This window comes from Vibrio sp. YIC-376, assembly GCF_052353105.1.
Classification (GTDB): domain Bacteria; phylum Pseudomonadota; class Gammaproteobacteria; order Enterobacterales; family Vibrionaceae; genus Vibrio.
In genome coordinates this window covers 115,343-173,013 of sequence record NZ_JBBWFK010000009.1, presented here as the reverse complement: position 1 = coordinate 173,013, position 57,671 = coordinate 115,343, and the positions used below count along the sequence as shown (strand labels likewise).

General features: G+C 43.9%; 48 protein-coding genes and 1 tRNA gene (2 of these 49 running past the window's edge). 34 read left to right on the top strand and 15 right to left on the bottom strand.

What is annotated here, in order from left to right:
* The 6 genes from WJM94_RS17620 to WJM94_RS17595 all read left to right on the top strand — a co-directional run.
* On the top strand, nucleotides 1–338 hold the end of the coding sequence (locus tag WJM94_RS17620) for a glycosyltransferase (protein ID WP_444495502.1). The gene continues 763 nt to the left of window position 1, outside the view; only the last 338 of its 1,101 coding nucleotides appear in the window; the start codon falls outside the window, past its left edge; its stop codon occupies nucleotides 336–338.
* A 216-nt stretch (nucleotides 339–554) separates the two neighbouring features.
* Nucleotides 555–1,649, top strand: coding sequence for an O-antigen ligase family protein (locus WJM94_RS17615; protein WP_444495501.1), 1,095 nt, complete (start codon nucleotides 555–557; stop codon nucleotides 1,647–1,649).
* 258 nt (nucleotides 1,650–1,907) lie between these two features.
* Nucleotides 1,908–4,136, top strand: a complete 2,229-nt coding sequence (locus tag WJM94_RS17610; protein WP_444495500.1) for a GumC family protein — start codon at nucleotides 1,908–1,910, stop codon at nucleotides 4,134–4,136.
* Nucleotides 4,137–4,252: 116 nt separating this feature from the next.
* Nucleotides 4,253–4,951, top strand: coding sequence for a hypothetical protein (locus tag WJM94_RS17605; RefSeq protein ID WP_444495499.1), 699 nt, complete (start codon nucleotides 4,253–4,255; stop codon nucleotides 4,949–4,951).
* A gap of 4 nt (nucleotides 4,952–4,955) precedes the next feature.
* Nucleotides 4,956–5,738 (top strand): hypothetical protein, encoded by a 783-nt coding sequence (locus WJM94_RS17600; protein WP_444495498.1) that lies wholly within the window; start codon nucleotides 4,956–4,958, stop codon nucleotides 5,736–5,738.
* Nucleotides 5,728–7,722 carry a lipopolysaccharide biosynthesis protein gene (locus WJM94_RS17595; RefSeq protein ID WP_444495497.1) on the top strand — a complete coding sequence of 665 codons (1,995 nt, stop codon included), beginning with the start codon at nucleotides 5,728–5,730 and terminating at the stop codon, nucleotides 7,720–7,722. The genes WJM94_RS17600 and WJM94_RS17595 overlap by 11 nt, the downstream gene beginning before the upstream one ends.
* Before the next feature lie 105 nt (nucleotides 7,723–7,827).
* Here WJM94_RS17595 and WJM94_RS17590 read toward each other — a convergent pair.
* Nucleotides 7,828–7,918: transfer RNA gene (locus WJM94_RS17590), tRNA-Ser, on the bottom strand.
* A gap of 327 nt (nucleotides 7,919–8,245) precedes the next feature.
* Between WJM94_RS17590 and WJM94_RS17585 the strand changes: the two genes are divergently transcribed.
* Nucleotides 8,246–8,926: a MaoC family dehydratase gene (locus tag WJM94_RS17585; RefSeq protein ID WP_444495496.1), complete on the top strand. Its 681-nt coding sequence runs from the start codon at nucleotides 8,246–8,248 to the stop codon at nucleotides 8,924–8,926.
* 62 nt (nucleotides 8,927–8,988) lie between these two features.
* Here the strand turns inward: WJM94_RS17585 and WJM94_RS17580 are convergent, their stop codons facing one another.
* Nucleotides 8,989–9,816 (bottom strand): phosphate ABC transporter substrate-binding protein, encoded by an 828-nt coding sequence (locus WJM94_RS17580; protein ID WP_444495495.1) that lies wholly within the window; start codon nucleotides 9,814–9,816, stop codon nucleotides 8,989–8,991.
* 243 nt (nucleotides 9,817–10,059) lie between these two features.
* Here WJM94_RS17580 and WJM94_RS17575 point away from each other — a divergent pair, with 243 nt between their 5' ends.
* Nucleotides 10,060–10,413 carry a DUF3024 domain-containing protein gene (locus WJM94_RS17575; RefSeq protein ID WP_444495494.1) on the top strand — a complete coding sequence of 118 codons (354 nt, stop codon included), beginning with the start codon at nucleotides 10,060–10,062 and terminating at the stop codon, nucleotides 10,411–10,413.
* A 73-nt stretch (nucleotides 10,414–10,486) separates the two neighbouring features.
* Here WJM94_RS17575 and rnb read toward each other — a convergent pair whose 3' ends face one another.
* Entirely contained in the window at nucleotides 10,487–12,490 is a 2,004-nt protein-coding gene (rnb, locus tag WJM94_RS17570) for an exoribonuclease II (protein ID WP_444495493.1), read from the bottom strand.
* A 426-nt stretch (nucleotides 12,491–12,916) separates the two neighbouring features.
* Here rnb and WJM94_RS17565 point away from each other — a divergent pair, with 426 nt between their 5' ends.
* On the top strand, nucleotides 12,917–14,869 hold the full coding sequence (locus WJM94_RS17565; RefSeq protein WP_444495492.1) for a DEAD/DEAH box helicase: 1,953 nt from the start codon (nucleotides 12,917–12,919) through the stop codon (nucleotides 14,867–14,869).
* 103 nt (nucleotides 14,870–14,972) lie between these two features.
* Here WJM94_RS17565 and WJM94_RS17560 read toward each other — a convergent pair whose 3' ends face one another.
* Entirely contained in the window at nucleotides 14,973–16,511 is a 1,539-nt protein-coding gene (locus WJM94_RS17560; protein WP_444495491.1) for a putative bifunctional diguanylate cyclase/phosphodiesterase, read from the bottom strand.
* A gap of 377 nt (nucleotides 16,512–16,888) precedes the next feature.
* On the opposite strand from WJM94_RS17560, the gene WJM94_RS17555 reads away from it, so the two are divergent.
* The 3 genes from WJM94_RS17555 (at nucleotide 16,889) to WJM94_RS17545 (ending at nucleotide 19,913) form a co-directional block, all read left to right on the top strand.
* Nucleotides 16,889–18,082, top strand: a complete 1,194-nt coding sequence (locus WJM94_RS17555; RefSeq protein WP_444495490.1) for an acetate/propionate family kinase — start codon at nucleotides 16,889–16,891, stop codon at nucleotides 18,080–18,082.
* A 365-nt stretch (nucleotides 18,083–18,447) separates the two neighbouring features.
* A complete protein-coding gene (locus tag WJM94_RS17550) occupies nucleotides 18,448–19,326 on the top strand; it encodes a DMT family transporter (protein ID WP_444495489.1) in 879 nt (292 codons plus the stop codon).
* Nucleotides 19,327–19,361: 35 nt separating this feature from the next.
* Nucleotides 19,362–19,913, top strand: a complete 552-nt coding sequence (locus tag WJM94_RS17545) for a DUF2301 domain-containing membrane protein (RefSeq protein ID WP_444495488.1) — start codon at nucleotides 19,362–19,364, stop codon at nucleotides 19,911–19,913.
* Between the two features lie 34 nt (nucleotides 19,914–19,947).
* Here the strand turns inward: WJM94_RS17545 and WJM94_RS17540 are convergent, their stop codons facing one another.
* The 5 genes from WJM94_RS17540 to WJM94_RS17520 all read right to left on the bottom strand — a co-directional run bounded on the left by WJM94_RS17540 (nucleotide 19,948) and on the right by WJM94_RS17520 (nucleotide 24,994).
* The gene (locus WJM94_RS17540) at nucleotides 19,948–20,850 is read right to left on the bottom strand and encodes a hydroxymethylglutaryl-CoA lyase (RefSeq protein ID WP_444495487.1); all 903 of its coding nucleotides are present in this window, start codon (nucleotides 20,848–20,850) and stop codon (nucleotides 19,948–19,950) included.
* Entirely contained in the window at nucleotides 20,847–21,692 is an 846-nt protein-coding gene (locus tag WJM94_RS17535) for an enoyl-CoA hydratase-related protein (protein ID WP_444495486.1), read from the bottom strand. The genes WJM94_RS17540 and WJM94_RS17535 overlap by 4 nt, the downstream gene beginning before the upstream one ends.
* A gap of 76 nt (nucleotides 21,693–21,768) precedes the next feature.
* Nucleotides 21,769–23,373: a carboxyl transferase domain-containing protein gene (locus WJM94_RS17530; protein ID WP_444495485.1), complete on the bottom strand. Its 1,605-nt coding sequence runs from the start codon at nucleotides 23,371–23,373 to the stop codon at nucleotides 21,769–21,771.
* Between the two features lie 34 nt (nucleotides 23,374–23,407).
* A complete protein-coding gene (locus WJM94_RS17525; protein ID WP_444495484.1) occupies nucleotides 23,408–24,577 on the bottom strand; it encodes an isovaleryl-CoA dehydrogenase in 1,170 nt (389 codons plus the stop codon).
* Nucleotides 24,578–24,604: 27 nt separating this feature from the next.
* Nucleotides 24,605–24,994 (bottom strand): MerR family transcriptional regulator, encoded by a 390-nt coding sequence (locus WJM94_RS17520; RefSeq protein ID WP_444495483.1) that lies wholly within the window; start codon nucleotides 24,992–24,994, stop codon nucleotides 24,605–24,607.
* Between the two features lie 294 nt (nucleotides 24,995–25,288).
* Here WJM94_RS17520 and WJM94_RS17515 point away from each other — a divergent pair, with 294 nt between their 5' ends.
* The 12 genes from WJM94_RS17515 to cyoE all read left to right on the top strand — a co-directional run bounded on the left by WJM94_RS17515 (nucleotide 25,289) and on the right by cyoE (nucleotide 38,301).
* Nucleotides 25,289–26,500, top strand: coding sequence for a thiolase family protein (locus WJM94_RS17515; RefSeq protein ID WP_444495482.1), 1,212 nt, complete (start codon nucleotides 25,289–25,291; stop codon nucleotides 26,498–26,500).
* A gap of 32 nt (nucleotides 26,501–26,532) precedes the next feature.
* Complete coding sequence (locus WJM94_RS17510) at nucleotides 26,533–28,026, top strand: CoA-acylating methylmalonate-semialdehyde dehydrogenase (protein ID WP_444495549.1); 1,494 nt, start codon at nucleotides 26,533–26,535, stop codon at nucleotides 28,024–28,026.
* Between the two features lie 20 nt (nucleotides 28,027–28,046).
* A complete protein-coding gene (locus tag WJM94_RS17505) occupies nucleotides 28,047–29,201 on the top strand; it encodes an acyl-CoA dehydrogenase family protein (RefSeq protein ID WP_444495481.1) in 1,155 nt (384 codons plus the stop codon).
* 40 nt (nucleotides 29,202–29,241) lie between these two features.
* A complete protein-coding gene (locus tag WJM94_RS17500) occupies nucleotides 29,242–30,027 on the top strand; it encodes an enoyl-CoA hydratase (protein WP_444495480.1) in 786 nt (261 codons plus the stop codon).
* An 8-nt stretch (nucleotides 30,028–30,035) separates the two neighbouring features.
* On the top strand, nucleotides 30,036–31,175 hold the full coding sequence (locus tag WJM94_RS17495) for an enoyl-CoA hydratase/isomerase family protein (RefSeq protein ID WP_444495479.1): 1,140 nt from the start codon (nucleotides 30,036–30,038) through the stop codon (nucleotides 31,173–31,175).
* Nucleotides 31,172–32,074, top strand: coding sequence for a 3-hydroxyisobutyrate dehydrogenase (gene mmsB / locus WJM94_RS17490; RefSeq protein WP_444495478.1), 903 nt, complete (start codon nucleotides 31,172–31,174; stop codon nucleotides 32,072–32,074). The genes WJM94_RS17495 and mmsB overlap by 4 nt, the downstream gene beginning before the upstream one ends.
* A gap of 181 nt (nucleotides 32,075–32,255) precedes the next feature.
* Nucleotides 32,256–33,014 carry an SDR family oxidoreductase gene (locus WJM94_RS17485; protein ID WP_444495477.1) on the top strand — a complete coding sequence of 253 codons (759 nt, stop codon included), beginning with the start codon at nucleotides 32,256–32,258 and terminating at the stop codon, nucleotides 33,012–33,014.
* Nucleotides 33,015–33,599: 585 nt separating this feature from the next.
* Nucleotides 33,600–34,481, top strand: coding sequence for a ubiquinol oxidase subunit II (gene cyoA, locus WJM94_RS17480; RefSeq protein ID WP_444495476.1), 882 nt, complete (start codon nucleotides 33,600–33,602; stop codon nucleotides 34,479–34,481).
* 5 nt (nucleotides 34,482–34,486) lie between these two features.
* On the top strand, nucleotides 34,487–36,523 hold the full coding sequence (gene cyoB / locus WJM94_RS17475) for a cytochrome o ubiquinol oxidase subunit I (RefSeq protein ID WP_444495475.1): 2,037 nt from the start codon (nucleotides 34,487–34,489) through the stop codon (nucleotides 36,521–36,523).
* Nucleotides 36,513–37,115, top strand: coding sequence for a cytochrome o ubiquinol oxidase subunit III (gene cyoC / locus WJM94_RS17470; protein ID WP_444495474.1), 603 nt, complete (start codon nucleotides 36,513–36,515; stop codon nucleotides 37,113–37,115). The genes cyoB and cyoC overlap by 11 nt, the downstream gene beginning before the upstream one ends.
* A complete protein-coding gene (gene cyoD / locus WJM94_RS17465; RefSeq protein ID WP_444495473.1) occupies nucleotides 37,115–37,426 on the top strand; it encodes a cytochrome o ubiquinol oxidase subunit IV in 312 nt (103 codons plus the stop codon). Before cyoC ends, cyoD begins: the two co-directional genes overlap by 1 nt.
* Nucleotides 37,387–38,301: a heme o synthase gene (cyoE, locus tag WJM94_RS17460; RefSeq protein WP_444495548.1), complete on the top strand. Its 915-nt coding sequence runs from the start codon at nucleotides 37,387–37,389 to the stop codon at nucleotides 38,299–38,301. Before cyoD ends, cyoE begins: the two co-directional genes overlap by 40 nt.
* Nucleotides 38,302–38,406: 105 nt before the next feature.
* Here cyoE and WJM94_RS17455 read toward each other — a convergent pair whose 3' ends face one another.
* A complete protein-coding gene (locus WJM94_RS17455; RefSeq protein WP_444495472.1) occupies nucleotides 38,407–39,450 on the bottom strand; it encodes an alkene reductase in 1,044 nt (347 codons plus the stop codon).
* Nucleotides 39,451–39,601: 151 nt separating this feature from the next.
* Between WJM94_RS17455 and WJM94_RS17450 the strand changes: the two genes are divergently transcribed.
* Nucleotides 39,602–40,207 (top strand): TetR/AcrR family transcriptional regulator, encoded by a 606-nt coding sequence (locus tag WJM94_RS17450; RefSeq protein WP_444495471.1) that lies wholly within the window; start codon nucleotides 39,602–39,604, stop codon nucleotides 40,205–40,207.
* A 70-nt stretch (nucleotides 40,208–40,277) separates the two neighbouring features.
* On the opposite strand, the gene WJM94_RS17445 is transcribed toward WJM94_RS17450, so the two are convergent.
* Nucleotides 40,278–41,609 (bottom strand): basic amino acid/polyamine antiporter, encoded by a 1,332-nt coding sequence (locus WJM94_RS17445; protein ID WP_444495470.1) that lies wholly within the window; start codon nucleotides 41,607–41,609, stop codon nucleotides 40,278–40,280.
* Nucleotides 41,610–41,617: 8 nt separating this feature from the next.
* Entirely contained in the window at nucleotides 41,618–42,526 is a 909-nt protein-coding gene (locus tag WJM94_RS17440) for a homocysteine S-methyltransferase family protein (protein ID WP_444495469.1), read from the bottom strand.
* 280 nt (nucleotides 42,527–42,806) lie between these two features.
* Here WJM94_RS17440 and WJM94_RS17435 point away from each other — a divergent pair, with 280 nt between their 5' ends.
* Nucleotides 42,807–43,577 carry a transporter substrate-binding domain-containing protein gene (locus tag WJM94_RS17435; RefSeq protein ID WP_444495468.1) on the top strand — a complete coding sequence of 257 codons (771 nt, stop codon included), beginning with the start codon at nucleotides 42,807–42,809 and terminating at the stop codon, nucleotides 43,575–43,577.
* 89 nt (nucleotides 43,578–43,666) lie between these two features.
* Nucleotides 43,667–44,779 carry a succinylglutamate desuccinylase/aspartoacylase family protein gene (locus WJM94_RS17430; RefSeq protein WP_444495467.1) on the top strand — a complete coding sequence of 371 codons (1,113 nt, stop codon included), beginning with the start codon at nucleotides 43,667–43,669 and terminating at the stop codon, nucleotides 44,777–44,779.
* On the opposite strand, the gene WJM94_RS17425 is transcribed toward WJM94_RS17430, so the two are convergent.
* On the bottom strand, nucleotides 44,776–45,624 hold the full coding sequence (locus WJM94_RS17425; RefSeq protein ID WP_444495466.1) for a helix-turn-helix domain-containing protein: 849 nt from the start codon (nucleotides 45,622–45,624) through the stop codon (nucleotides 44,776–44,778). The genes WJM94_RS17430 and WJM94_RS17425 overlap by 4 nt on opposite strands.
* Nucleotides 45,625–45,744: 120 nt before the next feature.
* On the opposite strand from WJM94_RS17425, the gene WJM94_RS17420 reads away from it, so the two are divergent.
* Nucleotides 45,745–45,993, top strand: a complete 249-nt coding sequence (locus WJM94_RS17420; protein ID WP_444495465.1) for a hypothetical protein — start codon at nucleotides 45,745–45,747, stop codon at nucleotides 45,991–45,993.
* A gap of 109 nt (nucleotides 45,994–46,102) precedes the next feature.
* Here WJM94_RS17420 and katG read toward each other — a convergent pair whose 3' ends face one another.
* Both katG and WJM94_RS17410 read right to left on the bottom strand, forming a co-directional pair.
* Entirely contained in the window at nucleotides 46,103–48,277 is a 2,175-nt protein-coding gene (gene katG / locus WJM94_RS17415; RefSeq protein ID WP_444495464.1) for a catalase/peroxidase HPI, read from the bottom strand.
* 606 nt (nucleotides 48,278–48,883) lie between these two features.
* Nucleotides 48,884–50,401, bottom strand: a complete 1,518-nt coding sequence (locus WJM94_RS17410) for a DUF6851 domain-containing protein (protein ID WP_444495463.1) — start codon at nucleotides 50,399–50,401, stop codon at nucleotides 48,884–48,886.
* Between the two features lie 855 nt (nucleotides 50,402–51,256).
* On the opposite strand from WJM94_RS17410, the gene WJM94_RS17405 reads away from it, so the two are divergent.
* The 6 genes from WJM94_RS17405 to WJM94_RS17380 all read left to right on the top strand — a co-directional run.
* Nucleotides 51,257–52,642, top strand: a complete 1,386-nt coding sequence (locus WJM94_RS17405; protein WP_444495462.1) for an FAD-binding oxidoreductase — start codon at nucleotides 51,257–51,259, stop codon at nucleotides 52,640–52,642.
* A 386-nt stretch (nucleotides 52,643–53,028) separates the two neighbouring features.
* The gene (artP, locus tag WJM94_RS17400; protein WP_444495461.1) at nucleotides 53,029–53,757 is read left to right on the top strand and encodes an arginine ABC transporter ATP-binding protein ArtP; all 729 of its coding nucleotides are present in this window, start codon (nucleotides 53,029–53,031) and stop codon (nucleotides 53,755–53,757) included.
* 81 nt (nucleotides 53,758–53,838) lie between these two features.
* Nucleotides 53,839–54,570, top strand: a complete 732-nt coding sequence (locus WJM94_RS17395; RefSeq protein ID WP_444495460.1) for a lysine/arginine/ornithine ABC transporter substrate-binding protein — start codon at nucleotides 53,839–53,841, stop codon at nucleotides 54,568–54,570.
* Between the two features lies 1 nt (nucleotide 54,571).
* The gene (artQ, locus tag WJM94_RS17390) at nucleotides 54,572–55,261 is read left to right on the top strand and encodes an arginine ABC transporter permease ArtQ (protein WP_444495459.1); all 690 of its coding nucleotides are present in this window, start codon (nucleotides 54,572–54,574) and stop codon (nucleotides 55,259–55,261) included.
* Entirely contained in the window at nucleotides 55,258–55,926 is a 669-nt protein-coding gene (artM, locus tag WJM94_RS17385; protein ID WP_444495458.1) for an arginine ABC transporter permease ArtM, read from the top strand. Before artQ ends, artM begins: the two co-directional genes overlap by 4 nt.
* Before the next feature lie 429 nt (nucleotides 55,927–56,355).
* Nucleotides 56,356–57,671, top strand: the 5' portion of a protein-coding gene (locus WJM94_RS17380; RefSeq protein ID WP_444495457.1) for an alanine/glycine:cation symporter family protein. 109 nt of this gene lie beyond the right edge of the window; 1,316 of the gene's 1,425 nt are visible here — the first part of the coding sequence; its start codon is at nucleotides 56,356–56,358; the stop codon falls past the right edge of the window.

The window sequence follows — 57,671 nt, the reverse complement described above, 5'->3', positions numbered from 1 at the left end:
TAAGTCATTCTTCACTGTTATTTCATCCCTCAAGGTGGGAGGGACTTTCACGGGTTTTGATCGAATCACTGTCTCTAGCTATGCCTATAGTAACTTCAACTTGTCTCCAAAATTTGGATTGCTTATCTCCTAGACGAGATGAAGGTGTCAGTGGTGAGTACAATAATGGCTTTGCATGTAATAGTGTCACCGATTATATCTACGCGATCCAAACATTAAAAAATGACCCTGAGCGTATTTCAAATATGAGGCAGTGCTCATTCAAACTTGCAAAAAATGATTTTGATATTAACGATGTAAAAATGAAGTGGCTAAAGTTATATAAGGGAGAGTATTAGGATTGCGCTGTTGAATACGAATTTTGGTAGGAAACATGGTATAAAATGAACAGACATTACTTAACAAACACCTTTGCATCATTGATGATAATTGGTATAGCCTTGGCTTGTATGCCCAGCCTGATGAGGATCGGCAATTCAAGTGTGAGTCTTACTTATGTATACATATTGATATGCTTTACCATGTTGTTTTTCATCATATTGAAAGACAAGACTATGTTGTCTTTCTACCATTACGAAGCAAGAAAAAATAGCATGTTATTCATTTCACTATTGATGCTATTTTTTCTACATGTTTTGAGCGTGGTGCTTTCTGATGAAGGAATAGTGTCCAGAGCGTTAATTTCTCTGATAATTTTCATTACCTGTTATCTGTATTTTTCTTTTGTTTTTTATAATGATAATACCTTTTTTGAGCATTTTTATGTTTTTATTACTGTAGGATTGATACTTAATTTTATAGCCGCTTTGATGCAGAAAGCAGGGTTTAATCTTGGAACTTCTTACTATGAAGGCTATGATCGATATACCGGTCTTTTTGCAAATCCAAATCAGTTAGCCATTGTTGTAACAACGACATTTATCTTTTACGTTGATAAAATTGAAACGCATCAACGATTGATCAACAAGCTTTTCGCTTTAGCTATGGTAGGTGTTTGTTTTATGTTGCTGCTATTGGCAGGGTCTAAAACAAACATTATTGTTTCCTTTTTAATTTTATTGTCTTTTTTTGTTGCCCGTAAGAACATGACTAAATTTATTTTTGGGATTATTTTTCTTTTTTTAGCGTTATTTCTAATAAAAGAGAGCGGAGTCTTAATGTCTGTTAATCCAAGACTTTTCGAAATTCTCTTTACTCTTTCGCCAGATACTGTGCTTGAATACCGTACTGTTGCGTCGAGAATAGAAATATGGGAATACTCGTGGAAAGTAGGTACCAGTTACCCATATCTTGGTGAAGGATTAACCAGTACTTTACCTGATCCTATACGTCACAGTCATAATATAGTAATAGATTATATGCGGATGTTTGGACCCGCTGGTTTTGTCACTATAATATGTTTTATTTACGCAATAGTTTCATATCGTATTTATATGCCTGACAATTCGTCGGGTAATAAAAAAGCTAAAATTTGCAAGATTTCTATAATTGCTTATCTGCTGTCTAATATGATGAGTGATTCTATGGGGCCTCAGACTGTCTTTTTCTTCGCTTTTTTTGTCTCTTATCTTTCTGTCCATTCGTCTATGTTCGTTACCTATACTAATATAAATAAAGCAAAGTTAAATAGCGATTTCGTAGAAAGGTAATCATATGAAGCTGAACTTTTGTTGACTTACTTTCGTTTTCGGTTAGCTCAACTTTTTTAGGAGAGTTTCAGGCATTCTCGGTTGAGTCAACGGCAGTCAGGCCGGGGTTAAAAAGTCGTAGTAGTAGAAGGTTTGTGTGAAAGGGCAGAATTATCGACTTTGTCAGAGATGGCTATTAACCAGGAGTCAATATAAGTAGATCTTATCAATCTGGTAAAGCAGACGATCTGATCACTTTAGCTCGGAGCTTGTTTAATCATGTTTAACAACAACATACCACAATTTGAGCAAGACACACCATGGAGCAGGGAAAATCAAGTGTCCCTTCGTGATTATTTTGCTGTGATCAAGAGAGCCTGGTGGAAAATACTGCTATTATCTGTAGTTGCCACCTTGCTCGTTGCGTTTGTAGTTTCACTCATCCCACCAGTTTATAAGACTAGTGCCACCGTCATTTTCGAACCTGAAACGCCAAGAATGATCTCCATTGAGCAAATCTATATTCCCGATAGCAGAAATAATGACGAGTTCTATAAAACTCAAACCGAGATACTGAAGTCTCGTCCTTTAGCTGAGGAAGTTATCAATAAATTAGGCTTGGTTGATGTTCTTACCAGGAATGACAATGATAAATTCAGTGTTGGCTTTATTACTGAAAGCATTTCCGGTTATCTGAGTGATGCCAGGGATTGGGTGACTCATTTTTTTGGCGTTGCTGCGCCAACAACAGAAGTGATAATACCCGTAGATCCAATGAATCGTGCGCTTGAGAAGTATTTTGAAAATCTCGAAATTGCTCCGGTAAACAACACGCAGTTAGTAAAAATAAAGTTCAGTTCTACAGACCCTAAGTTGGCCGCTGCTGTTGTCAATACTCATGCTGATGTTTATTTACAGAGTGCTCTGGACGCAAAACTATCTATTACTAAGTCTACCGAACAGTGGATGAGCAATAGACTTTCAGCCTTAAAAAGCACTCTTGAACAGTCTGAGCAGGAGCTTCAAGCTTTTCGCGAGAAAGAACAGTTGGTTGATTCAGATGGTCTACAACATTTGCCTTCCTTGAAGTTGAATGAATTAACAACCAAGTTGGTCGAAATTCAACAGCAACTATCTTCAACAAAAAATGCTTATTCGCAGGTAGCGAGTTGGGGCTCGGACTCTTCTAAGACAGTTAATTCTATGCCTTCCGTTCCAGAAATTCTCAATGATCCTTTGATACAGCAACTTAAGAACCAGCTAGGAATGGCCAAACAAAAAGTCAGAGAACTTAGCGTTCGCTATCGGTCGCGTCATCCTTTGATGGTTGCCGCACGAGAAAATGTGAAAATCATAGAGGATAATTTACTCAGTCAGGCAACAAGCGTCATTCAAGGAATCAAGACAAAATATGAAGCTACCGCCGCTAATGAGAACTCTATTCAAGAGGCCATTGAAGCAACAAAAAATCGCTATCATGAATTGGGTAGGAAAGCCTCTGAACTGGATGCTTTAAAACGAGAAGTTGACACGAATCGTGAGCTCTATGCGCTCTTTTCGAAGAGAGTAAAGGAAACGACGGAGTTGACTTATGCCCAATCGGTGAATGCCAGGATAATTGTCCCAGCAATCGTACCTTATGAACCATTTAAGCCACAGAAAGCTTTAACTATTTCGATGGCTTTTGCGGTCAGTTTATTTTTTGGTGTTTTTATCTCATTTGTCCGTGACGCAATGGATAACCGTCTGACTAATATCGGGGACGTTGAACTTAAGCTGGGATATCAGTTGTTGGGTGTTGTACCGATGCTTGAAACTAAGCAATCTAAACAGCCCAATTTATTGCTCAATAAGTTGAGAGATGACGTCCCTGAGAGACGCTTTCTCGAAGCTATGCATTCTTTGCGTGCCGGGATAATCCTTAGTGAAAAACCGAATAAAACGGTTATGGTGACATCCAGTTTGAGCCATGAAGGCAAATCTAACCTTGCGATGAGTTTGGCTTATGTTTGCGGTCTATTCGAACGAGTTGTGCTTGTTGAATGTGACTTGTGCCGCCCGGTAATGGCTAGCGGGCTCAACATTGACGCCAAGATTCCGGGATTAGCAGAGTTAATTGAAGGAAAAGCATGTTTAGAAGATTGTTTGGTTGAACATAAAAACTTTAAGGTAATTCATGCCGGCACCCAGACTCAAGATTCTAAGGTGGTCATTGGGTCTTCTGAATTTAAGCACCTGCTGGAATCGTTAGCATCAGAATATGACAGGGTTATTCTTGACTGCCCACCAGTTCTGTTAGTCAGTGATCCCGAAATTATTTCCACCTATACCGACATGGTGGTTTATGTGGTTAGAACCGGTTCGACACAGATAATGCAGATTAAAAGCGGCATAGAGAAACTGCTGCGGGTAAAAGATCAACCGATTAAAGTTGTTGCCAACGGGTTGGATGACCCATTTACCTCACACTACAAATATTATAATGATTATTACGGCCACTATAAGTAGCGATAACGTTTTAGTTTGATGATATGTGTAAATAAAATCGATGATTTTTAGTTTAGGGGGAGAAGTATATTTTGATCGTCGAGTTAATAGGCTGTACCAGCTCCGGGAAATCGACGTTGCTGAAAAAAATAGTCGACCAGCATCAGGGTGAGCGTCCTGAAGTGATAGCTGCGCAGACGTTTGTTTTGCGGGCCACACATCTGTCTTGGTTAAAAAATGTGATGCTTAGGCGAATTGCTATTAACCTGATCGGTTTGGTCTGTTGTTTACTTTATTGTCGTAAAAACATACCCATACTGAAATTATCTTTCGCTTACCTGAAACATCTTCCTCCTACCGTCAGTTTACGCGAGCGGATAAAAATAGCACGGATAGTGCTTCGAAATATCGGTATTTATGAGTTGATTAGTCATTGTGACAATGCGGAGAATATTGTAGTTCTTGATGAAGGCATCTTACATATTGTCCACTATTTGTTTGTTTATGAGTCGATTTCTCCTGATATAAAACAAGTAGATAAGCTTCTCTCACAGATACCTATCCCAGACGCTGTGATACTAGTGTCCGCACCTAAAAGAGTGCTTATAGAGCGAACGGTGGTTCGCGGTCATGAACGAATCAGAGCTGGTTCTTTTGAAGCGGTGGAAGCCTTCATCAGTCATGCCTTAGAAGTATTTGAATGCATTACAGCATCTTCTGAAATCAGACCAAGGTTAGTCGCCGTTAATTCCTGTAGCAATGTTAAACCTGTCGTTACTAATGGCTATCAGAATTCTGATGTAAATAAAATTATTGAAATTTTGATTAGTGGATGAATATATGGCAGAGCATGAACAGGGGATTGGTCGTGCAGCGGTGATAGCACTAGTGGGACCTGAAGCGACGGGTAAGACTACGATAGCTCGTGAGTTGGAAGGCTGGCTAGCATCCATGTACAAAGTCCGTGTCGTACATGTTGGGAAACCACCCGCAACCTGGTTAACGTATCCTGTACGTATATTATTACCCTTGGTGAAAGTGCTGTTTCCAAAAAGTAGGACATCAAGGTTAAAGGGTTATGTTACCGCGCCACAAAATTCTGATATCAGCGATGTGGAAGAACCCCAACGAAACACTATTTGCTTTTCAGAACTGCTCAATGCTCTCTGGAATATCTGTATTGCTTGGGATCGTCGTCAACTGTTAGTTTCCAGTCATAGAGCTGCCAATAATCATATGTTTATTGTATGTGACCGTTACCCTTCATATCGCTCTGGAGCGGTGGACAGCGCAAGGCTTACTTTGCATCTAGATCAAAAAGGGTTCAAGGCGTGGTTATACAATCAATTAGCATTGATAGAAAATCGAATATATAAGCAAATTCCAGCCCCAGATATTGTTTTTCAGCTTAGTGTTTCTCTTGAAACAGCAAAACAGCGCAACAGAGAGAGAGTCAAAGAAGACAAAGAAGGGGATGGGTATATAGAATCTCGTCGCCTACATGCGCAAAGCTGGCATCGAATGGGTAATGAAGAAATCTACCAGATTGATACTGAACAGACTTACGCTGATACGGTTAAAAGTGTCATCGATGTGATTAAGAAGACATTAAATGGGAAATGACAAATCACATTCTTCTCGTGTGCTCGATGGTGCTGCGATAACCACAGTGGCAGCGATAACTCAGGGGTTCGGCCAAATATTACTGCTTGCGGTATTGGCTAGGTATATCAGTCAGGAAGGGTTTGGACTGGTCACAGCAACATTGGTCGTTGTTGGCTTAGGGCGTCAATTTACAGAGTCATTGATAAGACCAGTTATTATCCAGAGAGAACATTTGTCTGTACAAGATATTGGAACCGCTTCACTGATTTCATGGTTTTTTGCATTTTGTGCTGTCGTCTTACTGTTTTACTTTGCTCCTTTGATAGGAAAAGCATTATCTGAACCAGATATCATCCCTGTTATTAAGGCTCTTTCATTTGTATTTGTCATTCAGGCACCGTCTCTGGTCGCTGAAGGATTGCTTTACCGTGAACTCAGGTACTCATCTGTTGCTTTCGCAGAAATGATGTCATTTTTGTTTGGTTATACACTGGTTGGCGTAATTTTGGCACTGGAAGATTTTGGTGTATGGGCTTTGGTTTGGGCATATTTAGCTCAGGTTGGAGTCAAATGCATCTTTATGATCTGGCAGAAGCCTAAAACGCTGATAATGGCTTTTCATTATCGAACTTTTCGTCAAATTATGTGGATGTCTGGCGGATTTAGTGTCGCTAAAGTATTGGGATATATTGCTACTCAGGTCGACTATCTGGTTGTTGCTGCAACAATGAGTTCCGCTGCTGTTGGTATATACGGCAGGGCATATCAATTAGTTGGCATGCCATCGATGCTGATTGGTCAGGTGTTGGAACGTATCATGTTTCCTCTATATTCCCGGCTGCAAAATGATCGAAAAAAAGCAAAAGATTATTATGGCAACGCCGTAGCACTCAGCTCAGCAGTAATGGCTCCTATGTCGGTCTTGTTCATCGTACTGGGGCCGGAAATTGTTCACCTTATCTTGGGATCTGGTTGGTCAGAGACAGTGCTACCATTGCAGATATTGTCGTGCACCATTATTTTTCGTATGGGATATAAGGTGAATGACCCCTTAACTAAGGCAACTGGCTTGGTCTATCAAAGGGCTTTTATACTGGCGATTTACGCTTTTGCTGTAGCCGGAGGTGCTTATGTGGGATCATGGTGGGGGTTACCTGGTGTTTCATTGGGAGTGTCATTAGCGATTGTTTTGAATTTTTTCTTGATGGCTCAATTAACCCTGCATTGGTTGGAGGCACCTTGGCGTTGGTTTGCCTTGAAACATATGCGAGCTGGACTGTTAGTTTTGTTTTACTTCCCTCTATTACAGGGGACCTCCTTACTATTACGCTATTTTGAGATAGGTTATTTAGGGGTTCTCTTCGGAGTTCTTGCCGTATTATTTATTTCAGTTTTACTGCAAGCGATTATTTGGCCTTCATACGTCTTCAATTCAGATGTACGATGGTTCTTTCGAATTCTTGCTTTGCGTATTAGGCCAAAACTAATTGGCGAACAGTCATCAAACAAAAGGAATGATGGCATTGTTGTGGAGCTTGATGGTTTAACCAAAGAAGAAAGAACAAGTATTCTAAAAATCATAATCAATAATTTAAGCAGTGAAGGTATCCCTTCATCAGATGTTTTAAAGCCTTTAAAACAGAACAAGTCATTGGTTGTTTATTCCCTGTATTGTTTAAACTTGGTCTACCATGCATTGAAACGATTTCCAAGGGCGACACTGTATGAAGTTCTGATGAAAATTGGCTGTGAAGCTCAAATACCACGTAATCTAATGACGAATCTAATCTCTTCTATAGCTTATAGAGAACTTGTGTCCAGAGCACAGTTTACACGAGGTGTTCACTTATTAGTTAGTGAGCCTGGAAAACCATTATCGAATCTCTTTAAGCCTGACATATATCTTAATATGACAGAATCTGAAGGGGAGATCGGGTTACGGGCGCAAAGGATAGCGATGTTACTAAAGTCTAACTGGTATGCTCGTAACGTCGAAGTTTAAACAGTTACTCGCTTGCAGAACCGTATTGAGGAGATAACAGTGAAAGGATGGCGGATCAGAAACGAACAAAGCCGCTGAAAATCAGCGGCTTTGTTCTTTGAATAGTGGCGGAGAGATAGGGATTTGAACCCTAGATACGCTATTAACGTATGCCGGTTTTCAAGACCGGTGCTTTCAACCACTCAGCCATCTCTCCGTTACGGGAGGTATAATAGTGAGTGACGCAAAACTTGTAAAGCCTTGAACTAACGAAAAAGAACTGTTTGCTTGTTTTGTAATCACAGGTCTATGCTGTGATAGGTAAGAAAGAATAAAAGGTCGTTTAAAAAGGGTATTTTGTAGAGTATTTACTTCATTTTGATAGAATTCAATAAAATGGTGTTTTATTGTTATCTTCATGAATTGTAAGAAATTATATGCTTTGAGTATACATGTGTTCGCCCGAAAGTGTTTGCAACATACTGTGAACTAATTCAAAATTAACTGGTAGAGCCAGTTGTGCTTAAAATTTCTAAGGGTGTTTATGAAGGTCACAAATCTATTTAAAGACAAAGTTGATGCGATTTCTGCTCATCAATCCGAGTTTATGAATTGGATGTCTCCAACGCTACGCGACTATTGGAGTGACTTTTTGGATAAAGCTCAACACAGTTTCCTGTTCTCGAAAGTGCGCGATCACCAGCAGCCAGCAATAAATGAAGAAGTCGCGCCTCAACCTGCTCCAATCGTAATGGATCCTGAAGCTCAAAAACTTTATGCAGAATTAGCAGGGAAAATCGGTGAAGTGATTCATGTTGGTGAATGGGTCAATGTATCTCAAGCTCGCATTAATCAATTTGGTGCGGTGACCGAAGATATGCAATGGATCCATACTGATCCAGAGCGTGCATCTGAAGAGTCACCATTCAAAACGACCATTGCACATGGCTTCTTAACCTTAGCATTACTACCAAGACTTACAGATTCGGTTGATTCAGATAGGCCTCTCTTCCCAACAGCTAAGCTGGTCGTAAACTTGGGTTTAAACCAAGTACGTTTCCCTTATCCGGTAAAAGCGGGTAATAACGTTCGTGCGGTGAGTACGCTGACTAAAGTAACGCCAATCAAGAAAGGTCTTGAGATTGAGCGTGAAATCAAAGTTGAAATTGAAGGTGTGCGTCGTCCGGGTGCAGTCGTTATTTCAGTTATTCAGTTACATTTCTAATCAACGACTAATGGAATTAAAAAAGAGAGCATGAAAATGCTCTCTTTTTGTTTAACTGTTTTTTACTGATCGAATTTCTTTACTGGCGTGTAGCCATATTCCGCAACGGCTTTTTGGCCTTCTTCAGATTTCAAGAACGCAACGAAGTCTTTTCCCGCTTTGTCTAGAGCGTCAACTTTATACAGAATCAGGAAAGGCCTCGCCAAAGTGTATTTGTGGTTTGCGATATTTTCTGGCGTAGGCTCAATACCACCAAACTGGATAGGTTTCACTGAGCGGTCAACTGAACCCACCGAGATAAACCCGATTGCGCGAGTATTATGGTTTACGATGGTTTTCACCATGCTGTTACTGTTTACAACCAGGTTATTTGGGCTGATATCTGAAACCAAACGATCATTTACGATTTTGGTCAGGCCCATTAAACTTTCGAAACTGTAACGCGAGCCTGACGAAGCTTCTCGAGTTACAACTGCGATAGGTTGATCTGTACCGCCCACTTCTTTCCAGTTCTTGATTTTACCTTTGTAGATATCAAATACTTGCTGTTGAGACAGGTTTTCTACAGAGTTTGCACGGTTTACTACAATCGCCAGACCATCATAAGCGATTGGGAAAACATTAAGGTCTTCACCTTTTTCGCTTTCTGTGAGATATCGGGAGCTCATTCCAATCTCAACGACGCCTTTGTTCACCATGGTGATACCTGCGCTCGAGCCAATGCCTTGAACAGCAATATAATCATCAGGGTGCGTTTTATTATACTCTTCAGCTAGCACGTCCATTACACGAGCGACGGAGGTCGAGCCTGAGATGTTGACTTCTTTCGCCATAGCTGAAGGAAGGGAAATGGCCATGGCTAGCAGAGTCGCCACAGTAAAACGAAACATATTAAACTCCATATACGGTATAAAGCAGCGCTTATGATATTTCGTTCAGGTTACACTTTTGTGAATCGACACGGCTTGGCGTTGTGATTTGTTGTATCTATATTCAACTAGAGTAGTATTGGGAGTTACTGTTGGGTCGAAAGAATTACATTTCACTCATAGGACGAGAAACGCTCGAACAACCACCCCCGCTTTTAATGGTACAAGGGTGTATACTAAGAACTACCTGTCAGGAGAACGTTCATGTCTGTGTCTCAAATAGCGACCAGTCGTTTATACAAGTTAGTTCACTCGCTATGCTCTGAACGTAACGCTAATTTGCCTGTAGAGCTGGGTAAGTGTCTTTATGAACCAATAGAAAATGGGGTAGAGCTTTATCGAGCTCATTTTCTATTAGATTCTCAGCACAGTGAATATACGTCTCCGGTCGCGAAGATTTTGTTTGATGATAAAACGCAATTGTGGCGCTTCTATATACCGAGCTATCGTACGGGGGATTTGAAGTGGGTACCGTACGAAACCTTGCCATATAGCGAGTCTCTAGAAGTACTGTTGGGTGAGCTTGCAACCGATCCTAAGGCTTGCTTCTGGGATTAAGGATACAGGTATCTCCTTGTAAATAAGATATAAAAAAGGCGCTCTTAGAGCGCCTTTTGGCTTCCTTTAAGTGTTATTCACTAACAGCTTGTTGTTCTTTTTCTGCTGGTTGTTCAGCGAACACCTGAGTTGGTTTGGCAACTAAACTGCGGTTTTCTTGGTTCACATCAGCCAGAACGAGTTCCAGTGTATCCCCAAGCTTGAACACTACCTCTTTGTCGATAGAGATAGTACCGTTGTCACCGTTGCACTCAATGCGCTCTTTGTTTTCAATAATCAGCGCGCCAGGAATAAATGCTGCTGCACCGTTTTCAAGGAGGCGTACGCGCGCGCCTGCGCGATTGATATCGAAAATCTCACCTATGTAGCGAGTTTGCTTACCTGGCTCTTCCGCAAGAGTACGTGCGTATAGCCAGTCAGAAACATTACGCTCCGCAATTTTGTGGTGCTTACGGTGCAATGCCAGTTCCTCGCCAACCTGATCATCAGGTTTTTGAACCGGCTCTTTGTCCAGAATAACGGCTTTCAGCATACGGTGGTTTATCATGTCACCGTATTTACGAATTGGGGAAGTCCACGTCGCGTAGATATCTAAGCCCATTGCATAGTGAGGAAGTGGCTGGTTACCAACTTCACTATAGGCTTGGAGCTTGCGAATGCGGTTATCAAGATAAGGGGTTTCTTGAGTAGATAACCAACGACGCAATGCTGCAAAACCTTCCAAAGTCGAGATTGTGTCTGCGGTGAACCCCAATTGATTTTCGGGATCCACTAATTGAACTACTTCTTCAATCTTCTCTGCTTTAAGACCTGAGTGAGTATTGAACACACCAGTTTCGAATTTCTCACGCAGAGTCCGGCCTGCACAGATATTCGCTGTGATCATTGACTCTTCTACAAGACGGTTTGCGCTGCGACGCATATCTGCATGGATCGCAATAACGTCATTGTCTTCACTTAGTTCGAAGCGGTAATCAGGACGATCTGGGAATACTACGGCATTCTTTTCACGCCAGTCAGCGCGAGCAAGAGAGAAGTCGTACAGATCACGTACGATAGCAGAGATTTCTTCTGATGGTTGCCACACGTCTGAACCACCGATTTCCAGCCAGTCAGAGACGTGGTCATAAGCTAGACGCGCGTGAGATTTGATGTTAGCGGCGAAGAATTTAATGTCGTCTCCAATCACACCGTCTTTGCTCACAGTTACGGTGCAGCAAAGAGCAGGGCGGATTTCACCTTCGATCAATGAACATAAATCATCAGCGAGATCGCGAGGTAGCATAGGAATGTTACGACCTGGCAGATAAATCGTATAGCCACGTTCACGTGCAACTTTGTCCATTTGGTCTTCAGGCGTGATATAAGCCGTTGGATCAGCAATCGCGATAGTTAGCTCAAAATCGCCAGATTCTGTCTTCTTAGCGTACAACGCATCGTCCATATCTTTGGTGGATTCACCATCGATTGTCACGAAAGGTACATGAGTCATATCGACGCGCTCTAGGTCTGCGTCGTCTTTTAATTCCCAGTTCTCGATACCTGCTGGCTCTGAGTTTGGCAGATCGTTTTGTGCCAACGTTACCCACCAAGGTGCGATTTTGTCGTCAGCATCAGTGATTTTTTCTGAGATTTCGACAAAGAAGGTGTTATCCCCGTTTAGAGGGTGACGAATAAGATGGGCTACAACCCAGTCACCTTCATTGAAGTTATCTGGCTTTTGGCCTTTCTTCAGTTTCGCTTTCAACGACAGTTTTTTAAGCTGAGGGTGGTCAGGAACGACATTCAGCTTCCCTTTGAACATTTTTACTCGGCCAATAAAGCGAGTAAGAGACTGCTCTAACAGTTCCTGTGGTTCTGCGACTTCGCGTTCGTTTTCTGTACGAATAATGGCGACGACTTTGTCACCATGCATGCACTTTTTCATGTACGCAGGCGGAATGAAGAAGCTGGTTTTATTGTCCACTTCAAGGAAACCAAAGCCTTTATCAGTTGCTTTGATCGAACCTTCTTTTTTTGGCAGGTTTTCTTGGATTTGCTGCTTAAGTTGGGCTAATAGCGGGTTATCTTGAAACATCTTTACTTAACTTACCGATGGAGTTGGGCACACTATAATCATTGCGAGCTATTATTACTACCTGTAGAGCGCAATTTCACTGTTAATTTAGCCTAAGTTAATAGGCATAAAAAGTGAGTAAACTTACTTTGATTTGGTGATGAAATGGCCAATTTTCAAAGTGCGTCTCTCTAAGGAGAATGGTGGGTTGGCGGTAAAATATGCAGGAAGTGCCGCGGTAGAGAATAAATTGTGATGTATTTCAATTTTTTCTGGCTTTTTTTATGCATTTAAGGAATAATCCGCCTCCCTTAGTCGTCCCTAATGGCTTATCGCGGTTGTGTACTGTGCTAATTCCTATCTGAATGGATTTAGTAACTGGATGAATCAGTATCGAATTGGAAGAGCATATGGGACTGTTTTTTTGTTTAATTAAGTAGGATCCCAATGCAAGATTCTGTTATTCAATTCAGTGATTTATCGCTGAATGATTCTATCCTTTCTGCTCTAGACGGAATGGGTTTCGTGTCACCAACTCCAATTCAGGCTGCGGCAATCCCACACCTGTTGGAAGGTGTTGACGCGCTGGGTAAAGCACAGACGGGTACAGGTAAAACGGCAGCATTCTCTCTGCCTCTTCTAAACAAACTAGATCTTGATCAACGTAAACCACAAGCAATCGTACTTGCACCAACGCGTGAGCTAGCGATTCAGGTTGCCGCTGAAATGAAGAACCTTGGTAAAAACATCAATGGTTTGAAAGTTCTAGAAATCTACGGTGGTGCTTCTATCGTAGATCAAATGCGTGCACTTAAGAATGGCGCGCATGTTATTGTTGGTACGCCTGGCCGTGTTCAAGACCTTATCAACCGTGAACGTCTACACCTGGACGAAGTGAATACTTTCGTACTTGATGAAGCGGACGAAATGCTGAACATGGGTTTCGTGGACGACGTAACTGCAATCATGGAGCACGCTCCTGACTCAGCACAACGCGTTCTGTTCTCTGCGACTATGCCCCCAATGTTGAAAAACATCGTTGAGCGCTTCCTTCGTGAACCTGTAATGGTTGACGTTGCCGGTAAGAACCATACTGTAGACAAAGTTCAACAGCAGTTCTGGGTGGTGAAGGGCGTAGAGAAAGATGAAGCGATGTCTCGTCTTCTTGAAACTGAAGAAACAGATGCATCTATTGTCTTTGTACGTACTCGTCAAGACACTGAGCGTCTGGCTGACTGGTTGTCTGCACGCGGCTTCAAAGCAGCTGCATTGCACGGTGACATCCCTCAGTCTCTACGTGAGCGTACTGTAGATCACATCAAACAAGGTGTTATCGACATCCTAGTAGCAACGGACGTTGTTGCACGTGGTCTTGACGTTCCACGTATTACTCACGTATTTAACTACGACATCCCATTCGATGTTGAGTCATACATCCACCGCATCGGTCGTACAGGTCGTGCTGGACGTAAAGGTAAAGCGATCCTGTTGGTTCGTACAAACCAAATCCGCATGCTTCGTACTATCGAGCGTGTAACTAAGTCTTCTATGGAAGAGATCCAACTTCCACTGCGCGACCAAGTTGCAGAAGCTCGCTTGGCTCAACTTGGTGCTGAGCTAGAAGCTGAGAAAGAACACAAATCACTAGACAAGTTTGCTGAGCTTGTAGAGAAGCTACAAACTTCTCTTGAAATCGACCCAGCAACACTTGCTGCAATGCTTCTTAAGCGTCAACAAGGTAAGCGTCCTCTGTTCTACATTGGCGAAGACCCAATGGTTGAAGCGATTGAGCGTGACAAGCAACGTCGTAAAGAGCGTCGTGACGATCGTCGTGAAGGTGGTAGTGGTAGTTCTCGTAGCTTTAGTAACCAAGATTGGGATACTTACCAGCTGCAAGTTGGTCGTGAGCAAGGCGTTCAAGTTAAAGACATCGTTGGTGCTCTGGCGAACGAACTTGGTCTAGGCAAAGGTTCTATCGGTGCGATCAAACTGGCTCAAGGTCATACATTCGTACAGTTACCAAAAGCAATGACTTCTGACGCTGCGAACAAGCTAAGCAAACTACGCATTCGTCAACAAGATGTTGGTGCGGTAGTTTGTGATTTCGATGATTTCCGCGAATCTCGTGGTGGTCGCCGTGATGGTGGTGCTCCTCGTCGTGATGGCGGTCGTCGTGAAGGTGGCTTCCGTGGCAACCGTGAAGGCGGTAACCGCGATGGTAACCGTGATGGTGCTCGTCGCGAAGGTGGCCGTCGTGAAGGTGGTTTCCGTTGTAACCGCGAAGGTAACCGTGAAGGTACTGCTGAACGTCGCTTCGATCGTAACCGTGGTGGTGACCACCGTGGTAACTACCGTGGTGAACGTGGTCACGGCCGTGCTCGTCGCACACCAGAAGCATAATCAAACCTGTATATTAGACATATCTAGGTAAGATAAAATCTGATTTGGAAAAGCCGAGCGTAATGCTCGGCTTTTTTATATTAAAATTTTAATGTATTGAATGTTAAGCGCGGAGATATTGGGTCTGTTTTTCGTCGTGTTCTGTCACCCAGTTAATCACTTCATTGAGTGGAAGAGCAGGGCAAAACAAGTAACCTTGGATAATGTCACAGCCACGATTACGTAAGAAGTGCAGTGTATCCATATCTTGTACACCTTCTGCCACCACGGAATAACCTAACCCATGGGCAAGTGCGATTGTATTTTCAACAATCGATCGGGACCCCTCAGTACGATTCGCTGTTGATAAAAAAGATCGGTCGATTTTAATCTGATCAACAGGTAGGTCTCTCAACAACGATAAAGACGAGTAGCCAGTACCGAAATCATCCAGACTGATTTTTATGCCAAGCCCCTTAATTTCATTGATCAACGGGTTAAGTTCTTTGACCCTGTCTATCGCCATTGTTTCTGTGATCTCCAGACTGAGAAGTGAGGAGAATTCTGGATTCTGTCTCAATAACACTTCTAATCGAGTAAGCAACAAGTTCGATGACAAATCTTTTGCGGATAAGTTGACATGAATCGGCAGCTTAATGCCTTTATCTATGAAGGTCTTCAGGTCTTTTTCTACCTGACCGAGAACCCACATCGTGATGTTGTTAACCTGGTTACTACGCTCGGCGATTGGGATAAAATCATTGGGAGATATGTTGTTACCTTCCTTATCTCGCCAACGAATCACCGCTTCAAAGCCAACCGCTAAACTTGTACGAGCGTCAATTAATGGCTGATAGAACAGGCGAAATTCATCTTGTTCAAGAGCAGATTGTATACGTGAAGAAATTTCTAATTGGTATTTGGCACCGACATTCATACTGTCGTTATAAAATGCAGAAAGATAGCCGTTACTTTTAGCGTGATACATGGCGACATCAGCATGTTTGATCAACAGCTCGTTGGATTCTGCGTCTTGGGGATAAGTACTTATGCCAAAGACAACACCTGAAGAAACCTGAAATTCATCGAGATGGAAGCGATCAGACAAGGCCGTATTCAATTTTTCTATGAGTTTCATGCCTGACTGCTCTGTAGCGGAAGAAGTAAGAATCACGAACTCATCACCACCTACTCGGAATATTTTGTCGCCTTCTTCGAGCGTATCTTGCAGTCTCTTTCCAATTTGAATCAGCAGTTGGTCACCACAAAAATGTCCCATTGCATCGTTAACTTGTTTGAAGTTCACCACATCAAAAAGGATAACGGAAAAAGGCAAACCAGATTCAATGCGCTCGTTAATCATTTCAAAGCAATATTTTCGGTTAGGTAGACCTGTCAGAGAATCATGAAAAGCATTGCGTTTTTCTCGTTTAGCAAGAGTGTGTAACTCTATGATGGAGTCGTTACTGAACTTTATGACAAATACGACAAATAGGCTGCCAGCGAATAAGAGCAAAGCGATACCAGTTTCGAGCGTTGACACTGTTGGGTTCTGCGCAACGGTGTACAGGAACGCTGCATAGGCTACGATGAAGTAGCTTATTAACACCAATAACCAAGTCCACCCAGCAACATCTGTTTTTGAGCGAATGTTTTTTGTCATTAGCCAACCGAAGCAAAGCAAAAGTAAGCCTACACTGACGAGTAAAAGCGCGATTTTGGGCACGTTAACCACCGATTTATTTATGATTTATTTATATATTTGTAGTTTTATTTATCTAATAAATAACTTAGCTCATTGATTGTAAAATAGACAAGTCAGTGAAGTCACAGATTTTTCTTATTTCCTGATTTTTTTAAGTATCAAATAAAATCAAAAACTGTCCTAGATCAATAAAAATTGCTCAATCAGAATAACGAGATTAAAAGATAGTTGAAAGATTCAAAAATTATTGAATAATAGAAAGACAAACAAGATGTACAAGTACGCAGCGCGGATGCGCAATTACAACCTCTGCTCCACAACAGGATAACTATTTCATGTCTAATTCGTTTGTACTGGTGATCAACTCAGGTAGCTCATCACTAAAATTTGCGGTCATTGACTCGGCTTCAGGTGACGCAGTGCTCAGTGGTCTGGGTGAATGCTTTGGCCTTCCAGACTCTCGTATGAGCTGGAAATTCAACGGCGAAAAACACGAAGTTTCTATCGAAGGTGAAGGTAGCCATCATAAAATCGCTATCGGAAAACTGGTAGGTTTAACAGAAGAGTTGGGCCTGGCTAAGGACATCGTGGCGGTAGGTCACCGTATTGTGCACGGTGGTGAGAAGTTCACGAAAACCGTTCGTATTACAGACGAAGTAACTAATGAAATAGAACAACTTTCAGATCTGGCTCCACTGCATAACCCAGCAGGTGCAATCGGTATTCGTGCTGCAATTGAAGCATTCCCGAGCCTACCTCAGTTTGCTGTATTCGATACTGCTTTCCACCAAACTATGCCTCAAAAAGCGTTTACAGGTGCGATTTCACATGAGCTGTACAAAGAATATGGTATCCGCCGCTACGGTTTCCACGGTACCAGTCATTACTTTGTTAGCCGCGAAGCAGCAAAAATGCTCAACAAGCCAGTAGAACAATCGAGCTTCATTACGGTTCATCTTGGTAATGGTGCATCGGTTTGTGCGATTAAAGATGGAAAATCGGTAGATACATCAATGGGCTTCACACCGCTGGCGGGCTTAATGATGGGCACTCGCTCTGGTGACCTTGACCCAGGTATTATCGAGTTCCTGATGAAAAAAGGTTGGACTCAAGAGCAAGTATTCGAAACGCTGAATAAGAAATCTGGTTTCTTGGGTGTATCTGGGGTGACATCTGATGCTCGCGGTATTCTACAAGCAATGGAAGAGGGCCATGAAGGCGCTAAATTAGCGTTTGAGGTATTTACTTACCGCGTTGCAAAATACATTGGTTCTTACCTTATTCCTTTAGACCACTTAGATGCGATTATCTTTACTGGCGGTATCGGTGAAAACTCTTTGGATATTCGCCGTGAAGTGCTGAAGAATCTGAATCTGCTCGGCTTTGTTGAAGATGTAAAAGGCAACGAAGCTGCAAGATTTGGCAACTCTGGGGAGATTGGCAAATCAGAGCTACTTGGTACGAAAGTACTTGTAATTCCTACTAATGAAGAGTGGGTTATCGCTCAACAATCGGTAGAACTGCTGTAAAGCGGCAAATTTTGGGAACTAATTCAAAGCCCTTTCCTTTTAGTGGAAAGGGTTTTTTTATTCTTAATCGCTCTATGGACGTTATCGAATTTGCTTGGTTGGCAATGGTATTCACGATGGTGCGAGCCATGTCTCCGAACCAAGTCTTTCTTTCTCAACCAAACATCTCGAAGTTATTTGGGTATAACTCTTCTGAAAAACTCTTGTCCATGTATAATACTTTCGTTTCGCAAATGTTAACGTTTTCCTTTCACCATTCATTTCTTGTCAGCATTTGCGATTTGAACACAAAATCTTCCATACACTTTTTTCGATACTAAACGCCCGTCTGATGATCATCTCATCGGATATTTTTGTGAGTAATTATGCACAACTCAGAACGCAAAGCGACGATCATTCTTGTTGTCACGACAATGATCGCAGCACTTGGCTGGATATTTTCAAAAGAAACCATACAGGGGCTTCCTCCGTTCGGTTTTATCGGTTCGCGATTCACCATCGCGTCTCTCTGTTTGTTACCCTTGTGCTACCGACCACTTTTTTCAGCGAAATTGCGAGATGTGTTCTCCGCCAGTGTTGTTGGTTTACTGCTTGGCGGTGCGGTCATGACTTGGATTTATGCGATCTCAATCAGTGACACCTTAGGCGAGGGCGCATTTATCATGAGCCTGTCGATGCTTTTTGTCCCTATTGTTGCTTGGGTTATGTTTCGCCAAAAGCCGCAGCGTATCTTTTGGTTATCACTGCCAATTGCGGTTATCGGTCTGGCGTGTCTTTCCCTTGCGGATGGCTGGAAACAATCTGCGAGCCAGTTGTGGTTTCTTATCGCGGCTCTTCTTCTGGCGCTACACTTTAATGTAAACAGCAAGTACTCGCAAAAGTTGCCGGTGTTATTGCTCACTTGTATCCAACTGTTTTGGGCAGGATGTCTCGGGCTGATTGTCTCTTATTTTGTGGAAACTTTTCCAAGCGAAGTGGATACCTCGATTTGGTGGTGGTTCGCGTTAAGCACCTTGCTGGCAACCAGTCTGCGCTATGTGATGCAAACAATGGGGCAGAAGTTTGTACAAGCAGGCAATGCCGCGCTGATTATGATTTTAGAGCCGGTATGGACGGTTGTGCTGAGTATTCTTTGGTATGGCGAAGTGCTGACCACCAACAAATTCATCGGCTGTTTACTTATTTTACTTTCGCTTGTTATTTATCGCACTGGTGGCAGGTTCCGCTTTCCAAAGCGTATTTAATGACGACTGAGCTAAATCAAGGTAGGTAAATCCTTATGGCAGATACCGATTATGAAGAAACATTGGATATTTTAGATAAGCTGAGTGTTTGTTTGTATCGCACAGGTATCAGCCTTTTTGCGTTGTCGCTAATTGGCTTTTCCGTGTTGTCGTTCGGATGGTTTAGTGGACTTGATGAGCACTACCACATTGTACTGGTCATGATTGGCATATCGGCGGCTTTTTCGGCCGCTAATATTCATATCTATAGCAAGTCAGTTAGGTTAGCGATCAGCTGGTCGAGTTGGGTTGGTTTACTGATTATGCTGAGTGATTTTGATTTAAGCCGAGCTTGGTTATCGCTTGGGTTTGTCTTTGTAACGTTCTCCGGCATAGCGCTTAAAGAGTCTTATTGTTTCAAGGTTCCAGGTTTAAAAGTTGTCCCGATACTTCTTGCAGCTTCTACCTTCGCGCTCTGTTTCGAGTTGTTGACTCTCGCCGCTATCGCGATGTTGTTAGCCGGTTTGATCATGGGGTATTTATCGATCGCTAAGTGGAGAATGCCGCTGCATTTTGACATCGGCATTAAAGCCAAATACGAAGTCTAGCTTGAGATCGGTGTCTGAAATGGCGGACTATTTATTACTCATAGCGATGACGCAATGCCAGTGACACTTTAGATGTCGGTTGGCGGTGCAACTCTTCGCTGATCATCCAGCCTGCTTTCGCTAACAGCTCCAAATCTACTCCAGTTTCTATACCCAAGCCCTGACAAAGGTAAAGGACGTCTTCGGTGGCTACGTTGCCTGAAGCACCGTGAGCATAAGGGCACCCGCCAAGTCCGGCTACACTGCTGTCAATGGTATTAATGCCCATCGTTAAGGCCTGATAAATATTGGCTAGAGCTTGTCCCCAGGTATCATGGAAGTGAACGGCTAATTGTTGGCTTGATACGTTAGTCATGACGGCTTCCAGCAGTTCTCTGACACGATTTGGAGTGCCAGTGCCGATGGTGTCACCGAGCGATACCTCGTAACAGCCCATATTGATGAGACTTGTGGTTATATTCGCTACTTCTTCGGGCTTGGTAAAACCATCATAAGGACAGTCGATAACGCACGACAAATAACCTCGTACAGGGATTCCATGTTTCGTTGCTTGAGCGATCACTGGCTCGAATCGAGTCAGGCTTTCTGATATTGAGCAATTAATGTTGTGCTGACAGAACCCTTCAGAAGCAGAAGTGAAAATAGCCACTTGATTTGCTCCAGACTCCATAGCCTGTTCAAAGCCACGTAAATTAGGGGTAAGCGCTGAGTAGATGACATTGCTTCGTCGGGTGATTGCCTGCATCACCTCTTTTGAATCGGCCATCTGGGGTACCCATTTAGGTGAAACAAAAGAACCAGCTTCAATATGAGTTAACCCGGTATCCGACAACAAGTTGATCAGTCTGATTTTGGTGTGTGTCGAGACCGGTAACTCGTTTTGTAATCCGTCTCGCGCACCCACTTCAACAATATTCACCTTCGAAGGCAGTTTCATTTGTCCTCCTGTTCAGCGCTATGTACCCAACTCGGGGGACGTTTTTCGAGAAATGCCTGTAAACCATCTTGCCCTTGAGGTGAAACACGGATATCGGCAATGACTCTGCTGGTGTACTGAATGAGATTTGAATCAATCGGATTATGGTGGCACTGGTGACACAGAATTTTAGCCTTGCGCATGGCATCAGGGCTATTCAGAAGCAGAGAGTCAATCAACTGATTAAGGGTATCTTCAATTTCACTGGCGTCTTTGACTTCATGTACGATACCAAAGCGCTGCGCATCATCGGCGGAAATAACTTCGCCACTTAATATGTAACGCCTAGCTTGGCGATTTCCCATTGATCGCATGACATAGGGGGCAATCGTCGCCGGAACCAATCCAAGTTTTACTTCACTTAAACAAAAATTAGCGCTCTTGCTCGCTATGGCAATATCGCTGCAGCAAATTAACCCTAAGGCACCGCCAAACGCTGAACCATGAACAACAGCAATCGTTGGTTGAGGGAAAGCATCGAGAGTTTCCATCAAACGCGCTAGATTTTGCGCATCAACAAGATTCTCTTTGCGAGTACTATTGGCCATGGATTTCATCCAGTTTAAGTCGGCACCAGAAGAAAAATGCTCGCCATTACTGCGCAAAATCAGGCAACGAACATCGTTTCTTAGTGCCAGATAGTCAAGCCGATGTATGAGCAGGTCGATCATGCAGGCATCAAACGCATTGTGCTTCTTGGGTCTATTGATGGTAATAGTAGCCACACCATAGTCATTGACGTGCCAAAGCACTTCATCTTGCCTTTTGGCATTGGGAATAATGCTCGGTGGTATTTCCTGCATGATGCTTTCCTTTATTAAAAATTAGCTTTAGTAACAATCAGCTTTGTTTACATTCTGCTTCTTTACATCCTACTTTTTACATTCTAAATACGCCAAACTCACTGTCATGAATGGGCGCATTAAGTACAGCATTGAGCGCCTGAGCCAATACCTGGCGAGTGTCCTTAGGATCGATGATGCCGTCATCCCATAATCTTGCGCTGGCGTAGTACGGATGTCCCTGAGTCTCATACAAGTCTATGATCGATTTTCGAAATGTGTGTTCTTCTTGTTCTGACCAGCTTTCTCCCTGACGTTCTTTTATGTCTTTACGAATTTGCGTCAAGACGCCCGCCGCTTGCTCCCCACCCATTACCGAAATTCGCGCGTTTGGCCACATCCAAATCATGGTCGGATCATAAGCTCGACCGCACATTCCGTAGTTTCCGGCACCGTATGAACCGCCAATGATGACGGTAAACTTGGGTACTTCAGCACACGCAACTGCCATGACGAGCTTCGCACCGTGTTTAGCAATGCCTTCTTCCTCAACTTTCTTACCGACCATAAAACCAGTGATATTTTGTAGAAACAGCAGGGGAGTTTTGCGTTTGGCACACAGTTCAATAAAGTGTGCTCCTTTTTGTGAAGAGTCAGAAAAAAGAATACCGTTGTTAGCAACAATACCAATTAAATGACCGTGGATACGGGCAAAGCCGCAAACGAGTGTTCTGCCATACAGCGCTTTGAATTCATCAAAGTCCGAATCATCAACGATGCGCGCAATGATTTCTCGTATATCAAACGACAATCGAAGGTTAGCGTTGACGATACCGTACATTTCTTCAGCGTTGTAACGTGGAGGTAGATTGGTGTGTTCGGATTTGCTGAGTTTGGGTTGATTGGCGTTGGCAATGGCCTCGCGCGCTAGCATCAGAGCGTGATCATCATTTTCTGCATAATAATCAGAGACTCCTGATTTTCTGCAATGGACATCAGCACCACCAAGCTCTTCACCAGTCACAATTTCGCCTGTCGCTGCTTTTACTAACGGTGGCCCGGCGAGAAATATCGTGCCCTGTTCTTTAACCATAATGGAGACATCAGCCATCGCCGGTACATATGCACCTCCTGCGGTACAAAGCCCCATGACAACGGCAATTTGGGGAATGCCTTTAGCTGACATTCTGGCTTGATTGAAGAAGATACGCCCAAAATGATCTTTATCGGGGAACACCTCGGCCTGATGCGGGAGGTTTGCACCGCCTGAATCGACCAGATAGACGCAGGGCAATCGACAGCGTTGAGCGATCTCCTGCGCTCGCAGATGTTTCTTTACGGTAAGAGGGTAGTAAGTGCCGCCTTTAACCGAAGGATCATTGGCGATGACCATGCACTGAACGCCTTTAATCGTACCAATACCTGCTACTACGCCTGCACAGGGTATGGATTCTTCATACACTTCCCATGCAGCAAATTGGCTGATTTCAAGAAAGTCACTTTCATCGTCGAGTAATTTCGTTATACGTTCGCGAACAGGCAGCTTTCCTTTGCTTTGTTGATGCAAAATGGCTTTCTCACCGCCGCCTTGTTTGATGCCTTCAATGTCGGTGCGGAGCTTATTCACCAATTTTTCCATTGCCGCTTTGTTAGAAAGAAACAGCTCGTCAGTTGGCTTGGTCTTGCTTTTGATGATGGCCATAGAGACTTCCTTTTCAGGGCGAGTGATCTCGTGACTAGCGTGATTCCTCGAACAATTCCCGCCCTATTAACATGCGACGAATTTCAGAGGTTCCCGCACCAATTTCATACAGCTTGGCATCGCGCAGTAGCCGCCCGGTTGCGTACTCATTGACGTAACCATTACCTCCCAGAAGTTGTATGGCGTCCAGCGACATTTGTGTGGCAAGCTCCGCGCTGTATAGGATGACGCCTGCCGCATCTTTACGTGTGCATTCACCACGGTCACAGGCAGATGCGACCGTGTAGACATAGGCTTTCGCCGCATTCATTCGTGAATACATATCGGCAAGTTTGCCTTGAACTAACTGAAACTCACCAATCGACTTGCCAAACTGTTTACGCTCGTGAACGTAAGGCACCACAATATCCATACAAGCCTGCATTATCCCCAAAGGGCCGCCAGCGAGAATCACTCGTTCATAGTCAAGACCACTCATTAAGACTTCCACACCTCGGTTTATTTCACCGAGGATATTGGCTTTGGGCACGACACAATTCTTAAAAACTAGCTCACAAGTGTTGGAGCCGCGCATACCCAATTTATCGAGCTTCTGCGCATCACTAAAACCTTCAAATCCTCGCTCAATAATAAATGCGGTAATCCCTCGCGAACCCGCGCTTGGATCGGTTTTCGCGTAAACCACCAATATATCGGCATCAGGTCCATTGGTGACCCACATTTTATTGCCGTTTAACTCAAAATGGTCACCTCTGTTTTCTGCCTTAAGCTGCATACTGACGACATCAGAACCGGCGTTCGGTTCGCTCATCGCCAGTGCACCGATATAAGAGCCATTAATTAAGTTAGGTAGATACTTTTCCCGTTGTGCTTGCGTACCATTTCGAAAGATTTGATTAACACAAAGGTTGGAATGGGCACCGTAGCTAAGCCCTACAGAGGCGGAAGCGCGACTGACTTCCTCCATGGCGATGACATGAGCGAGATAACCCATTCCAGCACCACCGTAGTGTTCGTCTACCGTGACACCCAGTAACCCCATCTCGCCAAACAGCGGCCACAAATAGTCGGGAAACTGATTGTTATGATCGATATGTGCAGCAATCGGCGCGATATGCTCCGTAGCAAAGGCATTGACATGGTCCCGGAGCATGTCAATGGTTTCTCCGAGGCCAAAATTAAGTGGGGTGTAAGCGGATTTCATAACATTTCCCCTGTAACAGGATTAAAGTCAGGGATACGTGGATATTTTATTGTGCTTCTGCAACGTCTGTAAGCAGCGTTCCTTGGCGGCGTTTAATTCACCCATCACAACGTTGATGTCATTCATCTGTTGTTGGAGCAACGCTTGTTTTTCTTCAATGATAGTGAGCATTTTAAGCAGTTGCTCGTCTGTTTGTTGAAGATCGTACAGGTCAAAAAGTTCACGAATTTCTGCGAGTGAAAAGCCAAGCCGTTTACCTCTCAGAATGAGTTTCAAACGGATTTTGTCTCTGCGCTGATAAACGCGCATATTACCTTGCCGTTCAGGCTCAATCAGCCCCACATCTTCATAAAATCGGATGCTGCGCGTCGTAATATCAAATTCTTTAGCAAGATCGCTAATTTTGTATTTTTCCATCACACACTTACCTCAAATTACTTATCTCAACTTACTTACTTGAAATAACAAACAAGAAACAAGCTTCTCGAAGTCGGACCTCTGTGGTGAAAGGTCGGAGGAAATTTATGCTTTTATCAATTTGTTTCTTTACCTCACAGTAAAGGCTAGTGCTATGCTTACGTAAACGTCAAGAAATCACAGTGCGAAAGATTCATCGTTTGATTTGAAACTTTAGCGGTTATGAAGGGTTTTGAGAGCGATTGTGATGGGCAAATTCGTGCGCTGTGATACACCTTGTAAGGATGTGGAATCATGGAAAATGACATCTGGATTGTCAGTGCGAAAAGAACACCAATCGGACGCTTTCAGGGGCTACTACAAACCTTTTCTGCTCCTGCGTTAGGGGCTATTGCGATTAAAAGTGCGCTCAAAGAAGTTAACATCACTTCAGTGGATGAAGTCTTTATGGGCTGCGTTTTGCCGGCTGGTTGCGGTCAGGCTCCGGCACGGCAGGCAGCACTAGAGGCCGAGCTGCCCATTTCTACTGGCTGTACCACCATCAACAAGGTGTGTGGCTCGGGAATGAAGAGCGTGATGCTGGCGCATGATTTAATTAAAGCGGGCACCATTCATACCGCAGTCGCGGGTGGTATGGAGAGTATGACCAACGCCCCGTATCTGATGAAAGATGCTCGAAGTGGTATGCGGATGGGACATCAATCCGTTTATGATCATATGTTCCTTGATGGTTTAGAAGATGCTTACGAAGGTTTGTTGATGGGGGTGTATGCTCAGCAAATCGCAGACAGACTCAAATTCACCCGTAAAAAAATGGATGAATGGGCGGCGATGTCTGCGACACGTGCACTAGAAGCTCAAGAACAAAGGCTGTTTGATGATGAAATTTCTCCAGTAGAAATTCGTAGTAAAGCGTCTTCCATGGTTCTGGATTATGATGAACATCCGCGTTCGATTGACTTCGAAAAAATCGCCCAACTTAAACCTGCATTTGATATCCACGGTACAGTGACTGCCGCAAATTCAAGCGCGATTTCAGACGGTGCAGCCGCACTCGTTCTGATGGACGAAGAAACTGCCCACCATCACCATCTTCCTCCACTGGCCGTGATAAGAGGTCATGCGACACACGCCAGAGAACCCGCAGAATTTACCCTTGCTCCAGTTTTCGCAATTGAGCAATTGCTATCGCAACTCGACTGGTCGATTGATGAGATTGACCTTTGGGAGATTAATGAAGCCTTTGCTGTTGTAACGCAAATTGCCATTGCTGAATTGGGCCTCGATCCAGGCAAAGTAAACATCAAGGGCGGGGCATGTGCGCTAGGACATCCTATTGGTGCGAGTGGTGCGCGTATTTTGGTTACTTTGACCCACAGTTTGCGTCAGTTGCAGGCATTAGGGGTAGACGGCGATTCAGGCAATAAAAAAGTTGTAAGAGGTATCGCTGCGATTTGTATCGGTGGTGGAGAAGCGACAGCTATCGGTATCGAAGTTCCGCTTTAATTTCAGAAATGGCAGTAAAGGAGTAGTAGATGATGACTCGTTTTGTTCCCTTATTTATTGGCGGTGAATTTCGTGAATCTCAAACAACAGATTGGATAGAAGTCACCAACCCTGCCACTAATGATGTGATAGCGTACGTTCCGTGCTCAACGCATGAAGAGATGCATGCTGCAATCGACAGCGCTAAATCGACGTTTCAGACCTGGAAAAATGTGGCTGTCTCTGAGCGTGCACGATTGATGCTCCGTTATCAACATTTGCTGAAAGAACATCATGATGAACTTGCGATATTGCTCTCACACGAAACGGGTAAGATTTTAGCCGACGCTAAAGGGGATGTTTGGCGTGGGATTGAGGTTGTTGAACAAGCCGCGAATATTGCCAGCAATTTGATGGGTGAAACGGTTGAAAACGTCGCGACCGATATTGACAGTTACTCGCTCATTCAACCTTTGGGTGTGTGCTGCGGTATTACACCATTTAACTTTCCGGCGATGATCCCTCTATGGATGTTTCCAATCGCCATTGCCAGCGGCAACACTTTTGTTCTCAAACCTTCCGAGCAGGTGCCTCTGACTTCCGTTCGCCTTGCTGAATTGTTTGAAGAAGCAGGCGCACCAAAAGGCGTTTTACAGATCGTTCATGGCCGCAAGGAGCAGGTAGATTTTCTGCTCACACATCATGACATTCGAGCGGTTTCTTTCGTTGGGTCTGTTCCTGTCGCTCAATACATTTATACGACAGGCACGCAGAACTTTAAACGTGTACAAGCGTTTGCTGGCGCTAAAAATCATATGGTGATCATGCCAGATGCCAACAAAGAGCACGTAATAAACAACTTAGTTGGATCTTCGGTTGGTGCCGCAGGTCAGCGCTGTATGGCTATCTCAGTCGCGGTCTTTGTTGGTGACTCTAAAGCGTGGATTGATGATCTTAAAGAGGAGATGGCGAACATTCATCCGGGAGCATGGGATGATGAAGATGCCGCCTATGGCCCACTGATAAGCGAGCAGGCAAAACAACGCGTATTAGGTTTGATTGAGTTGGGTAAACAGCAAGGAGCAGTGTGTGTGCTCGATGGTAGTCAATGCGAGGTGGATGGATTCCCTGATGGTAACTGGGTAGGACCGACGTTGTTCAGAGGCGTATCTACAGATATGTCAATTTATACTCAGGAGATCTTTGGCCCTGTGTTGGTTTGTATGGAAGTGGACACCCTGCAAGAAGCGATTGAGCTGGTTAATCGCAATCCTTATGGCAACGGGACGTCGATTTTTACGGCCAACGGGGCTGCGGCGCGAAAATTTCAACACGAGATCCAGGTGGGTCAGGTTGGTATTAATGTACCGATTCCAGTTCCATTACCGTTTTTCTCATTTACTGGCTGGCGTGGCAGTTTTTACGGCGATCTTCATGCGTATGGTAAGCAGGCCGTCCGATTCTATACCGAAACTAAAACCGTTACTTCGCGTTGGTTCGATGATGATATTCCAAGCGGGCCAAATCTCACAATCCAGCTACGCTAAGCTGGCAACAGGGAGTTGATATGGACTTTGAACTTAATGAAGATCAACGTGCGTTTTCAGATACGGCTCAACAGTTTGCCGAGGAGCGTTTAGCGCCAATGGCTGCGGAGTGGGATGAAAAACAGATCTTTCCCAAAGAGGTATTGCGAGAAGCGGGTGAGTTAGGCTTTTTAAGTCTCTATACCCCGGAAGAACAAGGCGGATTGGGCCTCAGCCGCTTAGACTCCTCAATCATTTTTGAACAATTGTCCATGGGCTGCACATCGACAACGGCGTTTATGACCATTCACAATATGGTGAGCTGGATGATAGCCAGTTTTGCCAGTGACGAAATTAAAACGCAATTTTGTCCTAAATTAGTCACTGGTGAATGGTTGGGCTCTTACTGTCTGACTGAGCCAAATGCAGGTTCTGATGCTGCGTCACTGACCACTTCTGCCACTAAAAAAGGTGACCTGTATATTCTCAACGGCAGTAAGACGTTTATTTCTGGCGCAGGTGATACTGATGTATTGGTCGTGATGGCGCGAACCGGAGAATCAGGTGCCAAAGGCGTATCAGCTTTTGTGGTTGAGGCAAATGCGACAGGCATAAGCTACGGACGTAAGGAACCCAAAATGGGCTGGAACAGCCAGCCGACTCGCGCCGTCACTTTTGAAAACGTTGCCGTCCCAGTCAATCATTTATTGGGTGAAGAAGGGCAAGGTTTCATCTTTGCAATGAAAGGGCTGGATGGTGGACGCATCAACATCGCAACTTGTTCAGTCGGAACCGCGCAACAGGCACTCAATCATGCAGCTCAGTACATGCAGGAACGAAAACAGTTCGGTAAATCATTGGCCCAATTTCAGGCGCTGCAATTTAAATTAGCCGATATGGCAACAGAGCTGGTTGCAGCAAGGCAATTGGTACGTTACGCCGCGAGTAAACTCGATAAAGGTGACTCTGATGCAACGACTTACTGTGCGATGGCTAAACGATTTGCTACCGATGTAGGGTTTCAAGTCTGTGACCAGGCGCTGCAGCTATATGGCGGTTACGGCTACATCAGAGAATACCCGATGGAGCGCTATTTCCGTGACGTTCGAGTACACCAAATACTGGAAGGCACCAATGAAATCATGCGGTTGATTATTGCACGCCGTTTGCTCTCGGAAGCGTCGACATTGCTGTAATTCTGTTTTCAAACATTTTAATTTGGAAAGGATTCGGGATATGCCATCAACTCAACAAGCTATTCAACACCAAATTAGCAATCATGTTGCTGTGATTACGATGAACAACCCACCTGCGAATACCTGGACAGCAGAGAGCCTTAGGGCGCTGAAATCACTTGTACTGGAACTCAATCAAAATCGAGACGTTTACGCACTGGTGATCACGGGAAGTGGAGAAAAGTTCTTCTCGGCGGGCGCTGATCTCAAGTTATTTGCCGATGGAGACAAAGCGGTTGCATTAGAGATGGCACGATCGTTTGGCGAAGCTTTTGAAACACTCTCCGATTTTAGGGGAGTTTCAATTGCCGCGATTAACGGCTATGCCATGGGTGGTGGATTAGAAGTCGCTTTGGCGTGTGATATTCGCGTGGTCGAAGAACAAGCCGTACTGGCATTACCAGAAGCTAAGGTAGGTTTACTCCCTTGTGCTGGTGGCACACAAAATCTTACCGCGATAATTGGGGAAGGTTGGGCTAAACGCATGATTCTTTGTGGTGAACAAGTCAGCGCAATCCAAGCAAAAGAACTAGGCTTAGCAGAGGAGATCGTGGCGAAAGGGCAATCGTTGAATAAAGCGATGGAAATGGCAGAGTCAGTATCAAACCAGTCTCCGTCTTCTGTGGCTGCGTGCAAAATCCTGATTCAGAACATGCGTTCAGCTCCTCGAAAGCATGGGTTAATCAAAGAGCGAGAGTTATTCCTCAATCTCTTTGATACAGAAGACCAGACGGAAGGCGTTCGTGCCTTTCTTGAAAAGCGTCAACCGAACTGGAAAAACCAATAGGAGGCCAAATGGCTGGGATGGTAACGATCACTGAATTGGAGTGTTTAGACGGTATACATCGTATAGGAGTTGCGACCTTAGATAATGTGTCGTCTCTAAATGCACTGACCTATGACATGTTGGCCCAACTCCATGATCAGTTACTGAAATGGAAAGACGATTCTCATTTGGTCTGTGTGGTTTTATCTGGTGCAGGCGAAAAAGCGTTTTGTGCGGGCGGTGACGTTAGGTCTATTTATCATGTCATGCACAATGAAAACAAAGACGCTATTGCAGAATTTTGTACACGCTATTTCACATTAGAGTATGAGTGCGACTATCTCATCCATACCTATAACAAACCTATAATCGGCTGGGGTGAGGGTATCGTCATGGGTGGTGGTATGGGGCTCTTTATGGGAACGAGTCATAAAGTTGTTACCCCTAAATCACGTTTGGCGATGCCCGAAGTAAACATTGGCCTTTATCCCGATGTCGGTGGGACGTGGTTCTTAAGCCAAATTGATCCTGATGTGGGACTGTTTCTTGGATTGACTGGAGCGACAGTGAATGCGAGTGACGCTGTCACAATAGGTTTTGCCGACTGGTTACTCTTAGAGGAACATTACCCGACATTGCTCACGGAACTGCAAAGGCTTTCTTGGGGTACTGAGAGCCCGAAAGTGCTTGTGGATGCGCTGTTGGCATTGTTAGAAGAAGAGATCATCGATAGTAAACCAACTACACAAATTTGTCCGTGTTTGGAACAAATTAGAGAAGCGTGTAAAGGCCTCGATTTAAACCTTATTGGGCAGCGAATCATGGCAATGGAGAGCACTAATCAGTGGTTAGAAAATGCCAAACAGTCATTTGCTTCCGGAAGTCCAATTACGGCCCATATCTGCTTCAGGCAAGTCAAAGAGTTCCACAGTTTACCGCTTGCGGATTGCTTCCGATTAGAGCTTACGCTCTCGGTTCGCGGTGCGTTACTAGGAGAGTTTAAAGAAGGCGTTCGAGCGAGACTGATCGACCGTGATGGCGAACCAAATTGGATGTTTAAAAGTGTCTCGGAAGTCGATGAAGATTTGATTGATACGCTATTTACCTCACTTTGGGCAAAAGATGAACATCCACTTGCTGAGTTAGGAAATGAAGGAGAATCACTATGAGTACCATCGCTTTTATCGGATTAGGCAACATGGGAACCCCAATGGCGCAGAATTTACTGGCGTCGGGATTTCATGTGCAAGTGTTTGATTTGGATACCGACGCTTCAAGAAAGCTCGAGCCGTTTGGCGCGGTTGTCGCAAGTTCGTTGCAAGAAGTAGTTGATGGGGCTGGCACTGTCATCACCATGTTGCAAACCGCTTCACAGGTGAGAAGTACCTACCTCGGTGATTTGTATGGGAAGATCGGGGTTCTCAATCTTGTTTCTCCAAATACGTTATTGATTGATTGTTCCACCGTCGATCCGGATTCGGCACGATTAGTCGCCAATGAAGCCGCAAATAAGAAACTGTTATTCGTTGATGCTCCTGTCTCTGGCGGGGTGGCTGGGGCAGTAGCAGCAACATTGACTTTTATCGTTGGTGGCTCAGTCGAGGCATTTTCTAAAGCTAATGCGATTTTGCAATACATGGGTAAAAATGTGTTCCATGCTGGTAAAGCAGGCGATGGTCAAATGTCGAAGATTTGTAATAACCTGATGCTCGGGATCTTGATGTCGGGTACTTGTGAAGCCTTGAATCTTGGTATTGATCATGGTTTGGACCCTAAAGTTCTGTCGAATATTATGTTGCAAAGCTCGGGACGAAATTGGGCGTTGGAACTTTATAATCCTTGTCCGGGAGTGATGGAAAGTTCTCCGGCAAGTCATCAGTACCAACCGGGCTTTATGAGCAAATTAATGCTGAAAGACTTAGGGTTAGGTCTAGATGCGGCATTACAAACTCACTCTTCTGTGCCGATGGGCTCGCTTGCACGCAACTTATATGCTTTCCATAACTCAAGTGGTTATGGCGAGCTCGATTTCTCAAGTTTGTTTGAGTTTTATAAGAACCAAAAATGATTGGAAATTGGGAATGACGATGTTGCGCTATTAAGTTTGTATCAACGCTCTCCGTCATTCCCGACAGGCCTAAATGAGTTCTCCGGAATCTGATTACAGAAGATTGAGACGCGTTGGTTTTTGTAGTTTGGCAAACGGTGCAACGTGCGTATGAGTCGTCATCAAGTGTTGGAGTGAAGGTATGGATCTAAAAAACAGTGTCATAGCAATCACCGGTGCGGGGCAGGGGCTTGGACAAATGATGGCGGTTATTCTCGCTCGTGCAGGGGCTGATTTGGCTTTGCTTGATGTCAATGAAAGCGGTTTACGAGAGACTCAACAGCAATGTCAAATGCTAAGTGCTAAGGCGTTAACTTACCTGTTAGACGTAACCAATGAGCAGCAAGTCGAAGCTACGTTTGACGATATTCTCCAAGATTTTGGGCAATTGAACGGGCTTGTCAATAACGCTGGGGTACTCAGGGATGGCCTACTGGTCAAAGTAAAAGATGGTGTGATCAGCAAGATGTCTCTGGAACAGTTCAATATGGTAATGAATGTAAACGTGACAGGAACCTTTCTTTGTGGTCGTGAGGCTGCAGTGAGAATGATTGAAAGTGAGTCTCGTGGTGTGATCATCAACATATCAAGTGTTGCGCGAGCGGGTAACATTGGTCAAACCAACTATTCCGCTTCCAAAGCCGCTGTAGCCACCATGGCGACGACTTGGGCACGCGAGTTAGCACAGTATGGTATTCGCGCTGCCGCAATTGCACCGGGTGTTGTACATACTCCAATGGCTGAGAACATGAAGCCTGAAGTGATTGAACGTCTCGAAAAAATGATCCCGATAGGAAGATTGGCTAAGGCGAATGAAATCGCACATGCTGTTAAATACATCCTTGAAAATGAATACTTTACTGGAAGAGTGCTAGAAGTGGATGGAGGTCTGCGGATGTAATTAATTTAATTGAAGCTTTTCTATTGTAACGTGTTAATTTTATGGAGTTTTTAATTTCATCTAACCCTTTGGTAAGCTAGTTTCAGACTAACCTATTTTTATTATGAATGTATTAGTTTTATGGTGGCTCATGGATAAATACCATGTAAAAACTACGTGAAATTGTTAAATTGATCTAGATCACATTTCGTTGGTTTGAGTTTTAACCAACGTGCTCGTTTTTTTTGAATGACTAAACCATCAATAGTCACACTTCATTTTCCTCATTCAAGCCCCGTTTTTTCTGGTGTAACAGTTCTTTCTTGCTACCTAAAGACACGATCATAATGCGCTAAATTTTTACTAATTTAATGATAAATGAAATGTTAGTTTTCAGATATGACTCGTGAGCTTTAACTTCTAACTCCTCATAATGCGGCCGAATGTAACATTGTATTTCAAAGTGTAACAATAAACTCACACTGAAAGTGTGGTTTTATATTTTGACGTCCAATGTCGCATATGCTCAACACATAAACATTCTAATGACTATAACAACTGGTTCTTGGCATTTGCTTTGAAACCAGACAACCATCGAGAAAGTTAATGGAAGCCTCAAGATATAAACGCATCTTATCGAGGGGGAGTCTGGCGTCCGTCATACTTTTGCTCTCAGGATGTAACTCTGCTTTGCTTGACCCCAAAGGTGCTATTGGTGTCCAGGAAAAAGAGCTGATCATCACTGCTCTTTTGCTGATGTTGATCGTCGTGATCCCCGTGATTCTAATGACGGTTTACTTCGCCTACCGATACCGAGCAAGTAACACCCAAGAAGAGTACGCCCCAGAGTGGTCGCACTCGACAAAAATAGAAGTAGTGGTATGGACTATTCCTATCATAATCGTTGCAGTTTTAGCCGCTATCACATGGCGTTCTACCCACGAACTGGAGCCTTCTAAGCCTCTGGTAAGTGATGTAAAACCAATGACGATAGAGGTGGTTGCACTAGATTGGAAATGGCTGTTCATCTACCCGGAAGAAAACATTGCGACGGTTAACTACGTAGCGTTTCCAAAAGATGTTCCTGTGCAGTTCAAGCTGACGTCCGACAACATCATGAACGCGTTCTTCATCCCACGTTTAGGTACTCAGATTTACGCGATGCCTGGCATGGTAACCAAGTTAAATTTGATTGCTAACCATGAAGGTGACTTCAAGGGCTTTGCTTCGAACTTCAGTGGGGAAGGCTTCTCACAAATGAAGTTCACTGCGTCGGCTATGCCTGACCGCGCTGCATTCCTCAACTGGGTGCAGAAAGTAAAAGCGAGTCCAGACCGTATCGAAGACTGGGTACAGTACAGCACGCTAGCTGAACCTAGTATTGCTGAGCCGGTTACTTTGTTCTCAAGTGTACCTCCGTTCCTATTCAGCAATGTCGTGACTCAGCATCCTGGTTCTATGAACTGTATGCCTGAAAACCAAGGATAATCGCAATGTTTGGAAGATTAACTCTGGATTCAATTCCATTCCACGAACCCATTATCGTCATCACCTTAGCGGTAGTGGCTATAGTTGGTTTAGCCGTGGTTTACGCGGTAACTAAAGCGGGTAAGTGGCAGTATTTGTGGAATGAATGGTTTACCTCTGTAGACCACAAAAAACTAGGCTTTATGTACATCGCGGTTGCGATGGTAATGCTAATTCGTGGTTTTGCTGACGCGGTAATGATGCGTAGTCAGCAGCTGCTATCATCTGCGGGTGAAGCAGGTTACCTGCCACCAGAACACTATGACCAAATCTTTACGGCTCACGGCGTGATCATGATTTTCTTCGTCGCTATGCCATTGGTTATTGGTTTGATGAACATCATTGTTCCGCTACAAATCGGTGCGCGTGATGTGGCTTTCCCGTACCTGAACAACTTAAGCTTTTGGCTGTTTATTGTCGGTGTGATCCTGACGAACATGTCGCTTGGTCTTGGTGAGTTTGGCCGTACTGGTTGGTTGGCTTATCCACCATTGTCGGGAATTGAAGCAAGTCCGGGCGTTGGTGTTGACTACTGGATTTGGGCGCTACAGATATCGGGTGTTGGTACTACGCTAACAGGTGTGAACTTCTTCGCAACTATCCTGCGCATGCGTACGCCTTCAATGCCAATGATGAAAATGCCTGTATTCACTTGGGCATCTCTGTGTGCAAACATCCTTATCATCATCTCGTTCCCAATTCTGACGGTAACTATCGCGCTTCTGACGCTGGATAGATACCTGGGTATGCACTTCTTTACCAATGAACTTGGCGGCAACGTAATGATGTACGTCAACCTGATTTGGGCATGGGGTCACCCAGAAGTTTATATCCTGATCCTTCCGATTTTCGGTGTGTTCTCAGAAGTAACGGCGACTTTCTCTCGTAAGAAGCTATTCGGTTACACCTCGCTTGTATGGGCAACGATAGTAATTACGGTTCTGGCGTTTGTCGTTTGGCTACACCACTTCTTCACAATGGGTTCAGGCGCAAATGTAAATGCCTTCTTTGGTATCGCCACGATGATCATTTCTATCCCGACCGGGGTTAAGATCTTCAACTGGCTATTCACCATGTACAAAGGACGTATTCGTTTTACGACTCCGATGTTGTGGACAGTAGGCTTCCTGATCACCTTTACCGTTGGTGGTATGACGGGTGTTTTGATGGCGGTACCGGGTGCGGACTTCGTTCTGCATAACTCAGTATTCCTGATCGCACACTTCCACAACGTTATCATCGGTGGTGTGGTATTTGGTTGCTTCGCCGCAATCACGTACTGGTTCCCGAAAGCAACAGGTTTCACCATGAATGAAACTTGGGGTAAACGTGCATTCTATCTTTGGATCATTGGTTTCTTGATGGCGTTCCTACCGCTTTACGCGTTGGGCTTCATGGGTATGACCCGTCGTATCAGCCAAGAAATCAACCCAGAATTCTTCCCACTATTGGCGGTTGCTGCTGCTGGTACGGTAGTGATTGCACTGGGCGTATTGTCTCAATTCATCCAGATCTACGTAAGTATTCGTGACCGCGATCAAAACCGTGATCTTACCGGTGACCCGTGGGGTGGTCGTACTCTTGAGTGGGCAACGTCTTCACCACCGCCGTTCTATAACTTTGCACACCTTCCAAAAGGTGATGTGCTGGATGCATTCTGGTACCAAAAACAAAGTGGCGAGTTTGATCCGACTAAGGAAGTGGAATACGAGCGTATTCACATGCCTAAGAACACAGCAACTGGTATCTACGTATCAGCATGGTCACTGCTATTCGGCTTTGGCATGATTTGGTACATCTGGTGGCTGGCTGGTTTGAGTTTTGTTGCCATCATCGCGACTTGTATCAAGCACAGTTACAACGAAGACGTGGATTACTACGTTGAAGTTGAAGAAATCAAAGCGATTGAAGCGGCACGTCGTGCTCAGCTTGAAGAAGCGAAGAAAGGTTCAGTGAAAGACAACGAAAACAAAGATGATCTGGAGGTGACGTATGCAAACTAATGTCGCTGCTCATCATGACCATGATCACCACCACGATACCAACGGCAATAAACTGTTTGGTTTCTGGGTTTACCTGATGAGTGACTGTGTACTGTTTGCAACCTTGTTTGCAACTTACGCAGTACTTTCAAGCAACTCGATTGCTGGCCCAACAGGTAAAGATATTTTTGAACTGCCTTTCGTGTTTGTTGAAACCATGTTGCTGCTATTCAGTAGTATCACTTTTGGTTTTGGCATGATCGCGATGAAACGTAAAGATGTCGCTGGTCTTAAACGCTGGTTGCAAATTACCTTTGTACTGGGTCTTGGCTTCATCTGCATGGAAGTTTACGAATTCCATCATTTGATTGCTGAAGGTTACGGTCCTCAGGCAAGTGCGTTTCTTTCTGCGTTCTTTACTCTGGTAGGCACGCACGGCTTGCACGTGTCATTTGGTCTGATTTGGTTGGCGATCGCTTATCACCAACTGTCGACTAAAGGTCTGAACGATAACATGGCGATGCGTTTTAACTGCTTGAGCCTGTTCTGGCACTTCCTGGATATTGTCTGGATCTGTGTCTTTACCATCGTTTACTTACTGGGGGTCATGTAATGGGACAACATATCGAAACAAGTGCGTCTGATTACGTTAAAGGCTTTATTGCGTCACTGTTCTTAACAGTGATTCCATTCTACTTTGTTTGGACGCAATCTCTGCCAGAGACCACGACATACGCGATCCTATTTGGCTGTGCACTGGTTCAGATCTTTGTTCACTTCAAATACTTCTTGCATATGGAAGCGAAGACATCTGATGGTCGTTGGAACCTGGTGTCACTGATGTTTACTGCCATTGTTGTGCTTATTCTGATCGCTGGTTCGGTCTGGATTATCTACAACATGACCGTCAACATGAAGTTGTAGGCCAAGGTATGCTGAAAAGTTATTTGTCTATCACCAAACCGGGCATTATTTTCGGCAACCTGATTTCTGTTGCGGCGGGGTTCTTCCTCGCCGCAAAAACAGAACCTGCGAGCCTGACGTTGTTTCTGACAACGTTGGCTGGTGTGGCGCTTGTTATTGCTTCAGGTTGTGTGGTGAACAATATTTTTGACCGCGATATCGATCAAAAGATGGCGCGTACTCAGAATCGAGAGTTAGCGAAAGGTAACATTAATATTGATGTCGCGTTTGTCTATGCATTGGTTCTGCTGTTGGTTGGGACGGCATTGCTGTTTCAACTTGTCAATCCGCTTTCTGCGGTTGTCGTTCTTCTTGGTTACGTGTATTACGTTTTCTTTTACACAATGTGGTACAAGCGTAATTCGATATATGGCACCTTAGTTGGAAGTATTTCTGGCGCAGTACCTCCATTAGTTGGCTATCTGGCGGTGACGAACTTCATTAGCTTAGAAGCCATTCTGCTGTTTACCATGTTTTGCCTGTGGCAAATGCCGCACTCGTACGCGATTGCCATGTTCCGTATGCAGGATTACCGTGAGGCAGGTATTCCAGTTCTGCCTGTTGTAGAGGGTATCCATAAAGCGCATCGTCACATGAAAGCTTACGTTGTCGCCTTTGGCGCAGTTTCATTGGGATTATTTTTGCTTGGCGAAGCAGGATATGAATACCTGGCTGTCGCAGCAGTTGTTTGCTTTATGTGGACAAAAGTCACTTTCAGAAGCATCGACGACGACAACTATGTTGTTTGGTCGAAGTCGGTGTTCAAAGTCTCTTTGCTGGTGGTAATGGGCATTAGTGGAGTACTAGGAGTAGAGTTGCTTCCGTTTGCGATATAAATTCAGCTCAGGAAAAATTCCCTTCCTTCACTAAACAATGCTTTCACTCCATCAAAAAAACGGCTCATAAAGAGCCGTTTTTTATATCTATGTTAACTTAAAGAATTAAACCAGCGTTTCCAGCATCGCTGCATCGTACTCGACAAGTTCTTTCCTTTCCTTGATACGGTTAACGTAGTCTGGGTTCGCGATAAATTGACGACCAATGGCAACCAAGTCAAATTTATTCGCTTGGATTGCTTCTGCACCAGTTTCTGCTGTATAGCCACCCACACCCATCAACGTCTTTGAGTAAGTGTCTCGTAGGTATTGAGATACACGGCCGCCAAGGAATTCAAACTCCACGCTATCGTCGAACATGCCTTCATGCAGGTAAGCCAAGTTACGCTTTTCTACTTCTGGTAGGAAGTAATCAAATACCTGACGGTCACGAGCGTCAGCTTCTATATGCATGTAGCCAGCAGGGGATACGCGTAAGCCAACAAGGTCTGCACCGATACGGGCAACAACTGCATCAATCACTTCAAGTGGGAAGCGTGACATATTTTCTGGTGTTTCACCGTACTCATCTGTTCGATGGTTCGTATCGAAATGCAGAAACTGATCCAGAAGGTAACCATTTGCTGCGTGGATCTCAACGCCGTCAAATCCTGCGTCGATAGCGTTTTGTGCCGCCTGTGCGTAGTCTTCTACCAATTGAGCAATTTCTTCGTGAGTTGCTGGTTTTGGCACGGTGTAAACTAGCTCGCGCATACGAGGAACGGTGCCATCAAACGCTACCGCAGATGGAGCTAATACATACTCTCCACCAAAGAAATGCGGATGCGCCACACGGCCAGTATGCCAAAGTTGGGCAAAGATCTTACCACCTTTTGCGTGCACCGCATCAGTTACTTTTTTCCAGCCAGCTAACTGATCCTGCGTATAAAGTCCCGGTGTATTCGGGTAGCCCTGGCCATCGGGACGAATAATCGTTGCTTCGGAAATGATCAAACCTGCGTCTGCACGTTTCGCGTAGTATTCCACCATTGCGTCAGTAGGAACCAGATCATCGTCTGCCATACAGCGCGTCAGTGGCGCCATCGCAATTTTGTTTTTAAGTGTGATTTTGTCGTTGAGTTTATAGGCTTCAAATAATGTTTTTGTCATGAGAATGCTCCTAATGAATGCTGTGGTAATATGCTAACCCTTTTTTGAATGATCATTCAAGATATTTTTTGAACGTTCATTCAAATTGCTTGTGAAACCTTGTTAACCTCAGTAAACTTAGGGTGTTTGAAAAGTTACAGAGCCTTGCCAGATGAGAAATGCCGAATTCGACCGAGAATATGTTTTAAGCTCAGCGATGAATGAGTTCATAGCCAAAGGCTACAATAAAACCAGCATGCAGGATTTGAAGCGTGCGACCGGGCTTCATCCGGGTTCCATCTACTGTGCCTTTGAGAACAAAAGGGGCTTGCTGCTTGCGGCTCTCGATCACTATGCAACGACAAAGACTCAGTCTTTTGAACAATTCTTTGATGATCCCAAACATATCTTGCCTGGTTTTGAACGTTATCTTCATGACATTATCGAATACAGCGAATGTGAAACCGGTAAAGGTTGCTTATTGCAAAAGTCTTTAAGCGAACTTGACCAGCAAGATGAAGAGGTTGAGCAAATCATTTGTAATATGCTCGAGCAGTGGAAACGCAATATCCAATCTAAACTGGAGCTGGCAAAAGCGAACAATGAGATCGATCCTCAGACAGACTGCGAGTTGTTGAGTGACTTTCTGGTTATGAATATTTATGGCTTGCGATCGTTTGCGAGTACAAAACCATCTGAAGCGCGTCTGACTCAGCTCGTAGACAAAATCATGCACAGTTTGAAAAGCAGTTGCGTCGAGGAAGACGTCCTAGGGTAGGCAATTCGACCTGATATTCAAGGAAGGATGGCATGACAGCCATCCTTTTTAATGTCTAACTGGGCTTGTTTTACGAAGTGGTGACGAGTTGTCTGTGTTTGCGTCGACTGTAGACGTACAGCAAAATGCCTGGGATATAGAGAATTGCTGATAATAACAACGTATCTATACCAGCGGCATACACTAGCCAGAGACCATAAATGCTTGCACCAAATCCAATTAATTTGAGTTTGAAATTCGCCTTAGTGATCACAGCGAGCTTTAACAAATACGCCCCGACCAAGAAATACGGAATCAAAATCATTGAGGTCGAAACCAACACCAGTGTGTTATAGCCTTCTCCCGTAAACATGACAAGTATCAAGCAGAGCTGGACGGCGGAACTAGTAAGTAGCAAAGAGTTTTTCGGTGTTCCGGAGTCATTCGATTTAGCGAAAAACTTTGGAAATGCGCCGTATTGAGCAGCAGTGTAAGGCACTTCGGCAGAGTACAAAATCCAGCTTAGGTAAGAAGCCAAAACTGACACAATTAATCCCGCGCTGATCAGGACCTTTCCCCATGTCCCAGTCATCATCGCCATTAATCCTGCCATTGTGGGGTTAGATATTGCGGCGATCTCTGCTCGAGAAGCGATACCCAGTGAAAGCAGAGAAATCAAAACGTACAAAATCAAAGCGGCTATAACGCCCAGATAAGTCGCACGTCCGATATCTTTTCGCTTTTTCGCACGGCTAGATAAGATGACGGCACCTTCAATACCCGTAAATACCCAAAGTGTAATCAACATCGTCCCTTTGACTTGTTCCATAAATGGTTGATCAAGTTGTTGACCTTGTGTATCGATATGGAATGTGTTCGCATCGAAGTAATAGCAAGCGGCAAAGATAAAAATAACTAAAGGTAAGCTCTTTGCTATCGTTCCCAATAAATTGATGAAAGCTGCTTGACTCACGCCTCTTAAAATTAAGTAATGAACAGCCCATAACACTGCGGATTCACCGATAAAGGCGTAGATGGTTGTGCCTTCACCGAATAGCGTGAAATCAGGTGTATCAACAAATGCACCAAGGGCAGCAAAAGCGACAACAAGATAGCCAACAACACCAATAGTTGCGCATAACCAATATCCCCAAGCAGAAAGGAAACCGGCGAGATCTCCGAAACCTTCCTTAGCGTAGGCATAAATTCCGCCATCTAATTCTGGCTTAAGACGGGATAGGTGAAGGAAACAGCCAGCCAGAAGTAATATTCCGACCCCAGTAATCGTCCAGCCTACAAGCATCGCATTAAGTCCCGCTACTTCAGCCATATTTTGGGGCAAACTGAATATTCCAGCGCCTACCATAGAGCTGAATACGAGAGCCGTTAATGCGGTTAAACCAATTCGATTTCCTTGCGACATATTTAACCTTACCCTTTGAAATGCTGACTTAACTTAGCAATGTGTTCAGGGCCGATTCCACAGCATCCACCAATGATAGACGCACCAGATTGACGCCACTTTTCCGCCCATATCAGGTAGGCTTCCGGACTTAAGTCGTCACGAATCTCATCAAGCCCATCGTTTGCTGTTGCATCTTTTGGTTGCGGAGGGAATGCATTTGCATAAGCCCCAATGCGTATTTCAGATGAGGCCAGTTCCGCAAGTGTACGTGCAGATACGTTTAGTGCTTCTTCAATTATTTCCGGTTGGCAGCAGTTAAATAGGATTGCGCTTACACCTGCTTCTGCCATCGCGGTTACCGCTTGTTTAACTGTTTCCCCTGAGCGTAAGCATGGTTCGCTTGTTGGTTCGGAGTCTTCAAGCGTGAAGGAAACCCAGAATGGCTTTTCTTCTGACGTAAGTTCGTCTACCAATTGTTTCACAGCAATGGATTCCGCAATTAAGCTTTGTGTTTCCGCAAGCCAGAAATCAATAGACTCAGCCATTCCCCGAATTAAAGGTGTTGCCAGGTCGCGTACATGTCCTTGGTCGTATAAATCCGGGCGATATGAGCCAAATAAAGGGGGAAGTGAGCCTGCAACTTTAGCGGCGGTTCCTTGCGCTGCTTCTCGTGCTACTAATGCTGCGCGGGATGCTAATGCTTGGCCTTGTTCCTCAAAGCGCTGTGTACCGATATGAAAAGGTACTAAGGCATAGCTATTTGTGGTGATTACCTGAGCTCCGTTTTGGATATAGTCTGAGTGAATATCTTTTACGGTATCAGGCGCTTCAATCATTGCCAGAGCTGACCATTCTGGCTGACGGAATGGCGCACCGCGACGATTCAACTCTCTCCCCATTCCACCATCAAGGATCAACATCGCTTTATTTTTCATTTTTATACCTTATAGATATCTAGCCGTTTGGATGGCTAAAACTAATTGAGAACGTTACCAAATTCAACTGTTAATTGTCGTTTAACAAGTGAATGTGTTTATTAGGTTAAGAGTGATGAGGTTTCGAACCGCAATAAGGGGATTACGTATCAATACATGTGATGCTAGTTGATGCTCATGAGCGCCAGCTTGCTGCAGTGCTGTTGCTAGCCTGACATAGACATGCAGAAATACGCTCGATAGAGTAAAGAAAGTTGTAAATATAATCATGGACGTAATTATGAAAAGATCTCGAGTACTACTTTTAGCTTTATCTTCTCTTTTTTCTGCAATGACATACGCGTCAGGGGACACCATTCGTTTTGGTACTGATGCGACTTTTCCTCCGTTTGAATCTATTACCCCAGAGGGTGAAATCGTTGGATTTGAAATTGACCTTGGCAATGCCATCTGTGAAGAGATGAACAAGAAATGTGAATGGGTTTCATCTAGCTTTGATGGTCTGATTCCAAGCTTAAAAGTTCGTAAAATTGACGCGGTATTTTCTTCTTTGGGATTGACTGAAAAACGTAAGAAACAAGTGCTGTTCACGGATGTCGTATGGACAGGGTACTCATCTATGTTGAGCAAGGCGGAAGACAATCTCGAACCAACCGTTGAGTCCCTAAAAGGTAAGACAATCGGTGTTCAGTTGGGCGCCATGCAAGAAGAATATGTGAGCGAACGTTTTGGACGCCACGGTGCAACAGTGAAAACTTACCAAGATCAGGACGCGGTATATTCAGACTTAGTGAGTGGCCGTATTGATGTTTCGTTTCAGGACATGATCCAAGCTCAGTTCAACTTTATTGAAGCGGGTGAGCACAATGACTTCACTAACACGCGAGTTCAGGACGAACTGCTTCCTGCTGATTCTGCAATCGCATTACGTAAGAATGATCAGAAGTTGGCTGATGTGATCAACGAAGGTTTGAAAAGAATCCGTGCTAACGGGACCTATGACCGCATTCAAGAAAAATACTTCGGTGAGTTAAAGCTTTACAGTAAGTAAGCATTAAGTCCGCTCACAGATAAAAAAACAAAGGCAGTTGAGCATTCTTAACTGCCTTTTCTAAATGATAATAAGCAAGTAGAGTCTTTATGCAGCATCAACAAACGCCTTTGATTTCACCTGTTATTGGTACTCAACGCTATATCGACAGCTTTCACTTTGGCCAAACGGGAAGCGGAAAAAAAATCTACATTCAAGCGTCACTCCATGCTGATGAATTGCCTGGCATGCTGGTCGCATGGAAACTAAAACAACAGCTTGTCCAGTTGGAAGCTGATGGTCAGATTATCGGAGAGATTGTCGTAGTTCCGGTGGCTAATCCAATTGGTCAAAACCAACATCTCATGGATATTCATCTCGGTCGCTATGAATTAGAGAATGGGCATAACTTTAACCGTGGTTATTTTGATACCTTTAGCGAAGTGAAGCAGGCTGTTGAAGGGAAACTGACTGACGATAAAGAAGCGAATAAACAATTAATTCGCACCGCTATGAAAACGGCGTTGGATAACTGGCACGTGGAAACAGAGTTTCAATCTCAGCAAAAAGCACTGCAAATGTTAAGTCATGATGCTGATGTTATGCTTGATTTACATTGTGACTTTGAAGCGATACTTCATTTCTATAGCACTTATTATTCATGGGAAGGTATTGAGCCACTGGCTCGTTTACTGGGTTCGGAAGTTAACATGCTGGCGGATGACACTGGCGGTAATCCATTTGATTGTAGTGTCGATATGGTTTGGCAGCGTTTGAATACAGAGTTTGGTGACATCATTCCTAGAGGCTGTGTTGGTACGACGGTAGAGCTAAGAGGCCAGGCAGACGTTTACGATGAATATGCAGACCAGGACAGCCAAGGCATCCTTCATTACCTTCATACACTAGGTGTCATCAAAGGTGACTTTGCAACAGTGCCTTCGAGGTTAGCTCCAAGCAGCGATCTCGCTGCGGTAGAGACGCTTAAATCAACACAGGGTGGGGTGCTCGTCCTAAAAGTGAAAGCGGGTGAGTGGGTTGAACCCGGTCAGGTGTTTGCTGAGGTCATTAATCCAATCACCGATCAGGTTGAGCAGGTGACAGTGACTCAAGCAGGGCGCGTCTATTCCAGAACGAATCGCCGTACGGCAACGGCTGGTATGCTAATTGGCAACGTTGCTGGTGAAAACATTATCCGCAGTGGCTACCTGCTTGCTCCTTAAAAGTTCTCTGCAGCCGTAAAGATGTGCTGATTATCGATACTGCTGGAAGACGTTAATCGTGAAAGGATAGCGGGAGATAGTTTCTCGCTGTCTATTTCAATTAACTGAACGTCTTTTAACTTCTCTTTCAACGACGGTTTATCGCTGATTTTTTCAAAAACCACTCGTGACGTAAAAGGGATGCGTGAGTTACGCCCCTGAATCCCCATTGTTAATCCAGACAGCAAGTTAATGCTGCCTTTCGTTGCTCCGTATAAAATGGTTTGCGAAATGGCACGTTGACAATGAACACTGTAATCGACGATTTGTAATCGTTCACCGAGCAAGAATACTAGACCGACGAACTTGCCAATTTCTGCACCTTCTAGCATGGCTTGCTCTGGATTCGCTCGTTCATAAAAATGGGAATATCCAACGCCATTTTGCACCGACAGGCGAGCAAATCCCTTACTGACGCAGCCTTCATACGAAGGAGTCATGTAATAGTAGTAATAGTCACCGAGGTAGCGCTCGATAGATTGGGAAGACTCAGCCATCATATTCTTTAGCTGTTTGGTATAGCGTTTACCAGAAGGACTGTCTTCCATAAGACTCTCGGGAGCTAGGCTTTTCTTGTGAGTCGAAATGAGGTCTTTAAATTGCTCTGGGTCTAAATAAACCTCATCACTATCAACGCCAAAATAGTCACAGATCTTTCTTAAGCTTTGCATGGATGGATGGCTATAACCATTAAGGTACTTTGAAAATTGTTGGCGGTTGATACCAATTTTTCGACTGCACTCAGATACGCTTCCAACATAACTGCAAAGCAATCGTAGATTAACAGGAAGATGCTGTGATTCCATTTACGCCACCTCAGGCTTAAACCAAGAGGGAAGTGTTGTATCACATCCGTTGGTACACATAAACCTGATAAATGGTATAGCAGAACAACGTTTTGTTAACTTGGAATAGGAACAACAAGAATGAAACAACACAAGTTCCTGTTTGTCACTTTACTATCTGTTTCCACTCTATGGGGATGTAACAGCGATAATGATGAGAATACTCAAGTAGAATGCGGTGTTTATTCAGGCGTTATATGGGCAGGTAATGGCCTCTCCCGAAGTGGCTCAGGTCGTGGTACAAGAGGGTATAGAGCCACAACTATTGAAGTGGATAACGACTCTTTAGTTAGCATTAATGTCCAGACAGGCAGTGATCCATTCCCATAGGTTTGGGGCAAGTTGTAAAAGATTTACACTGTAAACAAAAAGCCGCTGACTTCAGCGGCTTTTAAATATATATGCATTTGATTGCATTTTTTAGGAGTTAAATCAGTACTTAAACCAAATCAAATCGGTCAGCGTTCATTACTTTTGTCCATGCCGAGATGAAGTCTTTCACGAACTTCTCTTGGCTGTCATCTTGAGCGTACACTTCAGCGTAAGAGCGCAAGATAGAGTTCGAACCAAAGACTAAGTCAACGCGTGTTGCTGTCCATTTCGCTTTGCCAGTCTTACGGTCACAAATGTCGTAAGAGTTGCGACCAGTCGGTTTCCACGAGTATGACATGTCCGTTAAGTTAACAAAGAAGTCGTTTGTCAGTGCACCAACTCGGTCTGTAAAGACGCCATGTTGAGTACCGCCGTGGTTTGTTCCCAGTACACGCATACCACCTAGTAAAACTGTCATTTCCGGGCCAGTCAGACCAAGGAGCTGTGCGCGATCAAGCAGCATTTCTTCCGGCTTAACAGCGTAATGCTGTTTCTGCCAGTTACGGAATCCGTCAGCCAAAGGCTCAAGGACATCGAATGAATCAATATCGGTTTGGTCCGCAGTTGCATCACCTCGGCCAGGAGCAAATGGAACCGTAAAGTCATATCCCGCGGCACTAATTGCTTTTTCCAGGCCTACATTACCAGCGAGTACGATGGTATCTGCGACACTGATACCTGATTCGTCAGCAATCTTAGTTAATACCTCAAGAACTCGAGTAAGGCGCTCTGGTTCGTTGCCTTCCCATGCATTTTGAGGCGCTAGGCGAATTCGTGCACCATTAGCACCACCGCGAAGATCCGAATGACGGAATGTGCGAGCACTATCCCAAGCTGTAGCAACCAAGTCTGAAACACTTAAATCCGTTGCTGCAATTTTCTCTTTGACCGCATCCACGTTGTAATTGGTTACACCTGCAGGAATCGGGTCTTGCCAGATAAGATCTTCAGCTGGCACGTCTGGACCTATGTAACGAGTTTTAGGGCCCAAATCACGGTGAGTCAGCTTAAACCAAGCGCGTGCAAAGACTTCGTTAAAGTACTCTTGGTCTTGGTAAAAACGCTCAGAAATCTTGTGGTATTCAGGATCAACCTTCAGTGCCATATCTGCATCCGTCATCATTGGGTTGTAACGGATAGATGGATTTTCAACATCCTCTGGCTTGTCTTCTTCTGCAATATTTACAGGTTCGTATTGCCAAGCGCCTGCGGGACTCTTAGTTAACTGCCAATCGTGCTCGAGCAGCATTTTGAAATATCCATTGTCCCACTGAGTCGGATGGCTCGTCCATGCTCCTTCAATACCACTGGTTACTGTGTTGCGACCAATACCACGAGATTTGTGGTTGATCCAACCAAGGCCTTGCTCTTCAACATCAGCACCTTCTGGATCTGGACCGAGATCTGCAGCATCGCCATTACCGTGAGCTTTGCCAACCGTGTGGCCACCTGCGGTGAGCGCTACCGTTTCTTCATCATTCATTGCCATGCGGGCAAAAGTGACACGCATGTCAGCCGCAGTTTTCAGTGGATCTGGGTTGCCATCTACACCTTCTGGGTTAACGTAAATCAAGCCCATCATTACTGCAGCCAGCGGGTTTTCGAGGTCACGTTCACCGGAGTAACGGGTACCTTCGCCACCACTCGGAGCTAACCATTCTTTTTCTGAACCCCAGTAAATGTCTTTTTCTGGATGCCAGATATCTTCACGGCCAAACGCAAAACCAAAGGTTTTAAAGCCCATTGATTCATACGCCATGTTACCTGCAAGAATCATTAAATCTGCCCAGCTGATTTTGTTGCCGTATTTTTTCTTGATTGGCCATAGTATACGACGGGCTTTGTCTAGGTTGCCGTTATCTGGCCATGAGTTAAGTGGAGCGAAACGCTGGTTACCTGTTGAACCGCCCCCGCGACCATCCGCAGTTCGGTAACTACCAGCAGAGTGCCAAGCCATACGGATCATTAAGCCGCCGTAGTGTCCCCAGTCTGCAGGCCACCATTCCTGACTGTCAGTCATCAGTGCTTTCAAATCATATTTTAACGCTTCTACATCAAGCGTTTTCAGTGCTTCACGGTAGTTGAAGTCTTCACCAAGTGGGTTTGTTTTTTTATCGTGTTGATGAAGAATGTCTAAATTAAGAGCGTTCGGCCACCATTCCATCACGGTCGAACCTGTAGATGTCATGCTGCCGTGCATCACAGGGCATTTTCCTGCTGAATTTTTATCGCTGTTGTTCATAGGGTGTCCTTTGTAGCAGTGAAATAATAGTTCTTATCTAAACAGACAACTTAGAGGTCTTTTAAATTAAGTCGTTCATCTAGAAATTAATGTCGATACATCTCAGTAACTTGAATTTGATAATAGTAAGGTTTTTCATAGTTATCACATTCATTAGACCGATTAATTTAATAAGAGAATCCTATCAATCATGGTTCTTATTTTTAAGTAAAAGCACTAATCAAAAAAATGAAAGAGAAAGGAGTTTGTTTATTAAACGAAAAAAGAACTTTTGTGGGAAAGTATCCTGTTGTAGAAGACTAACAAAGTAGAGCACGTACAATGACATACAGTGAAGTCATCTCTTTCTTGTGTTAACTTTTTTTCGGATAAGTGCTGACATTTATAAAATTCTGGTGCTAAAGGGAAGCGAAAATCGTGATTGGAATAGGGTATGTCCGGGAGAGCAACAAGGATCATTAAAAAATAAATTTAGAACTTACGTCTACGACGTTTAAATAATATCTTTAAGAAGACTCGTCTTTTTAAGGTGTCCAAAAGATATTGCTGTTACCTATAGAAAGACGAGTTATTTATGGATGCTTAGTTATCAGTCAAAACATCGTGTTAGTTTGGCGTACCATTTATATATGATTTCAACCAATCATAGGCATTAGAACCAATTGGATCCCCGATGGATTGTCCAGCTGGAATAGAATCGTAAAAATGGACTCCCGCCCACAAACGACTCAATCCACAGGTGTCAGAAAAATCATCCCAGGTATTCCAGCCCAAAACGGTTTGAGATTGCGGTGTTGCGCCTGGCTCAACCAGCGAGGAGCCAGGTTGCTTATCTAAAACTTCGAATTGAGGAGGTAAGGCTCCAGGCTGCCAAAAACTTAGGTCGTTAGCATCGTCATATGATAGTCCGATTTCCTCTTGCAGATATCGTTTAGTTGAAGTAGCGTGGGCACGACAAAAACTGGCGCTTGCAGAAGGGTATTCAGGATGATTCGCCGATTGTAGATATGGACGCCATTCGCTACCTTTTAGGTCAGTCACTGTACCCATCCCAGAACCACCCCATGCGACGACATCATCGTTTTTATAGAGATACCTAATAGCGCTAAACGGTCTTACTGCGTCATATTTGCGCTTGTTATGCCAGATCGTTATAGCAGAATCGAATGCTGCGACGTTAACCAAATAATCTAACTGAACAAATTGTTCCAATGATAAGTGATAATGAAAAGTAGCTGCTAATGTTGAATAACCTAAGCTTATGATTTTATTGTCGTAAAACTCAGCAAACAGTTTCTGCTCATCAGTTAAATTTGCCTGAGCATCTAACACTTCGTTAGCTTGTTCTACGTAGGCAGGAAATGGCTTTCCACTCGGGGTCATCGCGTACGATCTAATAGGAACAGGTGCCATTACTGTTGGTTGTTCGTAACTAAAAGGTGTAGTCGTTCCAAGTTGAGGGGTAACAAATTGTTGAGAAAAAAAGATGCCGTTACCTGAAGTAAGAGTGTCTGGTTGCCATCTTCGCGGATTTATTAATCTTTCCGCAGTGTTGACTGGGTTATAGCCAGAACAGTCCGCATAGGGTTTTGGATAGTACTGATTGCAGTCCGTACCTAGCTGATTCATGCCGTCATGCTCCCGAGCTGCGACAACAGCAAGTCCGGCTAAATTGCCTATGCCTACCGCTACACTTGGGTCTAAGGTGCTATCATTTGGGTTTAGCCCTACAGATAGAAGCATGCTATCCCAATCATTTGCGAACTGTGGCATCAAGCTATTCAGAACTTTGTGACTCGCGTACATGATAGCGATGTTTCTATTGGAATCATTACCACCAGAATCAAGGCGACCTAAATTGGAATGTACGCCAACTGCAGTTTCACTATAAGGGGCAATAGCATCAAACCATGCTGCTGTGATTAACGTGGTAGTTCTCAATATAAGCGGGGCATCACCCGGAGCTACTGTTGAAAGTAGTTTTGGGACCGCGGCCTCAATTACCGTCGCAGGTGCACATATATTGGGCGCCCCCATCGTACATTCAAACGCATAAGAAATTCCAGGCATTGTTAGTAAAAGCGTGCTGGTGGCTAACTTCGAGGAAAAGGGTTTAATTATCATGTCTCATATCCTGTTAAACCGAAGTATTGGACGTAACAGCTCAAACATCGATTAATACTTCCAACTAAACTTCATAAAATTTATTCCATATAAATTAATGCCATATTCCTAATTTTCTATTAATGCTCTCCTTTTTTTGCTGGCGTGAAGAATGATTTTCATGTCAGGTATAATTCATATGAATGTTAATAGAGAGTTATAACACTTACTGGTTTAATGTCATTTATGGAATAAATATCACTATTGTTGATTATCTTTCTGGCACTTTTAGTGAACATAGATGAGCGTGATTTTAGATTAGCTATTTTAATTATAAACAATGGGTTAGATGGATTTTTTCTTGTGAGAATAATTCCTTCTGATGTGCATGCTAATCAGTAAAGTCTCTGCACCGGATTCAAACTATTGATGTCGAACAGTGTTGAAGTGCATAAAAGGGAAATTTACCCATAAGTGATTGTTATGATTTGGTATTAACATTTATTTAACTAAATTATCAGTAATGAGACGAATTTTCGGCACCATAAAGCAAATTTGTTCATACACTTTAATCGCTTTTTAACGTGTTAGTGGGTGTATAAGTAAATTAGAATATTGGCTCTATATTTTATGCTACTTGAAAATGAGGTCGGATGAGTTTTCAAGAAAATATGATAATAGCTCATTTGTATATTTCACCTAAAATAAACGGTGTGCTCTCTACTTTAAATAAATTTTGAGTTGTAGAGCGTTAATTATTTAACTGGAAATAGCTACTCTGAATAAACGTTTAAATATGAGGGGCTTGGACATAGTTTTAAATAGTATTATTCAAATGTTCGCAAGTGCTCATGTAAAACGTGAAAGGCAACTTGTATGAAAAATATCGAAAACTCTAAGGTAGAAGATTTTAAAAAACATTTTGGTGGCGATGTCGTTTTACCTGATGATCCTACTTATGATGAGGTACGACAAATTTGGAACGGGATGATAGATCGCAAACCGGGAATGATCGCTCGTTGTAAGTCTGCTGATGATGTTGCGCAATCGGTAAACTTCGCCCGTGATAATGGATTACTCGTCTCAGTTCGAGGAGGAGGACACAATATTGCGGGGAGTGCCGTATGTGATGATGGTTTGATGATAGACCTTTCACTGATGAATGAAGTGCAGGTTTATCCAACTGCTCAAAAAGCAATAGTGGAGCCGGGTTGCACATTAGGCGATATTGATGCGAAGACACAAAACTACGGATTGGCGACTCCAGTCGGAATCAATTCTACGACGGGTATCGCAGGTCTGACACTTGGCGGTGGTTTTGGATGGTTAAGCCGTAAATATGGTATGACGGTTGATAATCTTGTTTCAGCGAATGTAGTGACAGCAGATGGCCGTCAGTTATTAGCCAGTGACACTGAAAACGCAGACTTGTTCTGGGCGTTAAGAGGGGGCGGCGGCAATTTTGGGATTGTTACTCAGTTTGAGTATCAACTTCACCCCGTTGGCCCGGATGTTCTCAGCGGCCTAATTGTATTCCCATTTGACCAAGCAAAATCTGTCCTAAGTCAGTTTGCCAAGTTTACTGAAACAGCCCCAGAAGAACTCAGTGTCTGGATGGTAACCCGTAAAGCACCGCCTTTGCCATTCTTACCAGAAAGTGTTCATGGTAAAGAGGTGGTTGTTCTTGCAATGTGTTATGTAGGAGACCCTTCTGAAGGTGAAAAACTGATTGCGCCGCTTCGATCGTTTGGTGACGCGCATGGTGAGCATATTGGTGTACAACCATATGCTGCATGGCAGCAAGCCTTTGATCCGTTGTTAACTCCCGGAGCTCGTAACTATTGGAAGTCTCATAATTTTACAAAGGTAAGTGAAGGAGTGATTGACGCGACGATAGAATATGCAGGTAAGCTGCCATCTACGCAATGTGAGATTTTTATCGCCTCAATTGGCTGTGTTACTTCTCGTCCTGCGCCGGATGCGATGGCTTATTCTAGCCGTGATGCTAATTATGTGCTTAATGTTCATGGTCGCTGGGAATCAGAATCTGAGGACCAACGGTGTATTGCGTGGGCGAGAGAGTTCTTTGATAAAACCAAGCCGTTTGCCAGTGGTGGAGCGTACATTAACTTCTTAACTCAGGATGAAGCAGAACGCACAGAATCGGCTTATGGACCGACGTATGCGCGTTTACAAGCGATTAAGAAGAAATATGATCCAACGAACCTTTTCAGAATGAATCAAAACATCAAGCCAGAGTGACGAGTTTTGAATAAAGATTTCGTCGACTTGTTTTGTCTCTGTTAACACGTTGGTCAACGATAGGCTCCCCCACAACTCTCATAAATATCGCTGAGTTGTGGGGGAGAAACAATCCTAGGCTGGTTTGTACAGAGTAGGTGCAGTAATTGTGTTCGTTAATAGCCTCATTTGTACCCTTTTTGCCCCATCTATACATGAGCGATAACTTGCTTTCTCTCTCAATAAATTTCGTTAAAATTCTACTCGTCAAACCAGTCATAAGCTCTGTTATGATGCCAGTTTCTCATACAAAAAATTAACAATGTATATTTTTATACATTTATATTGCATAAAAAAGACTTGTTGGTAAAATTAATACCCAGTAACAATTAATGCGGTATGACAGCATGAGTATTCAGGTTAGCGGGATCAATAAGTCCTACGGTGATACACAAGTTCTACACGATGTCAGTTTTAATTGTGAAAGCGGTGAAACGCTGGTGTTATTAGGCCCGAGTGGGGCAGGGAAAAGCTCTCTGCTGCGTGTTCTAAACCTTTTAGAAGGTGCAGATAACGGCAAGCTAAACATCGCAAATGACGCTTTCGACTTTTCAACTGAAATCAAAGAGAAGCAAGGTTTAGTACTTCGCCGTAAAGTGGGTATGGTGTTCCAGCAATACAATCTTTGGCCACATATGACAGTTATGGAGAACTTGATTGAAGCACCAGTCAAAATCTCTGGTATGGCGAAAGACGAAGCAAAACAGCAGGCGATGCAAATTTTGGCGACATTGCATTTGGCGGATAAAGCAGAAGCTTGGCCGATGCAGCTATCTGGTGGTCAACAACAGCGTGTTGCCATTGCTCGTGCGTTGATGATGAAACCTGAAGTACTTCTTTTTGATGAACCTACCGCAGCACTTGATCCTGAGATCACTAACCAAGTTGTTAAGATCATTAAGGATTTGAGTGAAACTGGCATTACTCAGGTTGTGGTGACACACGAAGTGGACTTTGCCAAGAAGATCGCCAGCCATGTTTTGTACCTTGAGAAAGGACATATTGTTGAGCATGGTACAAACGACGCATTTATTAATCCTCAAACTACCCAGTTTGCAGATTACTTAAAACACTAAAACCAAAACAGTAATAAACAATCACAGATGATCGGCTGTCATTGCGAGTGTCAGCCTAAGACGTACACACGGAGTATTGCAATGAAAAAGATTTTACTAGCTTCACTTATCGGCCTTATTTCTGCGAATGCAGCGGCACAAGAAGAAATCAAATTCGCGATGGAAGCGACTTACGCACCATTCGAATACATGGATGAGAATAACCAAATCCAAGGGTTCGATGTGGATCTTGCTAACGCACTTTGTAAAGAAATGGAAACGAAATGTAGCTTCCATAACCAAGCTTTTGACAGCCTGATCCCTGCATTAAAATTCAAACGTTACGATGCGGCTATCTCTGCAATGGACATCACTGATGCACGTTTGGAGCAAGTAAACTTTTCTGACTCGTACTACGATAACTCAGCTGCTTTTGTTTCTGTAAAAGGCAAAATTGCGGATAAGACCCAGCTAGAGGGAAAACGTATTGGTGTTCAAAATGGTACAACTCACCAAACTTACCTTCTTGAGCAACTTCCGGGTGTGACTGCGGTACCTTACTCAAGCTATCAAGACGCATTCATTGATATGAAAAATGGTCGTATCGACTCAGTTTTCGGTGATACAGCGGTTGTAGCAGAGTGGTTTAAGAAAGAAGACAACCTAACCTACGTGGGTGAGCGTGTGACTAACGCAAAATACTTTGGTAATGGTTTTGGTATCGCATTAAACAAAGACAATCAAGAATTGACGACTAAATTAAACACAGCTCTTAAAGCAGTAAAAGCGAACGGCCAATACGACGTAATCTTCAATAAGTACTTCGGTAACTAATATGGCGTTAACGGGTTACTCTCTATCACTTGTACAAGCTAGTTGGATGACGGTCCAATTAGCTTTTGCAAGCCTATTAGTCGGTTTGATTCTGGCAGTGGTATTCGCCAGTGGTGAAATGTCTCGTAGAGTAATTGTTAAATGGCCAATGACAGCCATCGTAACGGTAATACGCGGCTTGCCGGAACTGCTTGTTGTGTTGTTCATTTATTTTGGTTCAACTCAGGTTCTGTTTTTGATCACTGGAGACTTTATTGAGGTTAGCCCGTTTTTGTCTGGTGTGATTGCACTTTCACTGATTTTTGCGTCTTACGCTTCTCAGACCCTCCGTGGTGCATTGAAAGCAGTTGGCAAAGGGCAGAGAGAAGCGGCAAGTGCATTAGGGATTGGCCAAGCACAAGCGTTTGTACGCATTGTCTTACCCCAAGCGGTAAGGCACGCGCTTCCGGGCCTCACTAACCAATGGTTGGTATTGCTTAAAGATACTGCATTGGTTTCTCTGATTGGTGTGACTGATCTTCTTAAACAGGCTCAGCTTACCTCAGCTGCAACACATGAGGCCTTCACATGGTACGCGACTGCGGCTGCGGTTTATTTGGTGATTACCTTGGTAACACAACGAGCGGTGAAACTGATCGATAAGAAGTTTTCTGTTCAAGGTATGAGCATGGGACAGGAGGCAACCGCATGAACGAACAACATGTTTGGCAGTTGGTTGAAGGTCTTGGTACCAGTATTCAACTGACCGTTGCTTCTCTGGTTGTCGGTTGTATTCTGGCCTTATTGATGACCTTAACGCTGATACTGCGTACTCCAGGTTTGCATTGGCTGAGCCGTGGCATCATCACTTTGTTCACTGGCACGCCGTTATTGGTTCAGATTTTCTTGGTCTATTATGGTCCGGGCCAGTTTGATGCGATCAGAGAAAGCTTCATGTGGACTTGGTTAAGCCAACCTTGGTTCTGTGCGATGGTCGCACTGGCTTTAAATACCGCATCGTACAGTACTCAGCTATTTAAAGGCGCATTCAACGCGATTCCTTCTGGTCAGTGGCAGGCTTGTCGTGCACTAGGGATGAACAAATCGTCGACATTAAAAGTATTGCTTCCGTATGCCATCCGTCGAGCAATTCCGGCATATTCAAATGAGGTGATCTTGGTTTTCAAAGGGACATCTTTGGCAAGTACGATCACAATTATGGATCTAATGGGCTACGCGCAGAGAATTAACGCGCAAACATACGATACCCTTACCGTGTTTGGTGTTGCGGGTGCTTTCTACCTGACGGTAAACGGTATTCTTACGCTTATCTTCCGTCAGGTTGAGAAGAAAGCTTTGGCATTCGAAGCCGTATAAAGCCGAGTCAATCAGGTTACAAAAATGCCTCTATTCAAGGCTCTTGAATAGAGGCATTTTTTATTGGTAAATCTGATATTTTCTGGACTCACAGACCCGAGATACACTTACGTTTTAACCTCCGCTAAATGTTTGGTATAGGTTTAGGTCACCAGTTTCAAAACCTTTTTAAACCAAGCTACACGTTACTCTGATGAACCATTGCTGGTTAATCAGAGATGAGACAACATTCATCATTATATTTTAAGAAGATAATCTTTTTTCCTCTCCTAACATTCCGTGACTATCATTGTAGATACATGATGTTTTATCGAAAAAAGAAAAGCTACGTTCCGATTATCATGAAATAGAAACAATAATTTCCAAATGATCTTATTTATCAGTTAAATAAGCTTTAAACCAGACAGCCTGTAATTATTTTGAGGAGGAATGATGCAAATTCTTGAATCATTTTTCGGCATAATCGGAGACCTCACATGGGGCTGGGCTCTTGTGCCTTTCCTAGTGATCTTTGGTCTTTTTTTCACAATCGTAACTGATTTTGTTCAGTTCAGATTCTTCAAGCGCATGTTCAATGTATTACTAACGAAAAACCAGACTGCAGATGCAAAAGCAATCTCTGGCCGTGAAGCGCTTTTACTCTCCATTGGTGGTCGTGTAGGAGGTGGTAACATCGCGGGTGTGGCCGTCGCTATCACACTAGGTGGTCCGGGTGCCGTATTCTGGATGTGGGCTGTGGCTCTCGTTGGTATGGCAACCAGCCTTGTTGAGTGTTCACTTGCACAGCTATACAAACGAAAAGAAGGGGACGATTTCCGTGGTGGCGCTGCCAGAACCATTATTCATGGTCTTGGTGAAGATTATCGCTGGTTAGCCTACGTTTACGCCGTATGTTTGATTGCCTCTTTCGCGATCGGATTTAACGCGTTTCAGGGCAATACCGTCGCCGGGGCTGTAGCCGACAGCCTTGGCGTTGACCGTTTATACACTGGTGTGTTTCTCTCATTGGTCGTCGGTTTTATCATTTATGGTGGTATTCACCGCATCGCAAAAACCGCCGATGTCGTGGTACCGATTATGGCGGTTGCCTATGTTGCCTTAGCGCTTGTGGTTATCGTTATGAACATCACTGAGATTCCGGGAGTGATTGTAACTATCGTTAAAAGCGCTTTCGGTATTGAGGAAGTCGTAAGTGGTGGTATGGGGGCTGCACTGGCGAATGGCCTTCGTCGAGGTCTGTTTTCTAACGAGGCAGGTTTAGGTTCTGCGCCAAACGTAGCGGCAACTGCGGATGTATCGCACCCAATTAGTCAGGGTATTACTCAGTCCCTTTCTGTATTTATCGATACCATTGTTGTATGTAGCTGCACAGCTTTTGTCATTTTACTTGGGGATGTATATGTTCCTGGAGCAGAAGGTGTTGACGGTGTTGTACTTACTCAACAATCTTTGGTCTCACATCTTGGGCATTGGTCACAGTACTATTTGACCGGTGCAATTTTGTTGTTCTCGTTCAGTTCTGTTATCTACAACTACTATTTGGGTGAGAACGCACTCACGTTTATGTCTCAGAGTAAGTTGTCATTACACATTTTACGTATTGCGGTGATTGCTATCGTATTTATCGGCGCAGTTGCCCCGGGAGCGACTTCTGTATTCTTCTTCTCAGATCCAATGATGGGGATTCTTGCCATTGTGAACTTGCTTGCATTAATAATGTTGTTCCCAACTGCAATGCGCTTGTT

Bases quoted from the DNA above. Each gene is read 5' to 3' on its own strand.
- WJM94_RS17615 (WP_444495501.1), top strand. From the start codon at position 555: ATGTTGTCTTTCTACCATTACGAAGCAAGAAAAAATAGCATGTTATTC.
- WJM94_RS17610 (WP_444495500.1), top strand. From the start codon at position 1,908: ATGTTTAACAACAACATACCACAATTTGAGCAAGACACACCATGGAGC.
- WJM94_RS17600 (WP_444495498.1), top strand. From the start codon at position 4,956: ATGGCAGAGCATGAACAGGGGATTGGTCGTGCAGCGGTGATAGCACTA.
- WJM94_RS17595 (WP_444495497.1), top strand. From the start codon at position 5,728: ATGGGAAATGACAAATCACATTCTTCTCGTGTGCTCGATGGTGCTGCG.
- WJM94_RS17585 (WP_444495496.1), top strand. From the start codon at position 8,246: ATGAAGGTCACAAATCTATTTAAAGACAAAGTTGATGCGATTTCTGCT.
- WJM94_RS17580 (WP_444495495.1), bottom strand. From the start codon at position 9,816: ATGTTTCGTTTTACTGTGGCGACTCTGCTAGCCATGGCCATTTCCCTT.
- WJM94_RS17575 (WP_444495494.1), top strand. From the start codon at position 10,060: ATGTCTGTGTCTCAAATAGCGACCAGTCGTTTATACAAGTTAGTTCAC.
- rnb (WP_444495493.1), bottom strand. From the start codon at position 12,490: ATGTTTCAAGATAACCCGCTATTAGCCCAACTTAAGCAGCAAATCCAA.
- WJM94_RS17565 (WP_444495492.1), top strand. From the start codon at position 12,917: ATGCAAGATTCTGTTATTCAATTCAGTGATTTATCGCTGAATGATTCT.
- WJM94_RS17560 (WP_444495491.1), bottom strand. From the start codon at position 16,511: ATGACAAAAAACATTCGCTCAAAAACAGATGTTGCTGGGTGGACTTGG.
- WJM94_RS17555 (WP_444495490.1), top strand. From the start codon at position 16,889: ATGTCTAATTCGTTTGTACTGGTGATCAACTCAGGTAGCTCATCACTA.
- WJM94_RS17550 (WP_444495489.1), top strand. From the start codon at position 18,448: ATGCACAACTCAGAACGCAAAGCGACGATCATTCTTGTTGTCACGACA.
- WJM94_RS17545 (WP_444495488.1), top strand. From the start codon at position 19,362: ATGGCAGATACCGATTATGAAGAAACATTGGATATTTTAGATAAGCTG.
- WJM94_RS17540 (WP_444495487.1), bottom strand. From the start codon at position 20,850: ATGAAACTGCCTTCGAAGGTGAATATTGTTGAAGTGGGTGCGCGAGAC.
- WJM94_RS17535 (WP_444495486.1), bottom strand. From the start codon at position 21,692: ATGCAGGAAATACCACCGAGCATTATTCCCAATGCCAAAAGGCAAGAT.
- WJM94_RS17530 (WP_444495485.1), bottom strand. From the start codon at position 23,373: ATGGCCATCATCAAAAGCAAGACCAAGCCAACTGACGAGCTGTTTCTT.
- WJM94_RS17525 (WP_444495484.1), bottom strand. From the start codon at position 24,577: ATGAAATCCGCTTACACCCCACTTAATTTTGGCCTCGGAGAAACCATT.
- WJM94_RS17520 (WP_444495483.1), bottom strand. From the start codon at position 24,994: ATGGAAAAATACAAAATTAGCGATCTTGCTAAAGAATTTGATATTACG.
- WJM94_RS17515 (WP_444495482.1), top strand. From the start codon at position 25,289: ATGGAAAATGACATCTGGATTGTCAGTGCGAAAAGAACACCAATCGGA.
- WJM94_RS17510 (WP_444495549.1), top strand. From the start codon at position 26,533: ATGACTCGTTTTGTTCCCTTATTTATTGGCGGTGAATTTCGTGAATCT.
- WJM94_RS17505 (WP_444495481.1), top strand. From the start codon at position 28,047: ATGGACTTTGAACTTAATGAAGATCAACGTGCGTTTTCAGATACGGCT.
- WJM94_RS17500 (WP_444495480.1), top strand. From the start codon at position 29,242: ATGCCATCAACTCAACAAGCTATTCAACACCAAATTAGCAATCATGTT.
- WJM94_RS17495 (WP_444495479.1), top strand. From the start codon at position 30,036: ATGGCTGGGATGGTAACGATCACTGAATTGGAGTGTTTAGACGGTATA.
- mmsB (WP_444495478.1), top strand. From the start codon at position 31,172: ATGAGTACCATCGCTTTTATCGGATTAGGCAACATGGGAACCCCAATG.
- WJM94_RS17485 (WP_444495477.1), top strand. From the start codon at position 32,256: ATGGATCTAAAAAACAGTGTCATAGCAATCACCGGTGCGGGGCAGGGG.
- cyoA (WP_444495476.1), top strand. From the start codon at position 33,600: ATGGAAGCCTCAAGATATAAACGCATCTTATCGAGGGGGAGTCTGGCG.
- cyoB (WP_444495475.1), top strand. From the start codon at position 34,487: ATGTTTGGAAGATTAACTCTGGATTCAATTCCATTCCACGAACCCATT.
- cyoC (WP_444495474.1), top strand. From the start codon at position 36,513: ATGCAAACTAATGTCGCTGCTCATCATGACCATGATCACCACCACGAT.
- cyoD (WP_444495473.1), top strand. From the start codon at position 37,115: ATGGGACAACATATCGAAACAAGTGCGTCTGATTACGTTAAAGGCTTT.
- WJM94_RS17455 (WP_444495472.1), bottom strand. From the start codon at position 39,450: ATGACAAAAACATTATTTGAAGCCTATAAACTCAACGACAAAATCACA.
- WJM94_RS17450 (WP_444495471.1), top strand. From the start codon at position 39,602: ATGAGAAATGCCGAATTCGACCGAGAATATGTTTTAAGCTCAGCGATG.
- WJM94_RS17445 (WP_444495470.1), bottom strand. From the start codon at position 41,609: ATGTCGCAAGGAAATCGAATTGGTTTAACCGCATTAACGGCTCTCGTA.
- WJM94_RS17440 (WP_444495469.1), bottom strand. From the start codon at position 42,526: ATGAAAAATAAAGCGATGTTGATCCTTGATGGTGGAATGGGGAGAGAG.
- WJM94_RS17435 (WP_444495468.1), top strand. From the start codon at position 42,807: ATGAAAAGATCTCGAGTACTACTTTTAGCTTTATCTTCTCTTTTTTCT.
- WJM94_RS17430 (WP_444495467.1), top strand. From the start codon at position 43,667: ATGCAGCATCAACAAACGCCTTTGATTTCACCTGTTATTGGTACTCAA.
- WJM94_RS17425 (WP_444495466.1), bottom strand. From the start codon at position 45,624: ATGGAATCACAGCATCTTCCTGTTAATCTACGATTGCTTTGCAGTTAT.
- WJM94_RS17420 (WP_444495465.1), top strand. From the start codon at position 45,745: ATGAAACAACACAAGTTCCTGTTTGTCACTTTACTATCTGTTTCCACT.
- katG (WP_444495464.1), bottom strand. From the start codon at position 48,277: ATGAACAACAGCGATAAAAATTCAGCAGGAAAATGCCCTGTGATGCAC.
- WJM94_RS17410 (WP_444495463.1), bottom strand. From the start codon at position 50,401: ATGATAATTAAACCCTTTTCCTCGAAGTTAGCCACCAGCACGCTTTTA.
- WJM94_RS17405 (WP_444495462.1), top strand. From the start codon at position 51,257: ATGAAAAATATCGAAAACTCTAAGGTAGAAGATTTTAAAAAACATTTT.
- artP (WP_444495461.1), top strand. From the start codon at position 53,029: ATGAGTATTCAGGTTAGCGGGATCAATAAGTCCTACGGTGATACACAA.
- WJM94_RS17395 (WP_444495460.1), top strand. From the start codon at position 53,839: ATGAAAAAGATTTTACTAGCTTCACTTATCGGCCTTATTTCTGCGAAT.
- artQ (WP_444495459.1), top strand. From the start codon at position 54,572: ATGGCGTTAACGGGTTACTCTCTATCACTTGTACAAGCTAGTTGGATG.
- artM (WP_444495458.1), top strand. From the start codon at position 55,258: ATGAACGAACAACATGTTTGGCAGTTGGTTGAAGGTCTTGGTACCAGT.